53 protein-coding genes (1 of these 53 only partly in view) are annotated in these 55983 nt (G+C 68.2%); 28 read left to right on the forward strand and 25 right to left on the reverse strand.

Annotation, left to right across the window (positions count from 1 at the left end):
- Positions 1-195: DUF1330 domain-containing protein (locus tag BLS81_RS08210; protein WP_143023325.1), on the forward strand; the 195-nt coding region annotated here is incomplete at its 5' end.
- Positions 196-205: 10 nt separating this feature from the next.
- On the opposite strand, the gene BLS81_RS08215 is transcribed toward BLS81_RS08210, so the two are convergent.
- The 3 genes from BLS81_RS08215 to BLS81_RS08225 are packed head-to-tail and all read right to left on the reverse strand — an operon-like array spanning position 206 to position 1628.
- The gene (locus BLS81_RS08215) at positions 206-1153 is read right to left on the reverse strand and encodes an aldo/keto reductase (protein WP_093223006.1); all 948 of its coding nucleotides are present in this window, start codon (positions 1151-1153) and stop codon (positions 206-208) included.
- 3 nt (positions 1154-1156) lie between these two features.
- Positions 1157-1339: a hypothetical protein gene (locus BLS81_RS08220; RefSeq protein WP_093223008.1), complete on the reverse strand. Its 183-nt coding sequence runs from the start codon at positions 1337-1339 to the stop codon at positions 1157-1159.
- Between the two features lie 4 nt (positions 1340-1343).
- Positions 1344-1628, reverse strand: a complete 285-nt coding sequence (locus tag BLS81_RS08225; RefSeq protein WP_093223009.1) for a hypothetical protein — start codon at positions 1626-1628, stop codon at positions 1344-1346.
- Positions 1629-1760: 132 nt separating this feature from the next.
- On the opposite strand from BLS81_RS08225, the gene BLS81_RS08230 reads away from it, so the two are divergent.
- From BLS81_RS08230 to metH, 4 genes are all read left to right on the forward strand, one after another.
- Complete coding sequence (locus BLS81_RS08230; RefSeq protein WP_093223011.1) at positions 1761-2729, forward strand: ArsR/SmtB family transcription factor; 969 nt, start codon at positions 1761-1763, stop codon at positions 2727-2729.
- Positions 2726-3667: a methylenetetrahydrofolate reductase [NAD(P)H] gene (gene metF, locus BLS81_RS08235; RefSeq protein WP_093223012.1), complete on the forward strand. Its 942-nt coding sequence runs from the start codon at positions 2726-2728 to the stop codon at positions 3665-3667. The genes BLS81_RS08230 and metF overlap by 4 nt, the downstream gene beginning before the upstream one ends.
- Before the next feature lie 120 nt (positions 3668-3787).
- Positions 3788-4834 (forward strand): homocysteine S-methyltransferase family protein, encoded by a 1047-nt coding sequence (locus tag BLS81_RS08240; RefSeq protein WP_093223014.1) that lies wholly within the window; start codon positions 3788-3790, stop codon positions 4832-4834.
- 107 nt (positions 4835-4941) lie between these two features.
- The gene (gene metH / locus BLS81_RS08245) at positions 4942-7611 is read left to right on the forward strand and encodes a methionine synthase (protein ID WP_256326138.1); all 2670 of its coding nucleotides are present in this window, start codon (positions 4942-4944) and stop codon (positions 7609-7611) included.
- A 5-nt stretch (positions 7612-7616) separates the two neighbouring features.
- On the opposite strand, the gene BLS81_RS08250 is transcribed toward metH, so the two are convergent.
- The gene (locus tag BLS81_RS08250; protein ID WP_093223682.1) at positions 7617-9131 is read right to left on the reverse strand and encodes an acetyl-CoA hydrolase/transferase family protein; all 1515 of its coding nucleotides are present in this window, start codon (positions 9129-9131) and stop codon (positions 7617-7619) included.
- A gap of 115 nt (positions 9132-9246) precedes the next feature.
- Here BLS81_RS08250 and BLS81_RS08255 point away from each other — a divergent pair, with 115 nt between their 5' ends.
- From BLS81_RS08255 to BLS81_RS08280, 6 genes are all read left to right on the forward strand, one after another.
- Positions 9247-10134: a LysR family transcriptional regulator gene (locus BLS81_RS08255; RefSeq protein ID WP_093223017.1), complete on the forward strand. Its 888-nt coding sequence runs from the start codon at positions 9247-9249 to the stop codon at positions 10132-10134.
- 107 nt (positions 10135-10241) lie between these two features.
- Positions 10242-11705 (forward strand): glucose-6-phosphate dehydrogenase, encoded by a 1464-nt coding sequence (gene zwf / locus BLS81_RS08260; protein WP_093223018.1) that lies wholly within the window; start codon positions 10242-10244, stop codon positions 11703-11705.
- A 232-nt stretch (positions 11706-11937) separates the two neighbouring features.
- Positions 11938-13272, forward strand: a complete 1335-nt coding sequence (locus BLS81_RS08265; RefSeq protein ID WP_093223020.1) for an MATE family efflux transporter — start codon at positions 11938-11940, stop codon at positions 13270-13272.
- Positions 13273-13307: 35 nt separating this feature from the next.
- On the forward strand, positions 13308-14525 hold the full coding sequence (locus tag BLS81_RS08270) for an argininosuccinate synthase (RefSeq protein WP_093223021.1): 1218 nt from the start codon (positions 13308-13310) through the stop codon (positions 14523-14525).
- Between the two features lie 40 nt (positions 14526-14565).
- Positions 14566-15540 carry a hypothetical protein gene (locus BLS81_RS08275; protein WP_093223023.1) on the forward strand — a complete coding sequence of 325 codons (975 nt, stop codon included), beginning with the start codon at positions 14566-14568 and terminating at the stop codon, positions 15538-15540.
- A gap of 10 nt (positions 15541-15550) precedes the next feature.
- Complete coding sequence (locus BLS81_RS08280; protein WP_093223024.1) at positions 15551-17143, forward strand: hypothetical protein; 1593 nt, start codon at positions 15551-15553, stop codon at positions 17141-17143.
- Between the two features lie 10 nt (positions 17144-17153).
- Here BLS81_RS08280 and BLS81_RS08285 read toward each other — a convergent pair whose 3' ends face one another.
- The 3 genes from BLS81_RS08285 to dapF form a co-directional block, all read right to left on the reverse strand.
- A complete protein-coding gene (locus BLS81_RS08285; protein WP_093223026.1) occupies positions 17154-18044 on the reverse strand; it encodes an ROK family protein in 891 nt (296 codons plus the stop codon).
- Entirely contained in the window at positions 18044-18592 is a 549-nt protein-coding gene (locus tag BLS81_RS08290; protein WP_093223027.1) for a glycine zipper 2TM domain-containing protein, read from the reverse strand. The genes BLS81_RS08285 and BLS81_RS08290 overlap by 1 nt, the downstream gene beginning before the upstream one ends.
- A gap of 74 nt (positions 18593-18666) precedes the next feature.
- Positions 18667-19617: a diaminopimelate epimerase gene (gene dapF / locus BLS81_RS08295; protein ID WP_093223029.1), complete on the reverse strand. Its 951-nt coding sequence runs from the start codon at positions 19615-19617 to the stop codon at positions 18667-18669.
- 103 nt (positions 19618-19720) lie between these two features.
- Between dapF and BLS81_RS08300 the strand changes: the two genes are divergently transcribed.
- The gene (locus tag BLS81_RS08300; RefSeq protein ID WP_176787086.1) at positions 19721-22615 is read left to right on the forward strand and encodes a DUF2339 domain-containing protein; all 2895 of its coding nucleotides are present in this window, start codon (positions 19721-19723) and stop codon (positions 22613-22615) included.
- Here BLS81_RS08300 and BLS81_RS08305 read toward each other — a convergent pair.
- On the reverse strand, positions 22566-23033 hold the full coding sequence (locus BLS81_RS08305) for a DUF6456 domain-containing protein (RefSeq protein WP_093223032.1): 468 nt from the start codon (positions 23031-23033) through the stop codon (positions 22566-22568). The genes BLS81_RS08300 and BLS81_RS08305 overlap by 50 nt on opposite strands.
- Positions 23034-23121: 88 nt before the next feature.
- Between BLS81_RS08305 and BLS81_RS08310 the strand changes: the two genes are divergently transcribed.
- The gene (locus tag BLS81_RS08310; RefSeq protein ID WP_093223033.1) at positions 23122-23697 is read left to right on the forward strand and encodes a helix-turn-helix domain-containing protein; all 576 of its coding nucleotides are present in this window, start codon (positions 23122-23124) and stop codon (positions 23695-23697) included.
- 75 nt (positions 23698-23772) lie between these two features.
- On the opposite strand, the gene ftsH is transcribed toward BLS81_RS08310, so the two are convergent.
- The 5 genes from ftsH to BLS81_RS08335 all read right to left on the reverse strand — a co-directional run bounded on the left by ftsH (position 23773) and on the right by BLS81_RS08335 (position 30724).
- Positions 23773-25737 (reverse strand): ATP-dependent zinc metalloprotease FtsH, encoded by a 1965-nt coding sequence (gene ftsH / locus BLS81_RS08315; protein WP_093223035.1) that lies wholly within the window; start codon positions 25735-25737, stop codon positions 23773-23775.
- Between the two features lie 69 nt (positions 25738-25806).
- On the reverse strand, positions 25807-26778 hold the full coding sequence (tilS, locus tag BLS81_RS08320; RefSeq protein WP_256326139.1) for a tRNA lysidine(34) synthetase TilS: 972 nt from the start codon (positions 26776-26778) through the stop codon (positions 25807-25809).
- Between the two features lies 1 nt (position 26779).
- Positions 26780-27757 carry a tetratricopeptide repeat protein gene (locus BLS81_RS08325; RefSeq protein WP_093223038.1) on the reverse strand — a complete coding sequence of 326 codons (978 nt, stop codon included), beginning with the start codon at positions 27755-27757 and terminating at the stop codon, positions 26780-26782.
- A gap of 65 nt (positions 27758-27822) precedes the next feature.
- Positions 27823-28773 (reverse strand): helix-turn-helix domain-containing protein, encoded by a 951-nt coding sequence (locus BLS81_RS08330; RefSeq protein WP_093223040.1) that lies wholly within the window; start codon positions 28771-28773, stop codon positions 27823-27825.
- Between the two features lie 124 nt (positions 28774-28897).
- Positions 28898-30724: an ABCB family ABC transporter ATP-binding protein/permease gene (locus tag BLS81_RS08335; protein WP_176787087.1), complete on the reverse strand. Its 1827-nt coding sequence runs from the start codon at positions 30722-30724 to the stop codon at positions 28898-28900.
- Between the two features lie 125 nt (positions 30725-30849).
- Here BLS81_RS08335 and BLS81_RS08340 point away from each other — a divergent pair, with 125 nt between their 5' ends.
- Positions 30850-31080, forward strand: coding sequence for a hypothetical protein (locus BLS81_RS08340; protein WP_093223041.1), 231 nt, complete (start codon positions 30850-30852; stop codon positions 31078-31080).
- 318 nt (positions 31081-31398) lie between these two features.
- Here the strand turns inward: BLS81_RS08340 and BLS81_RS08345 are convergent, their stop codons facing one another.
- Positions 31399-32712, reverse strand: a complete 1314-nt coding sequence (locus BLS81_RS08345; RefSeq protein WP_093223043.1) for a hemolysin family protein — start codon at positions 32710-32712, stop codon at positions 31399-31401.
- 148 nt (positions 32713-32860) lie between these two features.
- Here BLS81_RS08345 and BLS81_RS08350 point away from each other — a divergent pair, with 148 nt between their 5' ends.
- Positions 32861-33538, forward strand: a complete 678-nt coding sequence (locus tag BLS81_RS08350) for a YiaD family glycine zipper/OmpA-like lipoprotein (RefSeq protein ID WP_093223044.1) — start codon at positions 32861-32863, stop codon at positions 33536-33538.
- Positions 33539-33560: 22 nt separating this feature from the next.
- Here BLS81_RS08350 and BLS81_RS08355 read toward each other — a convergent pair whose 3' ends face one another.
- Together BLS81_RS08355 and BLS81_RS08360 are read right to left on the reverse strand one after the other, a co-directional pair.
- Entirely contained in the window at positions 33561-33989 is a 429-nt protein-coding gene (locus tag BLS81_RS08355; RefSeq protein ID WP_093223685.1) for a nucleoside deaminase, read from the reverse strand.
- Between the two features lie 59 nt (positions 33990-34048).
- A complete protein-coding gene (locus tag BLS81_RS08360) occupies positions 34049-34333 on the reverse strand; it encodes a hypothetical protein (protein WP_093223046.1) in 285 nt (94 codons plus the stop codon).
- A 176-nt stretch (positions 34334-34509) separates the two neighbouring features.
- On the opposite strand from BLS81_RS08360, the gene rpmB reads away from it, so the two are divergent.
- Entirely contained in the window at positions 34510-34809 is a 300-nt protein-coding gene (rpmB, locus tag BLS81_RS08365) for a 50S ribosomal protein L28 (RefSeq protein ID WP_093223047.1), read from the forward strand.
- Between the two features lie 6 nt (positions 34810-34815).
- On the opposite strand, the gene BLS81_RS08370 is transcribed toward rpmB, so the two are convergent.
- The gene (locus tag BLS81_RS08370) at positions 34816-35832 is read right to left on the reverse strand and encodes an esterase-like activity of phytase family protein (protein ID WP_093223687.1); all 1017 of its coding nucleotides are present in this window, start codon (positions 35830-35832) and stop codon (positions 34816-34818) included.
- A 168-nt stretch (positions 35833-36000) separates the two neighbouring features.
- Between BLS81_RS08370 and BLS81_RS08375 the strand changes: the two genes are divergently transcribed.
- The gene (locus BLS81_RS08375; RefSeq protein WP_093223049.1) at positions 36001-36417 is read left to right on the forward strand and encodes a glycine zipper 2TM domain-containing protein; all 417 of its coding nucleotides are present in this window, start codon (positions 36001-36003) and stop codon (positions 36415-36417) included.
- A gap of 294 nt (positions 36418-36711) precedes the next feature.
- On the opposite strand, the gene BLS81_RS08380 is transcribed toward BLS81_RS08375, so the two are convergent.
- Both BLS81_RS08380 and mgtE read right to left on the reverse strand, forming a co-directional pair.
- On the reverse strand, positions 36712-37113 hold the full coding sequence (locus BLS81_RS08380) for a DUF1489 family protein (RefSeq protein ID WP_093223050.1): 402 nt from the start codon (positions 37111-37113) through the stop codon (positions 36712-36714).
- Between the two features lie 25 nt (positions 37114-37138).
- Positions 37139-38560, reverse strand: coding sequence for a magnesium transporter (gene mgtE / locus BLS81_RS08385; RefSeq protein ID WP_093223052.1), 1422 nt, complete (start codon positions 38558-38560; stop codon positions 37139-37141).
- A gap of 138 nt (positions 38561-38698) precedes the next feature.
- Between mgtE and BLS81_RS08390 the strand changes: the two genes are divergently transcribed.
- Together BLS81_RS08390 and BLS81_RS08395 are read left to right on the forward strand one after the other, a co-directional pair.
- Positions 38699-39154 (forward strand): peptidylprolyl isomerase, encoded by a 456-nt coding sequence (locus tag BLS81_RS08390; protein ID WP_093223053.1) that lies wholly within the window; start codon positions 38699-38701, stop codon positions 39152-39154.
- A gap of 120 nt (positions 39155-39274) precedes the next feature.
- Complete coding sequence (locus tag BLS81_RS08395; protein ID WP_093223055.1) at positions 39275-40345, forward strand: MBL fold metallo-hydrolase; 1071 nt, start codon at positions 39275-39277, stop codon at positions 40343-40345.
- Between the two features lie 26 nt (positions 40346-40371).
- Here BLS81_RS08395 and BLS81_RS08400 read toward each other — a convergent pair whose 3' ends face one another.
- The 3 genes from BLS81_RS08400 to BLS81_RS08410 all read right to left on the reverse strand — a co-directional run bounded on the left by BLS81_RS08400 (position 40372) and on the right by BLS81_RS08410 (position 42380).
- Positions 40372-40755 (reverse strand): VOC family protein, encoded by a 384-nt coding sequence (locus tag BLS81_RS08400; protein WP_093223056.1) that lies wholly within the window; start codon positions 40753-40755, stop codon positions 40372-40374.
- Positions 40748-41203: a MarR family winged helix-turn-helix transcriptional regulator gene (locus BLS81_RS08405; RefSeq protein ID WP_093223058.1), complete on the reverse strand. Its 456-nt coding sequence runs from the start codon at positions 41201-41203 to the stop codon at positions 40748-40750. Before BLS81_RS08405 ends, BLS81_RS08400 begins: the two co-directional genes overlap by 8 nt.
- A gap of 286 nt (positions 41204-41489) precedes the next feature.
- The gene (locus tag BLS81_RS08410; RefSeq protein WP_093223060.1) at positions 41490-42380 is read right to left on the reverse strand and encodes a LysR substrate-binding domain-containing protein; all 891 of its coding nucleotides are present in this window, start codon (positions 42378-42380) and stop codon (positions 41490-41492) included.
- A 303-nt stretch (positions 42381-42683) separates the two neighbouring features.
- On the opposite strand from BLS81_RS08410, the gene BLS81_RS08415 reads away from it, so the two are divergent.
- On the forward strand, positions 42684-44966 hold the full coding sequence (locus tag BLS81_RS08415) for a CDC48 family AAA ATPase (RefSeq protein ID WP_093223061.1): 2283 nt from the start codon (positions 42684-42686) through the stop codon (positions 44964-44966).
- A 179-nt stretch (positions 44967-45145) separates the two neighbouring features.
- Here BLS81_RS08415 and BLS81_RS08420 read toward each other — a convergent pair whose 3' ends face one another.
- Complete coding sequence (locus BLS81_RS08420; protein ID WP_093223063.1) at positions 45146-45466, reverse strand: antibiotic biosynthesis monooxygenase family protein; 321 nt, start codon at positions 45464-45466, stop codon at positions 45146-45148.
- A 189-nt stretch (positions 45467-45655) separates the two neighbouring features.
- On the opposite strand from BLS81_RS08420, the gene BLS81_RS08425 reads away from it, so the two are divergent.
- On the forward strand, positions 45656-46168 hold the full coding sequence (locus BLS81_RS08425; protein ID WP_143023348.1) for a class I SAM-dependent methyltransferase: 513 nt from the start codon (positions 45656-45658) through the stop codon (positions 46166-46168).
- A 124-nt stretch (positions 46169-46292) separates the two neighbouring features.
- Here the strand turns inward: BLS81_RS08425 and pdeM are convergent, their stop codons facing one another.
- The gene (gene pdeM, locus BLS81_RS08430) at positions 46293-46955 is read right to left on the reverse strand and encodes a ligase-associated DNA damage response endonuclease PdeM (protein WP_093223067.1); all 663 of its coding nucleotides are present in this window, start codon (positions 46953-46955) and stop codon (positions 46293-46295) included.
- A 144-nt stretch (positions 46956-47099) separates the two neighbouring features.
- On the opposite strand from pdeM, the gene BLS81_RS08435 reads away from it, so the two are divergent.
- On the forward strand, positions 47100-49034 hold the full coding sequence (locus BLS81_RS08435; protein ID WP_093223689.1) for a potassium transporter Kup: 1935 nt from the start codon (positions 47100-47102) through the stop codon (positions 49032-49034).
- Between the two features lie 10 nt (positions 49035-49044).
- Here the strand turns inward: BLS81_RS08435 and BLS81_RS08440 are convergent, their stop codons facing one another.
- Complete coding sequence (locus tag BLS81_RS08440) at positions 49045-50109, reverse strand: SDR family oxidoreductase (RefSeq protein WP_093223069.1); 1065 nt, start codon at positions 50107-50109, stop codon at positions 49045-49047.
- Positions 50110-50217: 108 nt separating this feature from the next.
- On the opposite strand from BLS81_RS08440, the gene BLS81_RS08445 reads away from it, so the two are divergent.
- The 6 genes from BLS81_RS08445 to BLS81_RS08470 form a co-directional block, all read left to right on the forward strand.
- Entirely contained in the window at positions 50218-51021 is an 804-nt protein-coding gene (locus BLS81_RS08445; protein ID WP_093223071.1) for a DUF72 domain-containing protein, read from the forward strand.
- A 123-nt stretch (positions 51022-51144) separates the two neighbouring features.
- Complete coding sequence (gene paoA, locus BLS81_RS08450) at positions 51145-51783, forward strand: aldehyde dehydrogenase iron-sulfur subunit PaoA (RefSeq protein ID WP_093223072.1); 639 nt, start codon at positions 51145-51147, stop codon at positions 51781-51783.
- Complete coding sequence (locus tag BLS81_RS08455) at positions 51780-52736, forward strand: FAD binding domain-containing protein (protein WP_093223074.1); 957 nt, start codon at positions 51780-51782, stop codon at positions 52734-52736. The genes paoA and BLS81_RS08455 overlap by 4 nt, the downstream gene beginning before the upstream one ends.
- Complete coding sequence (gene paoC, locus BLS81_RS08460) at positions 52733-54952, forward strand: aldehyde oxidoreductase molybdenum-binding subunit PaoC (protein WP_093223076.1); 2220 nt, start codon at positions 52733-52735, stop codon at positions 54950-54952. The genes BLS81_RS08455 and paoC overlap by 4 nt, the downstream gene beginning before the upstream one ends.
- Positions 54953-54968: 16 nt before the next feature.
- Positions 54969-55571 carry a cysteine hydrolase family protein gene (locus tag BLS81_RS08465; protein WP_093223078.1) on the forward strand — a complete coding sequence of 201 codons (603 nt, stop codon included), beginning with the start codon at positions 54969-54971 and terminating at the stop codon, positions 55569-55571.
- Between the two features lie 250 nt (positions 55572-55821).
- A protein-coding gene (locus BLS81_RS08470; protein WP_093223080.1) for a putative bifunctional diguanylate cyclase/phosphodiesterase crosses the window boundary here: on the forward strand, positions 55822-55983 show its beginning. Its footprint extends 1821 nt past the window's final position; the window shows 162 of its 1983 coding nt (coding positions 1-162); its start codon is at positions 55822-55824; the stop codon falls past the right edge of the window.

A 55983-nucleotide genomic window follows, 5' to 3' on the forward strand; every position in this document is an offset into this window, starting at 1 on the left:
TTCGACGTCAAGCGGCTGGCCTTCTACGGCGCGGCCGATGCGCTCGAAGGCCCCGCGCCCGACGGTGTCGTCGTGCTCGAGTTCCCGAGCGTGGAGGAGGCGCGGGCCTGGTATCAAAGCCCCGGCTATCAGGCGGCGTTGCAGCACCGACTCAAAGCCGCCACCTACCGGGTGATCATCACCGAAGGGGTATAGTCCGCGACCATCACGCGCCGGCGTTGGTCAGCCGGTCGAGCTGCCCGGTGTCGAGCGTGAGCCGCGTCGCGCCGAGCAGATCCTCGACCTGCTGCACGTTCGTCGCGCTCGCGATCGGTGCGACGACGCCGGGCTGCGCGGTCAGCCACGCCAGCGCGATCTGCGCAAGCGTCGCGCCAGTCTCGTCGGCAACCGCGTCCATCGCGGCAAGCACGCCCGATTTCCGCGCGATCAACTCGGCCATGCCGCCGCCCCGCGCGCTTTGCCGCATGTCCTCCGGCGTGCGGTATTTCCCGGTGAGGAAGCCGGAGGCGAGCCCGTAATAGGGCAGCACGCCGATATTATGTTCGACGCAATAATCCTGAAGCTGGCCCTCGAAATGGTGGCGGCTGACGAGATTGTACTCGGGCTGGAGCACCTGGAAATGCGGCAACCCCGCCGCGCGCGCCGCATCGACCGCCGCCTTCAGCCGCGCCGCGTGGTAATTGGAGGCACCGAGCGCCCGTACCTTGCCAGCCTTGACCAGCGACGCGAACGCCTCCGCCACTTCGTCGAGCGGCACTTCGGGATCGTCCTTGTGCGCGTAATATAGATCGATCGTGTCGACACCGAGCCGCTTCAATGATGCCTCGCACCCGGTGATGATCGCGTCGGCCGACAGCGGCGATCCTGTCTCGGTGGGCATCATGCCGACCTTGGTCGCGATCAGCACGTCGTCGCGTCTGCCGCTCCGCTTGAGCCATGCGCCGATCATCGCTTCCGATTCGCCGCCTTGGTTGCCGGGGGCCCAGCGCGAATAGACGTCGGCGGTGTCGATCAGACTGCCGCCGCCGGCAACGAAGGCGTCGAGCACGGCGAAGCTTGCGGCCTGATCGGCGGTCCAGCCGAACACGTTGCCGCCGAGCACCAGTGGCAGGATGTGAAAATCGGTCGCGCCGAGACGCCGGAGATCGTTCATGGTCTAATCCCGATTATCATCGACGATGGTGGCGACATTGGCGTTCACGCTGTTCGCATCGAGCATCATCGCCGCGTCGTTGAGCGCCTGCGCCTCGCCACCCGTCATCGCGCCGGGCGCGGACGCGACCGATCCGCAGCCGGTCAGCGCGAGCAACAGCGCAAGCGCGCCGAGTGGGCGGCGCAAGCGATCAATCCTCGATCGCGTTGCCGGCGTCCTTGAGCGCCCGGCCCGTCTTGTCCTTGGCCTTATCGGCGGCGTTGCCGATCGCGTCGCCGGCATTGTCGAGCGTGGCCTCGGCCGATCCGAACGCCTTGTCGGCGGCTGCCTCCGTGCTGTTCGCGGCGGTGGCCATCGTCGCGTTGGCATCGGCGGCGATCGTGTCGCCGGCCTGAGCGCTTTCATCCCGCGCCTTCTGGCTGCACGCGGGCAGCGCGAGCGACGCGGCGAGGGCGACGAGGACGATCTTCTTCATGGCGGCAGGTCTCCGGCGTGATGCGTCATATGCGATATCGAAGCCGCACAACGCGCGCAATCGCGGGAAGGTCCGTCACGAGTTCGAGCGTCATTGACCTGATATAAAGATATCTTTATGTCTGCTTCCGCCATGACGATCGCTCTCGACATCTTCCGCGCGCTGGCGGACGCGACGCGGTTGCGCATCCTCGCGCTGCTGCGCTCGATGGAGTTGTCGGTGGGCGAACTCGCGCAGGTGCTTGGGCAGAGCCAGCCGCGCGTCAGCCGCCACGTCAAGATCCTGTGCGACGCTGGCCTAGCCGAACGGCGCAAGGAGGGAAGCTGGGTATTCGTCGCACTGGGGTCCGCCGACCGGGTCTCGCCCGTCGCCGATGCGCTGGACGCTTGGAACGCGCTCCAGGCCGATCATTGGGCGACCGCCGACGCCGCGCGCCTCGCCGCGGTACGCGCGGATCGCGCCGCCTCGGCGGCGCAATGGTTCGAGGCGAATGCGCGCGAATGGGACGCGATCCGCTCGCTCCACATCGCCGAGGAGCAGGTGGAGGCGGCGATTGACGGGGTGATCGGTGCTGGGCGCATCGGCCAGTTGATCGATATCGGCACCGGCACCGGGCGGATGCTCGAGTTGTTCGCCGGCCGCGCCGAACAGGCGCTGGGGATCGATCGCAGTTCCGAGATGCTCCGCCTCGCGCGCGCGAAATTGTCGAGCCACGGCATCGACAATGCCGAGCTGCGCCAGGCCGATCTCTACGCGCTGCCGCTCGCCGACGGAGCCGCCGATCTCGCGATCGTCCACCATGTCCTTCATTTCGCGCAGCAGCCCGGCGCGGCGATTACCGAAGCGGCGCGCGTGCTTAACCCCGGCGGGCGGCTGCTGATCGCGGATTTCGCGCCGCATGATCGCGAGGAACTGCGCACGCGCGACGCGCACACCCGGCTCGGCTTTTCCGACGAGCAGATGACGACATGGTTCGCCGCCGCCGGTCTCGCCCCCGATCGAATCGAGACGCTCGAAGGCGGCGAACTGACGGTGAAACTCTGGCTGGCGCGCAAGCGCGCGACGGCCGAACGCACGGTACAAGAGGTGAAGGCGGCATGACGATCTCGGTTTCGCAACTCGAAGAGGCGCGCCGCGCGCTGGAGGCGCCGCTGTTCGCCGACGTCGCTGGCGACACCGCCGTGTCGTTCGAATTCTTCCCGCCCAAGACGCCCAAGATGGAAGAGGCGTTGTGGGAGACGGTGAAGACGCTCGAACCGTTCGGCCCGCGCTTCGTCTCGGTTACCTATGGAGCGGGCGGATCGACTCGCGAGCGTACCCACGCCACCGTCGCGCGCATCCAGTCTGAGACGGGAACGCCCGCCGCCGCGCACCTCACCTGCGTCGAGGCGTCGAAGGACGAGATCGACGCGATCGCCGACGCCTATTGGCAGGCGGGGGTTCGCCACATCGTCGCGCTGCGCGGCGATGCGCCGGGCGCGGACGGCTTCGTGCCGCACCCGCAAGGCTATACCAACGCAGCCGATCTGGTCGCGGGGTTGAAGCGGCTTCACCCGTTCGAGATTTCGGTCGCGGCCTATCCCGAATGCCATCCGGATTCGCGCGGGGTCAGCGACGATCTCGACAATCTCAAGCGCAAGATCGACGCCGGCGCAACGCGCGGCATCACCCAGTTCTTCTTCGAGCCGGAAACCTTCTTCCGCTTCCGCGATCGTGCGGTGGCGGCGGGCATCACCGCCGAGATGGTGCCTGGCATCATGCCCGTCACCAATTTCGCCAGCATCGTGAAGATGTCGGCGATGTGCGGAACCGAGGTGCCGGCATGGCTCGGCCGGCTCTTCGAGGGGCTTGAGGACCATGCCACCGCGCGCCAGCTCATCGCCGCGACGCTCGCCGCCGAACTATGCCGCAAGCTCTATGCGGGCGACGTGCGCGCGCTGCATTTCTACACGCTCAATCGCGCCGAACTGAGCTTCGCGATCTGCCACATGCTCGGCCTGCGCGCGAAGGTGCCCGCCAAGGTCGCGGAAGCGGCGTAAACCATTCCCCTCCCGCTTGCGGGAGGGGCTAGGGGAGGGCCTGCCCACTGACGGCGCGCTTCCCGGACAAGCCCTCCCCCGCCCCCTCCCGTAGACGGGAGGGGAGAAGGAAAAAAGACGATGACCCCACGTGAATCCCTGCTCGCCGAGGCCGCCAAGCGAATCCTCATCACCGATGGCGCGTTCGGCACCGAGATCCAGAATTGGAAGCTCTCCGAGGCCGATTACGCCGGCAATCTCGGGCTGGCCAAGGACCAGAAGGGCAACAACGACATCCTCGCGCTGTCCAAGCCCGAGGTGCCCGAGACGATCCACCGCGCCTATTTCGAGGCGGGGGCCGACATCGCCGAGACCAACACCTTCTCGGCGAACGTCATCAGCCAGGCCGATTACGGCGCCGAGGCGCTCGTCAAGGACATCAACATCGAAAGCGCGCGGCTCGCGCGGCGCATCGCCGACGAATATCAGGCAAAGGACGGCCGCCCCCGCTTCGTCGCCGGCGCGGTGGGGCCAACCAACAAGACTTTGTCGCTCAGCCCGGACGTCAACGATCCCGGTTTCCGCGAGATCGACTTCGATTATCTCAAGGCCGTGTACCGCGAGCAGACCGATGCGCTGCTCGAAGGCGGCGCCGACTTCATCCTGATCGAGACGGTGTTCGATACCTTGAACGCCAAGGCCGGCATCATGGCCGCGATCGAGGCGGGCGAGGCGCTTGGCCGCGACGTGCCGATCATGCTGTCGATGACGCTGACCGATCTGTCCGGGCGCAACTTGTCGGGCCATACGGTCGAGGCGTTCTGGCATGCGGTGCGCCACGCGAAACCGGTGACGATCGGGCTCAACTGCTCGTTCGGCGCGGAGCAGCTCCGCCCGCACGTCAAGACGCTCGCCGGCATCGCCGACACGCTCATCATGGTGTACCCGAACGCGGGCCTGCCCAACGAACTCGGCCAATATGACGAAATGCCCGCGACCACGGCCGGGCTGGTCAAGGAATGGGCCGATGCCGGTCAGGTCAACATCCTCGGCGGCTGCTGCGGCTCGACGCCGGCGCATATCGCTGAGATCGCCCGCGCCGTCGCCGGCCTGCCGCCGCGCCAGCGCCCGGTCGCGCCGGTGGTGACACGGCTTGCCGGGCTGGAGCCGATGACGATGGCGGGATAACCTTACGTCTCGTCACCCGAGCGCAAGCTAGGGTCTCGCGCCGCATGGGCGCGCTCCGTTACTGCAAGACCCCAGCGTGCGCTGGGGTGACGATTTGGGAATTGCCCGTGACCGCCAACCTCTCCACCACCTTCGTCAACATCGGCGAGCGCACCAACGTCACCGGCTCGGCGCGCTTCAAGAAGCTCATCATGGCGGGCGATTACCCCGCCGCGATCGAGGTCGCGCGTCAGCAGGTCGAGAGCGGCGCGCAGGTGCTCGACGTCAACATGGACGAGGGGCTGCTCGATGCCGAGCATGCCATGACGACCTTCCTCAAGCTGATCGCCGCCGAGCCCGATATCGCGCGCATCCCCTTCATGGTCGATTCGTCGAAATGGTCGGTGATCGAGGCCGGGCTGAAATGCGTGAGCGGCAAGCCGATCGTCAATTCGATCAGCATGAAGGAGGGCGAGGAGAAGTTCCTCCACGAAGCCAGGCGCTGCATGGCCTATGGCGCCGCCGTGGTGGTGATGGCGTTCGACGAGGTCGGCCAGGCCGATACGCAACAACGCAAGATCGAGATCTGCGAGCGCGCCTACAAGCTGCTGATGAGCATCGGCTTCCCGCCCGAGGACATCATCTTCGACGCCAACATCTTCGCGGTCGCGACCGGCATCGAGGAGCACAACAATTACGGCGTCGACTTCATCGAGGCGGTGAAGGAGATCAAGCAACGCTGCCCGCACGTCCATTTCTCGGGCGGGCTCTCCAACCTGTCGTTCAGCTTCCGGGGCAACGAGCCGGTGCGCCGCGCGATGCATTCGGTGTTCCTCTATCATGCGATCCCCGCCGGGCTCGACATGGCGATCGTCAATGCGGGTCAGCTCGACATCTATGACGATATCGATCCCGAACTGCGCGAGGCATGCGAGGACGTCATCCTCAACCGCCCTGCCCGCAACCCCGACGAGACCCCGACCGAACGGCTGATCGCGATCGCCGAGCGCTTCCGCGGCACCGACGCGGTCGCCGAGAAGGCCGCCGAGGAATGGCGCGGCTGGGACGTCAAGAAGCGGCTCGAACATGCGCTCGTCAAGGGCATCGACCTGTATGTCGTCGAGGATACCGAGGAATGCCGCCAGATGTTCGCGCGGCCCATCGAGGTGATCGAAGGCCCGCTGATGGACGGCATGAACGTGGTTGGCGATCTGTTCGGATCGGGCAAGATGTTCCTGCCGCAGGTCGTGAAATCGGCGCGGGTGATGAAGAAGGCGGTCGCGCACCTCCTCCCCTTCATCGAGGCGGCGAAGGAGCCGGGCGCGCGCGGCAAGGGCAAGATCATCATGGCGACCGTCAAGGGCGACGTGCATGATATCGGCAAGAACATCGTCGGCGTCGTGCTCCAGTGCAACGGCTTCGACGTGGTCGATATGGGGGTGATGGTGCCGTGGAGCGACATCCTCAAGGCGGCGAACGAGAATGACGCGGACATGATCGGCCTGTCCGGCCTCATCACGCCGAGCCTCGACGAGATGGTGACGGTCGCCGAGGAGATGAAGCGCGCCGGCATGACGATGCCGCTGCTGATCGGCGGCGCGACCACCTCGAAGGTCCACACCGCGCTGCGGATCGCGCCCGCCTATGACGGCCCCGTCGTCCATGTGCTCGACGCGAGCCGCGCGGTCGGCGTCGCCTCGACCCTGGTCAGCGACACGCAGAAGGACGCGTTCGTCACCAAGACCGCCGAGGATTACGAAGCGGTCCGCATCGCCCGCGCCAACAAGGGTAACAACGATTTGCTCCCGCTCGCCAAGGCGCGCGCCAATCCGTTCGTCGCCGACATGGCGCTCAAGCCGGCCGCGCCCGCCAAGCTCGGCCTGCACGTGTTCCGCGACTGGGATCTGAAGGATCTGCGCGAGGTGATCGACTGGACGCCGTTCTTCCGCGCGTGGGAGCTGGCGGGCAATTATCCGGCGATCCTCGACGATGCGGTGGTGGGCGAAAGCGCGCGCTCGCTGTTCGCCGATGCGCAGAAGATGCTCGATCGCATCATCGAGGAGAAGTGGCTGACCGCGCGCGGCGTCGCCGGGCTGTGGGTCTGCGCCCGCCACGAAGACGACGTGATCGTCGATACCAAGGGCGATTTCAACGCCGACGAGCTGATCGGCCTCGACATGCTCAACCTGGTCGATGGCACCGATGTGTTCCGCCTGCCGTTCCTGCGCCAGCAGATCGCCAAGCGTGAGGGCCGCGCCAATATGTGTCTCGCCGATTTCATCGATACCAAGGGCGACTGGATCGGCGGCTTCGCGGTGTCGATCCACGGCATCGAGCCGCATCTCGCGCGCTTCAAGGCGGCCATCGACGATTATTCGGACATCCTGCTCAAAGCGCTCGCCGATCGTCTCGCCGAGGCGTTCGCCGAGCGGCTCCACCAGCACGTCCGCACCGAATTGTGGGGCTATGCGCCCGAGGAGCAGCTCACCAACGAGGCGCTGATCCGAGAGCAATATCGCGGCATCCGCCCCGCGCCCGGCTATCCCGCTTGCCCCGAGCACAGCCTCAAGACGATGCTGTTCAAGATGCTCGACGCGCACCATAATACCGGCGCGAGCCTCACCGAAAGCTTCGCGATGCTGCCGACCGCGGCGGTGTCGGGCTTCTATTTCGGCCACCCGCAGGCGGAATATTTCGGCGTGGCGCGGATCGGCGAGGATCAGGTCGTCGATTATGCCGCGCGGCGCGGGGTCGATCTCGATACGGCGAAGCGCTGGCTGCGGCCTAACCTCGACTAAGTCCGTCAGGCCGGCTGCATCGTCCCGGTGTCGATGAAGCGCTGATGCCAGGACAGCGCCTCGCTTGGCAGCGACGGTGCGTGCAGGCCGTAGGATTTCGTCAGCGCCCGCTCGTAATAGTCGGTCAGCGCATCTCGGTAAGACGGGTGGGCGCATCGTTCGATCACGAGCCGGGCACGGTGCCTGGGGCTGAGGCCGCGCAGATCGGCCAGCCCCTGTTCGGTCACCACCACTGCGACATCCTGCATGATGTGGTCGACATGCGCCGCCTGCGGCACGATCGCCGAGATTTTGCCGCCCTTGGCGGTGGAGGGCGTCATGAAGATTGACACATAGGCGTTGCGCGCGAAGTCGCCCGAGCCGCCGATGCCGTTCTGGATTCGCGATCCCATCACGCAGGTCGAATTGACGTTGCCGTAGATGTCCGCCTCGATCAGCCCGTTCATCGCGATACAGCCCAACCGGCGGATCAGTTCGGGATGGTTGCTGATCTCCTGCGGGCGCAGGATCATGCGGTCGCGGTAGCGCCCCATCTCCGCATTAAGCCGCGCCGCCGCTTCCGGGCTGAGCGAGAAGGCGGTCGCCGAGGCGATGCGCAGGCGGCCACTGTCGAGCAGATCGAGCATGCCGTCCTGAATCACCTCGGTATAGGCGGTGAGATCGTGGAACGGCCCGTCCACCAGCCCGGCGAGCACCGCGTTGGCGATGTTGCCGACGCCCGATTGCAGCGGCAGCAGCGATTCGGGCAAGCGCCCCTTCGTCACCTCATGGCCGAGGAACTCCAGCAGATGCCCGGCGATTCCCGTCGCGGCGGCATCGGGCGGCGAGAAGGGCGCGTTACGGTCGGGCGCGTCGGTCTCAACGATCGCGACGATCTTGTCCGGGTCGCAGCGCAAATAGGGCTCGCCAATCCGGTCGTCGGCGCGAACCAACGGGATCGGCACGCGGTGCGGTGGCAGCGCGGTGCCGTAATAAATGTCGTGCATCCCTTCGAGCGCGGGGTTCTGCCAGCGGTTGACCTCGAGGATGACCTTCTGCGCGCGGTCGAGCCAGGTTTTGTTGTTGCCGACCGACGAGGACGGGACCAGCGAGCCGTCGGGGCGGATCGCGCTCACTTCCACCACCGCGACGTCGAGCGGCCCCAGAAAGCCCTGCCATGCCATTGGCGCGACCTGGCTCAAATGCATGTCGAGATAGTCCATCTCGCCGCGGTTGATGCGGTCGCGTGCGATCGGATCGGAATTATATGGCAGCCGCAGTTCGATGCCGTTGGCGCGGGCCAGCGCGCCGTCGAGTTCCGGTCCGGTCGAAGCGCCGGTCCACACCCGCACACGCATCGGGCGGCCGGCCGCATGCTCGGCCTCGATCCGCGCGGCCAACGCCATCGGCACCGCTTTGGGGTAGCCGGATCCGGTGAAGCCGCTCATGCCGACGGTCATACCGTGGTCGATCAGTGCGGCCGCCCGTTCGGCGCTGGTGATCCGTGCGCGCAATCCGGGGTGAGCGATCCGGTCGGACATTTCGATCATCTCCTCGATACCGGTCTGTTTGGGGGCCGGATGAACCTCATGTCGCCTGTGCGAAAACAAAGACAATAGCTATAATGAGTCCATTACTTGTGCGATATCCGTGCAAATGTCCGATCTCGTTCAGAACCTCCGCACGTTCGTCCAAGTCGCCGAGCGGCGGAACTTCTCGACCGTCGCGGCGCAGAGCCACGCCAGTCATACCACGATCGCGCGCCGAATCGATCAGCTCGAGGCGCATTTCGGCGCGCGTTTGCTGCTACGCTCCACGCGCCGGATCGCCCTGACGCGTGATGGCGAGCGGCTGCTCGATCATGCCCGCGCCGTGATCGAGGAGATAGACCATGCCGAAGCGGATCTCGGGGCCGCGGCGCGCGCGCGCGGCGTGGTGCGCGTGGGCGTCACGACCGCGCTTGGGCTGCACTACGCCGAGCGGATCGTGGCGCTCAACGCGCGCCACCCCGAACTGCGGATCGAATTCGCGATCGCGGACTGGCAGGACAGTCTCGACGAAGCGGGGCTGGACCTTGCCGTACGGGTCGGCGATCCAGTGCCCGAAGCGGCTCATGCCAGCCCGCTCGGCCGGATCGCGCGCGTGCTGGTCGCGGCGCCCACCTATCTCGCGGCGCGGGGCGCGCCGGCTACGCCGGCCGATCTGCTTGCCCACGCCTGCATCGCCTATGGCTACGGCCCGGCGCGCGCGACATGGGACATCGCCGGCGAAAGCTGGCGCGTAGGTGGGCCGTTTCGCGCCAACAGCAGCGAGGCCGTGTACCGGGCGGTGGCGAGCGGCCTGGGCATCGGCTTGCTCCCGCAGATCCAGGTCAGCGGCGATATCGCGCGCGGCACGCTACGTCCTGTGTTGTGCGGCTACGACATAGCGCCGCTGACGCTGTCCGTCGCGCATCGCTACGCCCCCTTGCGCATGCCGGTGCGAGTGCGTGCGGTGCTTGATTTCCTGACAGCGCAATTTCCGCACGCACCGAATCCCGATTGATCTGCCGCAAGCGATGCGCTCCAAGGGCGACCGAGATGCGACATGCATCCGATCGGGCGAGGGTGCGTTGAGCGGTCTCATGGACGCACGGCGGGACGAATATACGAATGTCGAAGGCTTCTCTTTCGGTCGGCCCGAAATTCCCGCAGGTGGTGGTGCTGATCGGTGCGACCGGCGATCTTTCGCGGCGCAAGCTGCTGCCGGGGCTGTTCCACCTCATCAGCGAAGGGTTCATTCCCGATTGCCGGATCATCGGCATGTCGCTCGACGAAATGGATGCCGATGCGTTCCGCATCTTCACGCGTGCCGCGCTCGACGAGTTCCGCACCCGGCCGATCGACGATGCCGAATGGACCGCGTTCGCCGCTTTGCTCGATTATCTGCCGATCGCCGCCGGCCCCGAAAAGCTGCGTGAGGTCGTGCTCGCCGCCGAGCAGAGCCTCGGCACCGAGAGCCGCCGGCTCCATTATCTGAGCGTCCCGCCGAACGCGGCTCTGTCGAGCGCGCGGATGCTTGGGGCCGCCGGACTGGTCGAGAAGTCGCGCGTGGTGATGGAGAAGCCGTTCGGCACCGATCTCGCCAGCGCGGTCGATCTCAACGCGAAACTGCACGAGATTTTCGCCGAAGAGCAGATTTTCCGCATCGACCATTTTCTCGGCAAGGAACCGGCCCAGAACATCCTCGCGTTCCGCTTCGCCAACGGGTTGTTCGAGCCGATCTGGAATCGCAACTTCATCGATCACGTCCAGATCGATGTCCCCGAGACGCTCGGCCTCGGCAAGCGCATCGGCTTCTACGAGAGCACCGGCGCGTTCCGCGACATGGTGGTGACGCATCTGTTCCAGATCCTCGGTTTCATGGCGATGGAGCCGCCCACCGCGCTCGAACCCGGCCCGATCAGCGAGGAGAAGAACAAGGTCTTCCGCTCGATGCTGCCACTCGACCCGCATGATGTCGTGCGCGGCCAATATGTCGGATATCGCGGCGAGGAAGGCGTCGATCCCGAATCGGATACCGAGACGTTTATCGCGCTCAAATGCCAGATCGACAACTGGCGCTGGGCCGGCGTGCCCTTCTATCTGCGCACCGGCAAGAAGCTGGCAGAGGGGCAGCGGATCATCTCGATCGCGTTTCGCGAGCCGCCCAAGAGCATGTTCCCGGCCGGCTCCGGCGTCGGCTCGCAGGGGCCGGACCATCTGACCTTCGACCTCGCCGATGCCTCGCGCGTGTCGCTGTCCTTCTATGGCAAGCGGCCGGGGCCGGGGATGCGGCTCGACAAGCTCAGCATGCAGTTCGCGTTACAGGAAACCGGGCGCATCGACGAGGTGCTCGAAGCCTATGAGCGCCTGATCCTCGACGCGATGCGCGGCGATCGGACGCTGTTCACCACCGCCGAGGGAATCGAGCGGCTGTGGCAGGTCTCGACGCCGTTGCTCGAGAATCCGCCGCCGGTGCGGCTGTACGAGCCGGGTTCGTGGGGGCCGAAGTCGATCCATCAGCTCATCGCCCCACATGCATGGCGGCTTCCCTTCGAACGTGCGTGGCGCGGCGGGGATACCTCGAAGAAGTAGCGCCAAGCCGTTCGCCCCGAGCGTAGTCGAGGCACTTGCGCTGGTGCGTCGACGGCGCACGGCACGAACGGTTTGGCGATCTGACGCGGACTAGCGACACCCGCCTATCCCGCCGTTCGCCCTGAGCGAAGTCGAAGGGCGTGCCACGGGCGCAAGCGTTCGAGGCACGTGCTTCGACTGCGCTCAGCACGAACGGTAGTTTTACGCATCGAACCACCGTATCGCCGAGATCATGAACGCCTCGCTTACCCGCCGCGCGATCTTCGCGCAGGCCTGGCCGATCATGCTTGGCCAGGCGACGATACCCTTGGTCGGACTCGTCGATACCGCCGTGATCGGCCGCACTGGCGACACCGTGGCGCTGGCGGGCGTGGCGCTTGGCGCGACCGTCATCAACTTCTTCTTCTGGAGCTTCGGCTTCCTGCGCATGGGCGTGACGGGACTCACCGCGCAGGCGCACGGCGCGGGCGATCACGCGGAGGTGGCGGCGCTGCTCGCGCGCGGCGTGGTGATGGGGCTGGGCTTCGGCGCGGCGCTGCTCGCGCTGCAGGTGGTTCTGATCCCGGCGGCCTTTGCGATCCTCGCAGGAGGCGCCGATATCGACCGGGCGGCGCGGGCGTTCCTGGCCGCGCGCTTCCTCAGCGCACCCGCGCTGCTCGGCGTGTACGCGATCAACGGCTGGCTGCTTGGGCTGGGGCAAACGCGGGAGGCGCTGGTGATCCAGATCGTCGCCAACCTCGCCAACATCGTGCTCGACGTGCTGTTCGTGTGGCATTTTCACTGGGGCGTGCGCGGTGTCGGCCTGGGCACGGCGGCGGCGGACTGGATCGCATTCGCATGCGGATTGGTGATCGTATCGGGGCGGCTTGGGCCGACCGGCCGTGCGGGGCTGCGCGGCGCCGGTCTGTTCGCGGCATCCGCGATGCGGCGGCTGCTCGTGGTCAACGCCGACATCATGATCCGCACGATCGCCTTGCTGGTGATGTTCACCTGGTTCGCCAATGCCGGCGCGCGGCTGGGTGCGACTCAACTCGCCGCCAATCAGGTGCTGATGCAGTTCGTCTCGATCTCGGCGTTCGTGCTCGACGGCTTCTGCTTCACCGCCGAATCACGGATCGGTCAGGCGATAGGCGCCGGATCGCGCGAGCGCTTCTGGCGCGCGATCCGGTTGGTCGGAGAGTTTTGCCTCGCCGCCGCCGCGGCCTTCGCCATCATCGTCGCGTTCGGCGGCGGCTCGATGATCGATGCGTTGGTGGCGAGCGTGGACGTCCGCCACGCCGCCTATGCGCTGGTGCCGCTGGTCGCGCTCGTCCCGCTGATCGGCGTGCCGGCGTGGCTGCTCGACGGTGTGTTCATCGGCGCGACCGAGGGGCGCGCGCTGCGCAACGCCGCGATCGCCTCGACCACTGCCTATATCGGCACCGATCTGTTGCTACGCCCATATGGCGCGACCGGGCTGTGGCTGGCGCTGATCGCGGGCTATGCCTATCGTGCGATGGCGCTGGGCGCGTTCCTCCCCGGCCTCGCCGCGCGCATCACGGTTGCGAAGCGGGCGAGCGCCGCCTAGAGGCGCAGGCGATTTTCCCCTTCGCCGGAGTCCGCATGTCCGATCAGATCAAACGCGTCGTCCTCGCCTATTCGGGCGGCCTCGACACCTCGGTGATTCTGAAGTGGCTCCAGCAGACGTATAATTGCGAGGTCGTCACCTTCACCGCCGATCTCGGCCAGGGCGAGGAACTCGAGCCGGCGCGCAAGAAGGCCGAACTCGCCGGCGTGAAACCCGAGCATATCTTCATTGACGATCTGCGCGAGGAATTCGTCAAGGATTACGTCTTCCCGATGATGCGCGCCAACGCGCTCTACGAGGGGCTGTACCTGCTCGGCACCTCGATCGCGCGGCCGCTGATCGCCAAGCGCCAGATCGAGATCGCCAAGATGGTCGGCGCAGATGCGGTCAGCCACGGCGCGACCGGCAAGGGCAACGACCAGGTCCGCTTCGAGCTCGGCTATTACGCGCTCGCGCCCGATATCAAGGTGATCGCGCCCTGGCGCGAGTGGGATCTCACCAGCCGCACCCGCCTGATCGAATTCGCCGAACAGCACCAGATCGCGGTGAGCAAGGACAAGCGCGGCGAGTCGCCGTTCTCGACCGACGCCAACATGCTGCACACCTCGTCCGAGGGCAAAGTGCTCGAAGACCCGTGGCAGGAAGTGCCCGACTACGTCTATTCGCGCACGGTCAATCCCGAGGACGCGCCCGACACGCCCGAGGTCATCACGATCGATTTCGAGCGCGGCGATGGCGTCGCGATTAACGGCGAGGCGATGTCGCCGGCGACGTTGCTCGAAACGCTCAACGCATACGGCCGCAAGCACGGCATCGGCCGGCTCGATCTGGTCGAGAATCGCTTCGTCGGGATGAAGTCGCGCGGCATGTACGAGACGCCGGGCGGCACGATCTATCACCTCGCGCATCGTGGCATCGAGCAACTCACGCTCGATCGCGGCGCGGCGCACCTCAAGGACGAACTCGCGCCGCGCTACGCCGAGCTGGTCTATAACGGCTTCTGGTTCTCGCCCGAACGCGAGATGCTCCAGGCCGCCGTCGATCACAGCCAGGCGAAGGTGACCGGCACGGTGCGGCTCAAGCTCTACAAGGGCAATGTGTCGGTGACGGGCCGCAAGTCGCCCTATTCGCTCTATTCGGAGAAGGTCGTCACCTTCGAGGACGATCAGGGCGCCTACGACCAGCGCGACGCGGCCGGCTTCATCAAGCTCAACGCGTTGCGGCTGCGGCTGCTCGGCCGCCGCGACGGCTGAGGCAATGCCGGGGTTCGCGGTATCGCTGGACTGACCGGCGTTGGCCACGCGAACCCTGACCGTAGAGGCGGCCACACGCATCCCGCCGCGCCCGTGGTGGGAGACGTGGTGGTGCATCGCGCTCGCGCTGCTGCTGGTCGCCGCACCGTCGCTGGCGGCGGCGGGGTTCACGTCGGCGCTGAGCGCGATGCCCGTGCTGAGCGCGGCGGCAATGGTGTGGCTGTCGCGCGTCGCGCATGGCCGCATCCAGCCGAGCGCTTATTTCGCGCTGCCCTTCGCCGACCGTTTCAGCACTCCTGGCCAAACGCTGACACTCGCCGGCTTCGCGCTTTGGCTGCGTCTCGCGCGGTGGCCGTGGCCGCGCGCGGCGGCGTTCGCCCTGCTCTCGGGCCTGATCTACGCTGCGGACGCGACTGGCTGGCTGTGCCTGCTCGCAACGGTCTTCGCAGCCGAACTCGCGCGCGAACGCGCCGTCGAGCGGGAGGGTTTGCGTCGCCCGTGGAGCGCGTGCGGGTGGCGCGCCGCGCGCGCCTGCCTGCCGCTCGCGCCGCCGCTCGTGATGCTTCCGACGTGGCGGCTAGGCGGCCCCGACGATTGGCTGGGGAGCCTCGCGGTCAAGCCGGGATGGCTAACGATGGCGCTTGGCAACCACTGGCCGATCTTAGATGCGGCTTGCATGATCGTCGTCGCGCTGGTGATCCACAAAAGCTACCGTGACCGGCGGTTCGTCCACGCGCCGATGCTCGTCGCGGCTGGCTTTGCGCTGGTGGTTGTCTTCATCGCCGCGCCAAATGGTGTGGACACAGCGATCGCGCCCGCGGCGATCGCCCTCGCCTTGCTGTCGATCCGCTGCAACGCACGCGTGAAACTGCGCCGGCGCGGCGAGGTGGCATGGGCCGCGCTCGCGTTCCTCGCGATCCGCAGCGTCGCTGGCGTCGCCAGTGCCGCGGAGGCGCGCGATTTCGGCGTGACAGTTTCGCAAGCCGGCTTGTCGCACCCGCCCGACGCCCGTTAGAAGCGCGCGGATGGTCGAACCCCAGCAAGCGCCGCGTTGGTGGCAGACACGTCTGTTCGTGATCGTCGCGACGCTGGTCGCCGTCATCCCCCTGCTGCGCCCCGAGATTCCGCCGCTGGTCGATCTGCCCGGCCATATGGGCCGCTTCCGCGTGCAGCTCGCCATCGCCGATCATCCGTTCCTCAAGGAATGGTATGATTTCAACTGGTCGCTGATCGGCAACCTTGGCATCGATCTGCTCATCATCCCGATGTCGAAAATCTTCGGGCTCGAACTGGGCGTGAAGCTGATCGTGATGGCGATCCCCGCGTTGATGGTGTCCGGGTTGCTGTGGATCGCGCGCGAGGTGCACGGTCGTATTCCCGCCACCGCACTGTTCGCGCTGCCGCTCGCCTACAGCTATCCGTTCCATTTCGGCTTCGTCAATTTCGAGCTGTCGATGGTGATCGCGCTCAACCTGTTCGCGCTGTGGCTCAGGATGGCGCGGCTCGGGCATGTGCGGCTGCGCGCGGCGATCTTCGTGCCGATCTCGTGCCTGCTGTGGCTGTGCCACACGTTCGGCTGGGGGACGCTCGGCGTGCTCGCCTTCTCGGCCGAACTGATCCGCCAGCACGATGCCGGGCATCGCTGGCACACGGCGTTGATCCGCGCCGGGCTGGCCTGCGTGCCGCTCGCGCTGCCGATGGTGCTGATGATCTTTTGGCGCAGCGGCGATCATGTCGGCGGGCAGACCACCGACTGGTTCAACTGGCGCGCCAAGATCGGCTGGCTGGTGATGACCTTCCGCGACCGGTGGGAGCTGCTCGATATCGCCAGCGTCGCGGTGGTGCTGATGATCCTGGTGCGCGCGGTGCGCGATCCGAGCATCCAATATTCGCGCAACCTCGCGCTGTCGGCGGCATTCCTGCTGCTCGTCTACATCCTGCTGCCGCGGATCGTGTTCGGATCGGCCTATGCCGACATGCGGCTGGTGCCGTTCATGCTGGCGATGGCGGTGATCGCGATCCGCCCCAAGACCGATTTGTCGGTGCTCGGAACGTGGGTGCTGGCGACGCTCGGCCTCAGCTTCTTCCTCGTGCGCATCGCAGCGACGACGGCGAGTTTCTGGATCTACGCGCAGAGCTACGAGCGCGAGCTGAAAGCGCTCGATCATGTGCCGGTCGGCGCGCGGCTGGTCTCGTTCGTCGGCGAGAAATGCTATGGCGACTGGACCGCCTCGCGGCTCGAACATCTGCCGGCGATCGCGCTGGAGCGCCGGATGGCCTATTCCAACGATCAATGGTCAATGGCCGGTGCGCAATTGCTCACGACGCAATATGCCAAGGCCAAGCGCTACGCGCACGATCCATCAGAGATCGTGACGGCGGTGCAATGCCCGCGCGAATGGTGGCGACCGATCTCGACGTCACTGGCACGTTTCCCGCGCGATGCGTTCGATTATGTATGGCTGATCCAGCCGCCCGCCTACGATCCGCGGCTCGCGACCGGGCTGGTCGAGATTTGGCGCGACGGAACCAGCGTGCTGTACAAGGTCGATCACAGCCAGCCTGGCCCGGTGGTGAGCGACGTCGAATTGCGTGCGCCGGTCTTGCGGCCGCACTGAGCGCTCGCGCCTATTCCACCGCCGCGAGTGCAAGCGCGACCGCGCCGAGCGGACCGGCATCGGCGCCCAGCCCCGGTGATACGACCAGCCGCTCGATCGCCGCGGCGTCGCTGCCGGGGCCATAGCCCGCCAGCCGCGCTGTCGCCGTCGCGCGAATACGCGGCAGCAAGCGGCCGCTCGACCCTACGCCGCCGCCGATGACGATCCGCTGCGGTGGCACGGTGAGCATCAACGTCATGACCAGCTCGGCGATCTCGTCGGCGATCCGGTCCCACAATGGATCGTTGGACGCGAGCTGTTCGGCGGGCATTCCCGCGCGTGCGGCGATGGCGGGGCCGGACACCAGCCCTTCCAGGCAATCGCCGTGGAATGGGCACGCGCCGGCGAAGGCGTCGGTCGGATCACGCCGCACGCGGATATGCCCGACCTCGGGATGCGCCGCGCCGTGGAGCGGCTTGCCGGCGACCGCGATCCCGGCGCCCACGCCCGTGCCGATCGTCACATAGATGTGCGTGCCGCAGCCGCGCGCCGCGCCCCATCGCCCTTCGGCCAGTGCCGCGCCCGCCACATCGGTGTCGAATCCGATCGGCACGGCGAAGCGCGCCACCACCGCGCCGCGCAAGTCGAAGCCGGACCAATGCGGCTTGGGGGTCGAACCGATCTTGCCGTAATCGGCATGCGTCGGATCGACCACCAGCGGCCCGAAGCCGGCGACACCGACCGCGGCGAGCGGTTCGCCCGCCGATGCTTCGGCGATCCAGTCCAGGATCGCCGGCAGCGTTTCGGCGGGTGTGCGCGTCGGCCAACGTTCGCGGTTGAGGATGTCGCGTCCGCGCGCGATCGCCGCGATGCACTTGGTCCCGCCAAGCTCGATCGCGGCGACGAGCGCGGATTCGCCCATCAGCGGCAACGCACCTGGCTATTGTTCTGGTCGATCGCCTTGCCCGCCAGCGCGCCGACCGCACCACCGAGCAGCGTGCCGACGATGCGCGAATGGCCGCCGTCGATCACGTTGCCGAGAATACCGCCACCGGCAGCGCCGATGATGAGGCCGGTCGTGCCATCGTTGCGCTTGCAGTAATAGCGGCCATCATTGCCGCGATAGACGCGGTCGTTGTTGCTCAGCACGCGCTCCTGATAGTTCGGCCCGTCGCGATAATAGCGCGCCGGATCATAGTCGCCTTCGTCGCGATCGTCGGCGTACGGCTGAACATAGGGCGGCGGCGGAGCATTGCGGGGGCCGTTATAATAGCCTTGGTTGTTGTATCCACGCGCGCGCGCCGCCTGATAGCGGTCGAATTCCTGCCGGAAGATGTTGAGTTCGTTGTTGAAGCGCTGTTGCGCTGCCTGGAAGCGGGCATCGTCATCGCGGGTTTGCGCGACGGCCGGCGCGGCGAGCGCGAGTGACGCGGTTGCGGCGATGGCGGCGAAGCGGGAAATCGGGTTCATGGCTTCCGTCCTTTCATTGTGCCGTCGTAACGACACGGGATGCGCTTGGTTGCACAAACTGGCTGAACCGGGGCTTAGCCGTCGTCGCACAGCGTTTCCACGGCTCGGTTCCAGGCGGCTCGCTCGGCATCGAAGCGCGCCGATACGACGAGATCGCGCGTGCTCGCCGTCGCGGGATCAACGGTGATCGTGCCGGCCCATTCGACTGTGGCATTGCCCGACAATCGCACCATGCCGTCGTCTTCAGCCTGCGCGCGCACCAGTCCGCCGCGGTTGAACACCGCGATTTCGCGCCCGAACTCCGCGCGGCCGGTCAGACAGGCCGCATAGGTCGAGGCGGCCATCGCGCTGCCGCAACTGTTGGTGAGCCCGACGCCGCGCTCGAAGGTGCGCACGAACAGGCCGGTTTCGCGCACCTCGACGAAGCTGACGTTGGCGCGGTTGGGCAACCAAGCGGGCGCGGCTTCGCAAACGCCGCCGATCGCGGTCAGCTCGCTGTCATCCGCCGCCCCGACAAAGGCGATCAGATGCGGGTTCGGAATGGCGATCGCCGTGAACGCGCGCTCACTCCCGAGCGTCGCGATCGGCGCTTCGATGATCTCCGTTCCCGCGCCATGAAGCGGCCAGGTGGTCACGTCGCGCGTCGCGGGGCCGGCAATTTCTCGGATCGTCACCACCCCGGGCGCGAGATCGGGATCGCGCGCGACGGTCGCCTGCGAGGTCTTGAGCCGCACGGTCGCGGTATCCAGGCCGAGCCGCTCGAACCCCGCGCGCGCCACGCAGCGCAAGCCGTTGAGACACGTCTCGGCCTCGCTGCCGTCGCTGTTGAACATGCGCATGCCAAAAGCGTGTTCCTCGTCGCCCGTGGTCAGCAGCAGCAGCCCGTCGCCGCCGACCGGCCCGGCACGATCGGCGAGCGCGCGCGCAATCCCTGGCCAATCGCGCTCCGCTACGGTGCCGTCGCGCGCGTCGATCAGCGGGAAATCATTGCCCGAACCATGGCATTTCACGAAGTCGATCTGCATGCCGACCGCGTTAGCGCAAGTCGGCGCGCCGCGATACCATCGACGAAAGTTCGTGTCGGGCGTCGAGCATGCTATTGGTTTGATTGAGTGTCATGGAGCGACGATGACCGAAGTGTTGCTGATCGCGGTCGTCGTGCTGGGGTTGATGGTCCGCAACCTGCTCATGCGCGTGCGCGCTCTGGAGACCGAGGTGCTCGACCTGCGGCGCGATGAGACGGCGCGCGAGCCCATGGTGGCGCCCGAGCATCGGGCCGGGCGCGCGTCCGCCCGCGTGCGGTTGCCCGAGGGGCCGATCAAGGTCGCGCCAACGGAGACGATCGCGCCACCGCTCCCCGAGGCCGCCGTGCCGCCCCCCGAATCCGTGCCGCCGCCGCGCCGTGCGCCCCAGCCGGCGCGGATCAGCTTCGAGAGCATTGTCGGCGGCAAGCTGCCGATCTGGATCGGCGGTGCGGCGCTGGTGCTGTCGGCGTTCTTCCTTGTGCGCTATTCGATCGAGAGCGGATTGCTCGGGCCGGCCGCGCGCACGTCGCTCGCCGGGCTGTTCGGCCTGTTGCTGATCGCGGGCAGCGAGGTTGCGCGCCGTCTGCCCGCCACCCGCGACGATCCGCGTGTCGGCCAGGTGCTGGCGGGTGCGGGCACCGCCAGCCTGTACGCGGCGCTGTATGTCGGCGCGGCCTTGTATCACCTGATCGGCACCGCGCCGGCGTTCGCGCTGATGGCGGCGGTGACGCTGGCGGCGCTGGGCCTCGCGTTGCGGCATGGTTCGCCGACCGCGATCATGGCGCTGATCGGCGGCTTTGTCGCACCGTTGCTGGCGGGTTTGGGCGCTGGCGGGGTCGGGCCGCTGCTCGTGTATCTCGCGCTGTTGATCGCGGCCTTGTTCGGCCTGGCGATCCGGCGCGGCTGGGCGTGGCTGGCGCTGGCGGCGTGCGGCGGCGGCTTCGCTTGGGCGAACCTGCTGATCGCGATGATGCCGGGCGGGGCGCTTGCCGGTGTGGGCGGTTTCGTGCTGTTGCTCGCGGTCGGCGCGACGCTGGCGTTGCCGGGCGCCGGGGCATCCTCGCGGCGGCCGTGGCTGCGGCTCGTGCCGCTGGTCGCCGGGTTCGTGCAATTGCTGGTGCTGGCGCCGGCGCTCGATTTCTCCGGCCTGTCGTGGGGATTGTATCTGCTGCTGAGCGCGGCGGCGCTGTGGCTCGGCTGGCGCGATTCCAAACTGGCGCCCGGCGCGGGCGCCGCGCTCGCGCTGGTGTTGATGCTGCTCGCGGCGGCCTTGCTTCAGCCCGTGCATGGCGCAGCCGCGTGGGCGGCGGTGGCGATCACGGTGCTGTTCGCGGTGCCCGGCCATGTCTTGCTCCGGCAGAGCGCGCTTTGGGCGATGATCGCGGTCGGCGGAACCGCCGGACCGGCGCTGGTGAGCATCGTCTTCGCCCCGTCGCTGCTCGCGCCGGTGGTTTGGGGTGCGCTGCTGTTCGCGCTCGCGCTCGCTTGTGCCGCGATCAGTTGGCGCGCGCGCACCGCGGCGAATCCGCTCCTGCGGGTTTCGCCCGACCTCGTCGGCGGTGCGGCGGCGGCGGCTTTGCTCGCGGGCGTCGCGGCGGGGGAGGTGCTGCCCGATCCGTGGCGCTGGCCGGCGTGGCTCGCGATCGGCGTCGCGCTGGCGGGCTGGTCGAGGCGGGCGGGGGACGCCGCGCTGGGCCGGCTCGCGATGGCGCCGGCGTTGGCGACCGCCGCCGCCGTCGTACTGACCAGCGACGCGGCGCGGGCGTATGTGGCGAGTGTCCTCACGGCGGCACCGGCGCCGCCGGTCGCGGATCTGCTCGCGCTTGGGGTGTTGCCGGCGGGGATGATCGCGGCGACCGGTTGGCTGCTGACCGATCGGATCGGCCGCGCTCTGCTGGGCTGGATCGGCTTGGCGATCGGGCTGTCGCTGTTGCCGGCCGCCCTTCCCGCGCCGTGGCATGCGGCCGGACTCGGACTGGCCACGGCACTCGTCATCGCAGCGCGGCTGCCGCTGCCGGGCGCGGGCGTGGCGGCCGGTGTCGCGACGCTGGCGTTCGCGTGGCATCCGCTCGCCGATCTGCTCCGGCTCGTCGGCTGGTCGATCCTCGGCGATCGTCTGCCGTTCCTGCTGCTCCCGCCGATCGCGACGATCCTGCGCGAGCTGACGCTGCCGGCCGCGCTGATCGCGGGGGCGCTGGCGTGGCGGCGGCCGATCGCGCCCGCGTGGCGGCGGCGGGCGATCCTCGCGGTGGCGGCGGTCGGCATCGTCACGCTCTACGCGCTCGCCAAGCAGCCGCTCGCGATCGGCGATGCCGCGCGCTTCACGGCGCTCGGCATGGCGGAGCGGGTCGCCATCACACAGGCATTCCTGGCTGCGGCCTGGGCGATGCGGGCGCGGCAGCCCGTTTTGTCGCGGGCGCTGCTGGTGGTCGGGCTCGCGCGGTTCGTGTGGTTCGACCTGCTGATCCTCGATCCGGCGTTCGTGGCGCAGGCGGTGGGCGCGGTGCCGGTGTTCAATCTGGCGACGCTCGATGCCGCGCCGATCGCGGCGTGGCTGTGGCCGTGGCGGAACGATCGTCGCGGCCTGATCGCCTTGCTGGCGGCGGTGCTGGTCGCGGTGGCGGCGGCGGTCCGGCAGGCCGCGCATGGCACGATCCTGACCGGAGCGGTCGACCGCACGGAGACCTGGCTCTATTCGGCGGCGCTGCTCGGGCTGGCGATCATGTGGCTGGGGATCGGCATTCGCGACCGCGCCGCCGACCTGCGCGTCGCGGGGCTGGCGCTGCTGACGGCGGTGACGCTGAAGGTGTTCCTGATCGACGCCGCCGCGCTCGAAGGGATTTTGCGCATCCTGTCGTTCATGGGGCTGGGCTTCGCGCTGATCGGGATCGGCTGGGCATATCGCCGGCTCGTGGGGAGCGAGCCGGCGCAAACATCGCTAACGTCGTCTATGACGACAGCCGGTAGTGCGCCGCCAGCCGGTCCAGCGCGAGGGTGAGGACGAGGCGGCCGGCGCGGGTCGGCCAGCCGAGCGCCTTCTCGGCGGCGGGGAGCGCTTCGCCGGCGCAGATGACGCGCCAGAGGATGTCGGAGAGCCCCGGCCCGGCCGCCGCGACCGCCGCGTCGAAGCGGCGCTTGGCGGCGATCCGCGCGGTTGTTGGATCGAGGCCGCCGGCCGCACCGCCATCGACGCGCGGCGCCCAGCGCATCGTGACGGCGGGCGCGAGCGCCGCCGTTTCGTAATCGTCGCGGAGCCGCTCGCCCGCCTCGAACTGGCGCGCATCGACCAGCCCGCGCGCGCGCAGCCAGCCGAGCGGCGACTCGGCGACGTTGACGGTCACGCTGCGTCCGCGCCGGCTAACCGTCTCACTTCGCACGCCATCCGCGTCGATTGCCTGTTCCACCCGCTCACGCATTGAAATTCCTCCTGAATACAATAGGAAGCGGGTGGCACGGCGATGCCGCTGTAGGACAGGGGAAAACCAACGTGGTTCATTACACCCGATGATAACCGCCATTCGCGAGGTTCGACGCGCCAAGGGGATGACGCTCGAGGATGTCGCGCGCGCGTGCTCGCCGGCCACCACGGCGCAGACGATCGGACGGCTGGAGACGGGCACGCGCACCGTATCGGTCGCGTGGCTCAACCGGATCGCGGCGGCGCTCGGCGTGACGGCGGCGGACCTCGTGCGCTTGCCCGACCGGGCCGACATTCCGGTCGCGGCGGTGATCGAGGCGGGCGGGGCGCACGCGCCGCGCCGCCCGGCGAGCGTCGTCGCGCCCGCCGCCGCGCCGGGGCTGATCGCGGTGACGGTGGCGGCCGGAATCGGCGATTACCGCGCGGGGGACGAGATCTGGTGCGAGCGGCTGGCGCCCGAGGCGTTCGCGACCGCGCTCAACCGCGACGTGCTGGTGCCGAAGCCGGCGGGGCGGTTCGTGTTCGGGCGGCTGATCGGGCAGGAGCGCGACGAGGAGGGTGCGCGGTTGCAGATCCTGCCGTTCGAGCCGCGCGCGCGCCCGCAGCTCGTGACGAACCCGCCGTGGATCGCGCGCGCGGTGCGGCTGTCGCGCGCGCTGTAGGACGCGGGGCGCGGGTGATCGTGCGGGGACGGGACGGGCCACCCGGCGGACGAACCGCCGGGTGGCCCCAAAATCTCACGCCGGCAGCGGGTTGCCGAACGGGCCGGGCCCCTTGCCACGGCGCGTCTTGGGGATCGAGGTGCCGCTGCTCGGCAGCACCACGGTCGGCGCGTTGCTGTCGGGGCGGTCGAGATCCTCGCCGGCGATCAGGCGCTTGATGTCCTCGCCGGTGAGCGTCTCGAGTTCGAGCAGCGCATTGGCGATGAGGTGCAACTGATCGATATGGTCGGTCAGGATCTGGCGCGCGCGCTCCAGCCCCTGTTCGACGAAGCGCTTGACCTCGCTGTCGATCAGCCGCGCGGTCTCGTCCGACATCGCCTTGCCGGCACGCGGCGCGGCATAGCCGGTGAAGCTGTCCTCGCTATCGCTGAAGTCGAGCGGGCCGAGCCGGTCGGACAGGCCCCACTTCGTCACCATCGCGCGCGCGAGCCGAGTCGCCTGCATGATGTCGTTCGAGGCGCCCGAGCTGACCTTGTCGAAGCCGAACACCAGCTCTTCCGCGATGCGGCCACCGAACGCCACGGCGATATCGGCGTGCATCTTGTCGCGGTGATAGCTGTAGGTGTCGCGTTCGGGCAGCGGCTGGACCATGCCCAGCGCGAAGCCGCGCGGGATGATCGTCGCCTTGTGGATCGGATCCGCGGTCGGCTCGTGCGCGAAGACGAGCGCGTGGCCGGCTTCGTGATAGGCGGTCATCCGCTTCTCGTCGTCGGTCATCACCATCGAACGGCGCTCGGCACCCATCATCACCTTGTCGCGCGCGTCGTCGAACTCGGCGGCGGCGACGAGCCGCTTGCCGCGCCGCGCCGCGAGCAACGCGGCCTCGTTGACGAGGTTGGCGAGATCGGCGCCCGAGAAGCCGGGCGTGCCGCGCGCGATGGTGCGCGGATCGACGTCGAGCGCGAGCGGCACCTTCTTCATATGAACCTGGAGGATCTTGACGCGGCCCTCGATGTCAGGACGCGGCACCTGCACCTGGCGATCGAACCGGCCCGGACGCAGCAGCGCCGGATCGAGCACGTCGGGGCGGTTGGTCGCCGCGATGATGATGATGCCTTCGTTGGCCTCGAACCCGTCCATCTCGACCAGCAACTGGTTGAGCGTCTGTTCGCGCTCGTCATTGCCGTTGCCGAGCCCTGCGCCGCGATGGCGGCCGACCGCATCGATCTCGTCGATGAAGACGATGCACGGCGCCGATTTCTTGGCCTGTTCGAACATGTCGCGCACGCGGCTCGCGCCGACGCCGACGAACATCTCGACGAAGTCAGAACCCGAGATGGTGAAGAACGGCACGCCCGCCTCGCCCGCGATGGCGCGCGCGAGCAAGGTCTTGCCGGTGCCGGGCGAGCCGACCAGCAACGCGCCCTTGGGGATCTTGCCGCCGAGGCGGGCGAATTTGGTCGGATCCTTCAGGAACTCGACGATCTCCTGCAATTCCTCGCGCGCCTCGTCGATGCCGGCGACATCGTCGAACGTCACCTTGCCGTCGCGCTGCGTGAGCATCTTGGCGCGGCTCTTGCCGAAGCCCATCGCGCCCGAGCCGGAGCCCTTCTGCATCTGGCGCAACACGAAATAGGCGATGCCGAGGAACAACAGGAACGGCAGCGACTGCATCAGCATGATCTGCCAGAAGGGCGAGCCTTCATCGGGCTTGGCGTTGATCTCGACGCCGGCCTTACGCAGCCGGTCGGTCAACTGCAGATCGGACGGGATCGCATAGGTGCGGAACTTGCTGCCATCGGTCTGCGTGCCGGTGATGACCTCACCCGCGACGTTGACGTCCTTGATGGTATGCGATTCGACCTTATCCAGAAACGCCGAATATGCGATCGTGTTGTTGCCGTTCGCGACGTCGCGCGTGTCGAGCAACATGACGAACATCGCAAGCGCGACCAGGATGCCGACCCAGATCAGCAGGCTCTTCATCCAGGGATTACCGCCCCCATTGTCGGGGCCGGGCCGCTTGTCGTTATCGTTCATGGATACGCTACCTTTCGAACGTCCAAGATAAGCAGCCTGATGTTAATGGCAATGGAACAGAGCCATTACTTACGCCGATTGGTGTGATCGGCGTGGCGGGGCGGGGCCGAATCGCCAGATTTCGCGCGCCGGGGCGGCGAGGACGCGCCCCTGCGTCGCGCGTTTGCCCGATTCGAGCGATTCGAGCAGCGACTCGATATTGTCGGTGGCGGTCGCCGGGTCGATCGCGCGGAGCGCGCGCGCAGCGAGGCGGCGGCGAATCTCGCGCGGCAGGCCGGCGACGGTGACCGCCACCGCGCCGGGCGTTTCCGCCGCGCGCTGCGCCCAGAAGATTTCGGTGAGCGCGGCGAGCGCATCCTCGGCCTCGGCGGCGTGGGCGGCGGCGGCGGCGAGGCGGAGCGGATCGAGCCAGTCGATCGCGGCGAGCGTCGCGCGGACGCGGGCGCGTTCGAACACGGGATCGCGGTTGCTCGGATCATCGACGAACGGCACGGCGGCGGCGGCGGCGATCGCGCGCAGCTCGGCGCGCCGCCATCCGAGCAGCGGGCGGATGATCGGCGGGGCGCCCGGCTGGCGCGCGCGGATGCCGGCCAGCCCCGCCACGCCCGAGCCGCGCGCGGCGCGCATCAAGAAGGTCTCGGCCTGGTCGTCGGCGTGATGCGCGGTGAGCAGCGCGGCGCAGCCGGCCTGCGCGGCCCAGCGCAGCAGCAGCGCGTAGCGGCGCGCGCGCGCCCAGGCGTGGAGGTTGCCGGTGGCGGGGCGCGGCTCGGCGATGGCGAGCGTCGCATGGGGCACGCCGAGCGTGGCGCAATGCGCGGCGACCATCGCCGCCTCGTCGGCGCTCGCCGCGCGCAGCGCGTGATCGACCGTCGCCGCCGTCACCCGGCCGGGAAACGCCGCCGCCGCGAGCGCGAGCATCCCCATGCTGTCCGGCCCGCCCGAGACCGCCAGCGCCAGCCGGCGCCCGCCGACCGGCGCGCCGAGCAGCCGTTCGCAATCCGCCCCGAACCGCGCGACCGGCGCCGGTTCGAGCGCGATCACATCACGCGCATTTCGATTGCGCCTTGGCGCGCGTGACATCGCCCTTCATCGCGTCGCTGAGCTTGGCGCCATAGACATCCTCGAGCTCGCGATAGACCTTGCAGACATCCGCCGCGGGCTTGCCGAGCCGGACCAGCGACTGGCCGAGATAATAGAGGCTGTCGGGCGCGCGCTCGCCATCGGGCCATTTCTTGTAATTGTCGTAGAAGGCGAGGCTGGCGAGGCTCGGCTTGCCGTCTTCGAGATAGGAGCGGCCGAGCAGGTTCTGCGCGTAGCTCGCGCGCTTGTGCTTGGGGTAGGTGGCGGTGACGAGCTTGAACTGCGCCTCGGCCTCCGGGTACATTTTCGCCTGCCACAGCCGGTAGCCGTAGAGATAGGCGTCCTCGGCCGCGTCGCCCGTTTTTGGGCGCTCGATCGCGGCGAGCTGCTTCTGGCGCGCGGGATCGGTGGTGGGGGGCGCGCCGTCGTCGGCCTCGGCGGTCTTGCCCGGGCGCGCGGCGGGCTGCTTGACGCCGGCGCCGGGCTTGCTGCCGGCGCGGGGCGGCGGCGTGTCGGACGTGTCGGCGATCGGCGCGGGCGAACCGGCGCCCGCAGCGGCATCCTCGAGCGCCTTGATGCGCGCGTCGGTGCTGCGCTTATAGGCGTTGAACGCATCCTCGAGCACCTGTGTGCGGTGCTGCGTCGTCTCGATCTGGCCGGTGATGCCGGTCAACTGGCTCTCGAGCGCGTTGACGCGCGCGGTGAGATCGGACAGCGGGCTGCCCGACGGGCTGCCGGGGATATCCTCGGGCGCGGCGGGTTTGATCTCGGGTTCGAGATATTGGCCGGCGCCGCCCGGAAAGACCTTGCGCTGGACCGCGCGCATCTCGCTTTCGAGCTTGCCGACGCGGCTCTCGACCGCCGAGGCCTGGCCGAACGCCGGGGCCGCCGCGCACGCGCCGCCCGCCAGCAGAACCCAGGCCAAAATCCGTCTACGCATTCCCATCCCTCGCAAGTCCGCTGCCGCTCGCTATAGCTCTAAGCCACGCCGCCTGTCGCCAGCCTTTACGGAGCCGGCGTCGCGGCGGGTGCCGGCGGTGCCGATGCGGGCGCGGCGATGTTGAGCGCCGCCGCGTTCGCTTCCGCCGCGCTCTCGCGGTGGCGCGGGGTCGCGCGCGGGGCGGGCCGGGCGGCGGGGCTGGCGGCGGCGAGCGGGGTCGCGGCCGCCACCGGCGCGGCGGCGGTGCCGCGCGCGAGCAGCGCCGTGGCGCTGATCGGCACGTCCTTGATCGGAACCCTGCCGTCGCCCAGCGCGGGCACCGCGCTGCCGTTGACGGTGACGGTGAGCTTGTCGGGGCGGCCGACGTTGATCATCAGCCCGGCCCGGTCCTGCGGCACCGCATAGCTGTCGCCGGGCTTCAGCGTGTTCTCATAGACCGTGCCGTCACGGTCGTAGATGCGCAGCCACACGTCGTCCTTGGCGGTGAGCGTGACTTGGCCGCCGGCCGGCACGGGCGCCGGCGTCGCCGGGGCCTCGGGCACGGCGGTCTGCGCGGCGGTGTCGGTCGCGGCGGCGGGCGCGGCGCTGTCGCCGCGGAACCAGGTGGTGCCGAACCACAGCCCGGCGGCGATCAGCAGCAGCAGCGCGAGCGCGACGCCGACCACCGCGACGAGCCCGCTCGGCTCGCGCTTGGGCTCGTCGGGTTCGTAGGCGACATATTCGGTGCGGCGCACCGCGGGCTGGTGCGTGTTCTGCGCGCGGACATCGCGCGCGATCGCGACCTCGTCGGCGCCGACCGCGCGCGCATAGGCCTTGGCGAAGCCGACCGAATAGGTGATCGAGGGGAGCGCGGCGTAATTGCCGTCCTCGATCGCCTGAAGCTGGCGCAGCGGCACGCGGGTGCGCGCGGCGACCTCGTCGAGCGAGAGGCCCTGCGCCTCGCGGGCTTCGCGCAAACGCTCTCCGGGGGTGCGGGGGAGCGGCTTGGCCGGTTCCACCGGTTCGGCGTCGGTCATTCACAGTCTCCGGCGCAGGCGGTTGCAACCTTGATTACCCTGCGCGTAACGATCCGCCTGTTGCACCAGCGCACGCGCCAGCGCAACGGGCCGAACGTCGTAGCGAGGCGTTTCAGCGACGCGGTTATTCGGCGGCGAGCGCTTCCTCGGCGCGTTCCTGCGCCTGCCGGTTCCACATCTCGGCATAGAGGCCGTCGCGGCGCAGCAGTTCGGCGTGGGTGCCGCGTTCCTTGACCTCGCCCGCCTCGAGCACGACGATCTCGTCGGCGTGGACCACGGTGGAGAGGCGGTGCGCGATGACGATGGTGGTGCGCCCGCGTTCGATCGCCTGGAGCGTGTCGAGGATTTCGCCCTCGGTGCGGCTGTCGAGCGCGGAGGTGGCCTCGTCGAGGATCAGGATCGGCGGATCCTTGAGCAGGGTGCGCGCGATCGCGACGCGCTGCTTCTCGCCGCCCGAAAGCTTGAGCCCGCGCTCGCCGACGCGCGTTTCATAGCCCTGCGGCTGGCGTTCGATGAAGCCCGCGATCGCGGCGCCGCGCGCGGCGGCCTCGATCTCGGTCTCGCTCGCGCCTTCGCGACCGTAAGCGATGTTGTAGCCGATCGTGTCGTTGAATAGCACCGTATCCTGGGGGACGATGCCGATCGCGGCGCGCAGGCTCGCCTGCGTCACCTGCGCGATATCCTGCCCGTCGATGGTGATGCGGCCGCCGGTGAGATCGTAGAACCGGTACATCAGCCGCGCGAGCGTCGACTTGCCGGCGCCCGACGGGCCGACCACGGCGAGCGTGGTGCCGGCTGGAATGTCGAGATCGACGCCCTTGAGGATCGGCTGGCCCGCATCATAGCCGAAGCGCACGTTCTCGAAGCGGACATGCCCGCGCGCCACCGCCAGCGGCGGCGCGCCCCGGGGATCGATCACCTCGCTCGGCGTGTCGACCAGATCGAACATCGCGCCCATGTCGAGCACGCCCTGGCGGATCGTGCGATACACCATGCCGAGCAGATCGAGCGGGCGGAACAACTGGCTGAGCAGCGTCGACACCAGCACGACGTTGCCGGCGGTGAAGCGGCCCTGGCTCCAGCCGATCACGACGAGCAGCATGCCCCCCGCCATCATCAGATTGGTGATCGCGGCTTGGCCGACGTTGAGCCAGGCCAGCGAATTCTCCGATTTGACCGCCGCATTGGCATAGAGCGCCATCGCCCGGTCGTAGCGCTTCGCCTCGCGTTCCTCGGCGCCGAAATATTTGACCGTTTCGAAGTTGAGCAGCGAATCGACCGCATGCGCGACCGCGCCGGTATCGAGATCGTTCATCCGCGTGCGCAGCGCGGCGCGCCAATCGGTGACGGCGCGGGTGAACCAGATATAGACGCCGACCATCACCAAAGTGCCGGCGACCAGCCACACTCCGAACTTGGTCCAGAAGATGCCGATCACGAGCGCGAGTTCGAGGACGGTCGGCGCGATGTTGAACAGCAGGAAATAGAGCATCGTGTCGATGCTCTTGGTGCCGCGCTCGACCACCTTGGTGACCGCGCCGGTGCGGCGTTCGAGGTGGAAGCGCAGGCTGAGCTGGTGGAGATGGCGGAACACCGTCGCCGCCAGCCGCCGCGTGGCATCCTGCCCGACGCGCTCGAACACCGCGTTGCGCAGGTTGTCGAACACCACCGAGCCGAAACGCGCGGCGGCATAGCCGACGACCATCAGGCAGACGAGCGTGGTGAGATCGGGCGCGGGGCGGTGCCCGGCCATGCCGTCGATCGCGCCTTGCAGCGCGAACGGCGCGCCATAGACCTGGACCAGCTTGGACGCGATGACGAGCAGCATCGCCGCGACGATGCGCAGCTTCAGCGCGGGCGCGCCGGCGGGCCATAGATAGGGCAGGAAGCGGCGCAGCGTCGGCAGCAGCGGGCGCTCGCGCGCGTCGGAGGTGAAGGTTTCGGGAGGCATCGTGACCGAATGTAGGCGTGGTCAAGCCGTATCGGAAGCGTCTCATGGAACCAGCGGCCCGCCCGGTCGCTTTACCTCCTGATGGCGGGCCGGCGAGACCGCCCCCAAGCGAACCGGAGGCGTTCATGGAACCGCTCTTCTACGTCATGGCGATCCTGGGCTGCGGCGACGGCAGCGCGCAATGCGCGCAGACGCGGATCGAGACCGTGCAATATCGCTCGATCGAACAATGCCAGGCAGCGATGCCGGCGGTGCTGGCGCGCAACAGCGACCTCGACTATCCGGTCGTCTCGGCGGCATGCCAGGCGAAGGGGGAGCGGCTCGCGCAGAACCACGGCACCCGCGCGCACGGCTGATTGTTCCGGCGCGGCGCGACGCTATAGCTCCGCTGGCGGTGCGGGCGCATCGCAAGCCGTATCCGGGTGAGGCTTTGCTGGGGTGACCGTGTGCGGGCATGCCCCGTTCCGTTCGTCCCGAGCGAAGTCGAGGGAGGCGTGCAGGCGCAATGTGCCTCGACTTCGCTCGGCACGAACGGTTGGGGCTGGGCTTTTCTCGCGTCTCTGCCGTCGCCCCGGCGCAGGCCGGGGCCGTTGCGTTTTGGGCAACCGGGTCGCCACATCATGCAGCGGCCCCGGCCTGCGCCGGGGCGACGGTTAGGGGCGGCTCACCTGCGCTTACGCCCGACTCACCAGCAATTTGTCGATGCGGCGGCCGTCGAGATCGACGACTTCGAATTTCCAGCCCTGTTCAGTGAAATGCTCGCCCTCACCGGGCAGGTGGCGGAACTTGGCGAGCGCGAGGCCGGCGACGGTGGCGTAATCGCGGTCTTCGGGCAGGTCGATGCACAGCCGCTCGGCGAGCGCGTCGGCGGCCATGTGGCCGGCGACGAGCAGCGAGCCGTCGTCGCGCTCCACCACCGAGGGTTCGTCGTCGGGATCGGCATCGGAGGCGAATTCGCCCGCGATCGCGGCGAGCAGATCGGCGGGGGTGACGATGCCTTCGAAATGGCCATATTCGTCGTGGATCAGCGCCATCGGCACCTCGGCCTGGCGCAGCGCGTCGAGCGCGTCCATCGCGTCGATCTGATCGAGCACCACCGGCGCCGAACGCATCAGCGCGCGCAGATCGAGCGGTTCGCCGCGAAACAGCGCGACCGCCACGTCGCGCGCCTGCACCACGCCGACGACCTTGTCGACCGAGCCTTCCGCCACCGGCAGCCGGCTGTGCGAGGCGACCATCAAGGCGGCGCGCACGCCGGCCTCGTCGCCACGATCACTCAGCGTCGCGTCGATCCATTCGACATCGGTGCGCGGGGTCATCACCTCGCGCACCGGCCGGTCGGCCAGCCGCACCACGCCCGAGATGATCGAGCGTTCATGCTCCTCGATCACGCCCGACTTGCTCGCCTCGGCGACGATGAGGTGGAGTTCCTCGGCGGTGACATGCTCCTCGGTCTTGCGATCGAGCCGCATCAGCCGGAACAGCAGCGCGCTCGACGAATCGAGCAGCCACACCACCGGCGCGGTCCCCCAGGCGAGCGCCAGCACCGGCCCCGCCGCCATCGCCGCGATCCGTTCGGGCGCGCGCAGCGCGATCTGCTTGGGGACGAGTTCGCCGATCACGAGCGAGGCATAGGTGGTGAGCCCGATCACCAGCGCGAAACCGAGCGATTCGGTGGTCTGCGGGGGCAGGCCGAGCCATTGCAGCCGCGCCGCGACCGGCTGGCCCAGGCTCGCGCCCGAATAGGCGCCGGCGAGGATGCCGATCAGCGTGATGCCGATCTGCGTGGTCGACAGGATCTTGCCGGGATCGGCGGCGAGCCTGAGCGCGGTCTCGGCGCCGCGCACCCTGGCGCGGGCCATCGCCTCCAGCCGGGCGCGCCGCGCCGAGACGATCGCGAGTTCGGACATCGCGAACAGGCCGTTCAGGACGATCAACGCGACGATGATCGCGACGTCGATCCACGGGAAGGGAGAGAGAGGGTGCATGGCGCCATACCCCCTTTGACGCGAATCGCGTCGCTTCACAACCGCCGCGCGCACGATCAATTCGCTTGCGGAACAGACGCGGGAGCGGAATGGTTGGGCGGTACGGGCCGGTGGCGGGTGCCGCCGGGAAGGAAAGGGACCGATCATCATGCGCCATGCCGCGCGCTTCACCACCGTCGCGGCGCTCGCCGCGCTGCTCGCCACCACCGGCTGCGTCACCGATCCCGAAACCGGGCGGCAGCATCTTTCGAACACCGCGATCGGCGGGATCGGCGGCGCGCTCGGCGGCTATCTGCTCGGCGATCTCGTCGGCGGGCGGCACGACCGCACCGCCAAGATCGCGGGCGCGGGGATCGGCGGGCTCGCCGGCGCGGCGATCGGATCGTATATGGACAAGCAGGAGCGCGACCTGCGCGAGCGCACCGCCGGCACCGAGGTCCGCGTGATCCGGCGGGGCGACGACCTGATCCTCAGCATCCCTTCGGGAATCAACTTCGCCTATAACAGCGACACGGTCGCGCCGGCGTTCCAGCACACGCTCGACGATGTCGCGCGGGTGCTTGGGCAATATGACCGGACCTATATCGACATCTACGGCCATACCGATGCGATCGGATCGGACGCGTACAACCAGGGACTGTCCGAACGGCGCGCGGTGGCGGTGGCGGATTACCTCGTCACGCACGGGGTGAACGGCGCGCGCATCGCGACGCGCGGCTTCGGCAAGACCCAGCCGATCGCCAACAACGAGACCGAGGAGGGTCGAGCGGCCAATCGGCGCGTGGAGATCAAGATCGTCCCGATCCCGGAGAGCGATCTGCGCTGATCGTCCCCGCGCGCGGGGACGATCAGCGGCGCCGCGCGAAGAAGTCGCGGAGCAGCGCCGCCGCCTCGCGCTCGGCGATGCCGGGGTAGATTTCCGGGCGGTGGTGGATCGTGGGATGCGTGAACAGGCGCGGGCCGTGCTCGACCGCGCCGCCCTTCGGATCGCCCGCGCCATAATAGAGCCGGGCGATGCGCGCGTGGGCGATCGCGCCCGCGCACATCGCGCAGGGCTCCAACGTCACCCACAGGTCGCAGTCGCCGAGCCGGTCGTCGCCGATCGCTTGCGCGGCGGCGCGGATCGCGAGCATCTCGGCATGCGCGGTGGGATCGTGGCGGGTGCGGGGCGCGTTGGCGGAGGTGGCGATGACCGTGCCGGCGCGCACGATCGCGGCGCCGACCGGCACCTCCCCGCGCGCGGCGGCGGCGGCGGCGGCATCGAGCGCGGCGCGCATCGGGGGCGGGACCGGGAACATCATCGCCCCATGCCCCGCCGGCCGCGCGCGCGACAAGGTTATTCGGCGGCGGCGTTGCTGGTGCCGTCACCCGGCTTGTTCATATGGATGGTCGGCACCGCGATCGTCTTCTGCGTGGTGCCGACGGTGGGCACATCGACCACCTTCTCCTTGGTGCCGACCGACAGCGTCGCGACATTGGCGCTGACCGCCGGGGCGGTGCCGCCATCGACATGGACGCTCGGCAGGCTGCCGGGGCGGGTCTGGAACGACAGCAGGCCGAGCGAGACCATCGCGACGACGATGACGGCGGCGATGCCGATCAGGGCTAACAGGAAACGCATCAACACTCTCCCCACGGAACGATCGAATCGATATCGTAACCAACGCGGGGCCTGGCGGATCGTTGCATCGCCCCAGGAGCGGGCGGCGAGCGCGCGCTGAATCGGTTGACCTGCCCGGACAACCCCGTTATGCGCCTGCGCCTTCACGGGATCACCCCAGCTTTCAGGAATACATCATGTCGCGGATTTGCGAACTGACCGGCAAGGGCCGGATGGTGGGGAACAATGTCTCCCACGCCAACAACAAGACCAAGCGCACCTTCCTGCCGAACCTGCAGAACGTCACCCTGATGTCCGAAGCGCTCGGCACCAGCGTCAAGCTGCGCGTCTCGACGCACGGCCTGCGCTCGGTCGAGCATGTCGGCGGGCTCGACAACTGGCTGGTCAAGACCAGCGAGGACAAGCTCTCGCTGCGCGCGCGTCGCCTCAAGCGCGATGTCGCCAAGAAGCTCTCCTCGGCGCAGGCCGCCGCCTGATCCGCTTCACGGCCGGGCGCTCCCTGGAGTGCCCGGCGCGTCGAGCCTGAACTTCAGCAGCAGACTGCGCTGAAGCACGGACTGGTTGTCATCGGACACCAGCCATAGAATCGTGCGCCCGCCCTCGCGCGTCGCGGCGATCCCCTCGAAATTCTCATGGACCAGCGGCGGCGCCAGCGTCGCGATCTCGCGTCCGCGCACCACCGCGCCCGGGCGAATCGCGCCGCGGTCTATCACCACCAGCGTGTTGGTGAAGGTGAAGGGCAGCGTGAAGCGGCGGTTGAGTACGATCAGCCGGCCATCGGGCAGCACCGTCATGTCGCTCGGATCGGAGCGCGCGGGCGGGATATAGCTGAAGCGGTAGCCGCGATTGGGCTCACGCACCGGATCGCCGGTGAAGCGAAACGCCGCGCGGCCCGTGCCACCCGGCCACGGCGCTTGCTCGCCGATCGCGATCGCGCCGCCGCCCCAGCCGGCGCGGGGCAGGAAGGTGAACGATTCGGCGCCTTCGTTGCCCGGCCATCCCGCCATCGCGCGCGGGGCCGCCGCGCCGAGCGCGCGGCGCAGGTCGGGCGTGTAGCGCCACAGCATGTTGCTGTTCTCGAAGCCCGCGACGACGCTGCCGTCGCGGGGATCGACGCCCATCGATTCGCTGTCGCGGTCGACCTTGGCCCAGCCGGTGCCGGGGCCGGCGGGAAGATCGCCGAACGCGATCGCGCGCGGGCGCCAATCCGGGCCGAGCGTGAACTGCACGATATTGCCGCCGTCGCTGAGCAGCGTGACGCGGTGGCCGCGCGCGACGTGGAGCGCGGAGAAGCCGCCGAACGCCCGATCGGGGCTGGTGAGCCGCACGCCGCCGAGCCACACCAGCGCGCCGACCCTGCTCCGCGCCGGATGCGCCGCGTCGAGCGCGATCGGGGCGGCGCGGACGACCGCGCGCTTGCCCATCAGCGGCAGGCGCGGCTCGCCCATCCAGTCCGGGACGAAGAGCAGCATCAGCAGACAGGACAGGACCACGCGCATCGCGCCAGCCGTGAGCGATGCCGCGACACGGCGCAACGCTTTCCAACGATGAACAAAGGATAACGGACGCGTTCAGTCTCGGCTCAAAGCGACTCGGTCATACCGGCATGATCGAAGGACGCGGCGCATCGCCGCCGCCGTTTCGAGCCGGATTTCGGGAGAAGGACGATGATGAAGAAAGTTTCGCTCGCCGCTGCCGCCCTCGCGATGACCGCCGGTGGCCTGGCGGCCGCGCCGGCCTCGGCCCAATATTACGGCGATGGCCGTTACGACCGCGCCTATAACGATGCCTATCGTGACGGCTACAATCGTGGCCCGTCCTATTATTATCAGGATCGCGGCGGCTATTACGACGGCCGTGGGTACGATCGCGGCTATGATCGCGGCTATTACAACCGCCGCTACCGGTCGAACCAGTGCAGCAGCGCGACCGGCACGATCCTCGGCGCGATCGCGGGCGGTCTGCTCGGCAACAGCATCGCGGGCCGTGGCGATCGCGGGGTCGGCACCGTTCTCGGCGCGGGCGCGGGCGCACTGGCGGGCCGCGCGATCGATCAGTCGGACAACCCACGCTACTGCCGCTGACGGAGCGAGGCGCGGGTTTCCGCCGTCGCTACGCCCCCGGAACGATTTTCGCGCTCATGCGCTTAACAGGCTTCTTCCCGTGTGGCGTATCGGGACGGAGCGGAGGGCCGGCGCGGCGACGCGCCGGCCGTCTAGCCGCTCACGCGTTACCCCGTGTTGCGTTGGGGGTCGAAGGGACCGGCGCGTGTATTGGCGCCGGTCCCTTCTTGTATTTGGTGGGCGCGCAGCTCGTCCCATGCGGGACATGGCCGCGGCGCAGGTGCGTCGCCTTCGCCGGGCCGAGCGGGCGGCAGATCAGATCAGCGCCAGCGCGCTCAGTTTGGCGCTCAGTGCCGCCGGCATCGCGTCCGCGTCGTGATCGCCGTCTCCGAAGTCGGCGGGCGCATCCTCGGCTTCGAGATAGCGCCAGCCCTGATGCGCGCGCTTGGGGCGCGGCTGGACGCGCACGAGCGGCCCGAGCAGGATCGCGACGCGGCCGCCCTCCGCCTCGCCGAAGCCGAGGATCGGCGAGCGCGCGACCAGCATGTGTTTCAAGATCCAGAACAAAGATCCCTCGCCGGCGATCTCCTCATGGCGCTTGGGCAGGTAGCGCGTGGTCAGGAACACCGGCCCCGCCTCGGCGCGCTCGCGCAGGCGCGCTTCGAGATGCGCGTAACTGGTCGCCCCGAACGCAACCTTGGTGAGATGCAATGCCATCCCGGCCCATCTGGCCACGACCGGCCTAGCTGCCAAGACCCCACAAAGTCGCGAGCCCGAGAAACGAGAAAAACCCCATCACATCAGTCATCGTCGTGACGAACACCGCCGAGGACACGGCGGGATCGACATCGAGCCGGTCGAGCGTCACCGGCACCAGCACGCCCGCCAGCCCGGCGACGAGATTGTTGATGATCATCGCCAGCCCGATCACCACGGCGAGCGCGGGATTGCCGAAGATCAGCAACGTGCCCGCCCCGATCAGCAGCCCGAGCATCGCGCCGTTGGCGGCGGCGATGCGGAATTCGCGCAGGATCATGCGGATCGTGTTCGATTCGGTGAGCTGGTTGGTGGCGAGCGCGCGCACCACCACCGCCAACGTCTGCGTGCCGGCGTTGCCGCCCATGCCCGACACGATCGGCATCAGCACCGCGAGCAGCGCGAACCGGCCGATCTCGCCCTGGAACAGCCCAACCACGGAGGCGGCGAGGATCGCGGTGCCGAGATTGACCACCAGCCAGGTGATCCGCGTCCGCACCGTCAGCAGGATCGGCTCGTTGATGTCGCCTTCCCCCGCGCCCGACAGCCGCAGGATATCCTCGCCCGCTTCCTGCTGGATGATGTGGACGACGTCGTCGACCGTTATCATGCCGACCAGCCGGCCGCTGAGATCGACCACCGCCGCCGAGATCAGCGCATATTTCTGAAAGCGCAGCGCGACCTCTTCCTGGTCCATGTCGACCGGGATGAGCGTCTGCTCGCGCTGCATCACGTCGCTGATCGCGATGTTGCGCGGCGTGCGCAGGATCCAGGAAAGCTTGCACGTGCCGACCGGCTTGTGGCCGGGATCGACGACGTAGATTTCCCAGAAGTCGGTGGTCAGTTCCTCGTGCCGCCGCAGGTAATCGAGCGTATCGCCGACGGTCCAATGTTCGGGCACCGCGATCAGCTCGCGCTGCATCAGGCGGCCGGCGGATTCTTCCGGGTAGCTCAGCGCCTCCTCGATCGCGGCGCGATCGTCGGGGTCGAGTGCGCGCAGCACCTCGCGCTGATCCTCGGCGTCCATGTCCTCGATGATCGCGACCGCGTCGTCGGTATCGAGTTCGGCGGCGATGTCGGCGATCTCGTGCGGCTCGAGCGCGTCGATCAGATCCTCGCGGACGTAATCGTTCATCTCGGCGAACACGTCGGCGTCGAGCAGATCGGTGATCGCCTTGGCGAGATCGGCGCGGTCTTCGTGCGGCGTCAGCTCGAACAGATCGGCGATGTCGGCGGGGTGGAGCGGCTCGACCAGCGCGCGCGCACCCTCGGCATCGCCTTCGTACACCGCGTCGAGCACGGCGCGGACGAATTCGGGCTTTAGCCGGTCGTCCTCGTCGAGCTGGGCGACCTCGCCGGTCTCGATCGCGGCCTCGTCCTCGGGCCGGGGCAGTTCGGTGTCGCTCATGGATTCGCCTCCCTGCCCGATTGGCGTCCGGATCAACGGCTCCTAACGCGGCGAGTCGCCAAAGCCAACGCCCGCGCGTTTGCATGACGCGATTGTCAGGGCTAGGGCCGGGCACCCGATCAAGACAAGGATTGCAGGATGGCCGATACTCCCGAAACGCTGACGCTGACGCTCGAAACCGGCGACGTCACGATCAAGCTCCGCCCCGATCTCGCGCCCAAGCACGTCGCGCGCATCGCCGAACTGGCCAACGAAGGCTTTTACGATGGCGTGGTGTTCCACCGCGTGATCCCCGGCTTCATGGCGCAGGGCGGTGATCCCTCGGGCACCGGCATGCGCGGCTCGGACAAGCCGAACCTGCCCGCCGAATTCTCGAAGGAGCCGCATGTCCGCGGCGTCGCCTCGATGGCGCGCACCAACGATCCCAACAGCGCGAACAGCCAGTTCTTCATCTGCTTCGACGACGCGCGCTTCCTCGACGGCCAGTACACCGTCTGGGGCGAAGTGACCTCGGGCATGGAGCATGTCGACGCGCTCCCCAAGGGCGAGCCGCCCCGCGCGCCCGGCAAGATCGTCAAGGCACGCGCGGCCTAACCTCTACCGGCCCTCTTCCCGCCTGCGGGGAGAGGGCCATGCCCCTCGTGACGGCGGCACCTCACTGTTCCCTCGTGCGCGAATATGGCACCATGCCGCGACGAAGCAGCGGGGTGTGTCATGGAATGGAACCGCCGATCTCTGCTGGCGCTGGCCGGCGCGGCACTGGTGCCCGGCTTTCCGGTTTTCGGTGCGGCCACGCTCTCGGTGCCGGCGGTGGACCGTCTCCACCTCACCGTCCTGATCGACAGCACCACGAGCGTGTTCGGCGGCGCGATCACCCGGCCCGATATCCGCATCGTGCCCCCGCCGATCACCGCGGATTATCACACCGCCTTCGCCGGCCAATGGGGCTATTCGCTTCTCGCCCGGTCGTCGGCGGCCGGGGCGGCGCGCACGACGCTGATCGATTTCGGCTACACCTCTGCCGCGCCGCTCAACAACATGGCGCTTCTTGATATCGCGCCCGGCACGATCGACGCGATGGTGCTGAGCCACGGCCATTACGACCATTTCGGCGGCCTCGACGGCTTGCTCGCGAGCGGCACGGTGCGGCGCGGCACGCCGCTATTCGTCGGCGGCGAGGAGGCGTTTTGCGCGCGCATCCGGGGCACCGCTCCCGACGGCTCATCCTTCGGCGCTATCGATCGCGCGATGATCGCCAAGGCCGGGATCGATCTGATCGTTTCCGGTGATCCCCGGATCGTGGCCGGGCAGGGCTTCACGACGGGTTCGATTCCCTTCGTCTCGCCAGAGCGCCCGCGCGTGCCGACCGGCATGCTGCCCGGTCAAAACTGCGAGCGTAGCCTGCTCGACTCCGCCAAGCGCGACAAGAACTTCGTGGTCGATGATGCGGAGCACGAACTGGGAACGGCCTTCAACGTCGCCGGGCGCGGCCTCGTCGTGATCGGCTCGTGCAGCCACCGTGGCATCATCAACACCGTCCGCCGCGCGCAGGCGGTGTCGGGCATCGACAAGGTCCACGCGATCGTTGGCGGTTTTCATCTCGTGCCGCCGCAGACTCGCGATCAGGCGCTGGAGACGGTCGCGCTGATGCAGGCGATCAACCCGGACTATATCATTCCCGGCCATTGCTCCGGCGAAACCTTCATCGCCGCCGCACTGGCCGCCATGCCGGACAAGGTGATCCGGTCGATCGTCGGCGCGAGCTATATCTTCGGGGCGGCTTGAGGTCGGCTACGCGAAGCGAGAGCCGACTATCCCGCAAAGGCGATGAGGTTGCCGCCGGGATCGCGGAGGATGAACATCTGCGCGCCCCACGGCTCACGCTTGAGGCGCTGATGCCACGCGACGCCGGCGGAGTCGAAGCTGTGTGCCAGCGCCTCGATGCCCTGAACGGTCACGGTCGCCGAAAGCGCATCGGCTTCGCGCTCCCGGAAGCCGTCCGCGAACACGGCATTGTCCGTGTGCCGCAGGTTGAGGCAAGCGCCGCCGCGCCGGACCTGCGCGTAGAAGGGCGGATCGCCGTGTACGAACGTGAGCGTGAAGCCGAGGCGATCGACATAGAAGGCGCACGCCGCGCCCAAATCCGGCACGAAAAGCTGTGGTTCGGCCGCGATCAGATGTGGTTCTTCATTCATGGTCGTCCTCCTTCGTGTCGCCGGCGAGCCGGAGCATCACATCGGATGCGGCAAGCAGCGTTCGACGATCGGCATCATCGAGGTGATGGAACATGGCATCTGCCAACCACGCCCGGCGTCGCGTCATCGCCCGGTGCAAAGCGAAGGCGCCGGCATCGGTCAGGGCTATCAGGTGGCGGCGACGATCGGCCGGATCGGTCGGCCGTTCGATAAACCGGCGATCTTCCAGTCGAACCAGCAGGCGGCTCAGCGATTGAGGCTGCAATCCCTCGCCGCGTGCGAGCGCCACCGCGCTCATCGGGCCTTGCCGATGCAGCGATGCGAGCAGCGCCAAGCCGCCGCCCGTGACCTCGCCGTCCAAAGCCGGTCGTCGCAACCGGCGGGCAAGGCGGAGCACCGCCCGCACGATCTTGGCCTCGTCCGCTTCGTGGCTATCCGCACCGCTCATTTAATATGCATTGCGTACTATATTTGAACTGTCAAGCTCGGGCGAGCTCGCGGTCGGGACGGATACATGGGTCGGTCTAAGGTGTGCGGATATCCCTCAGCCGCGCGCAATCGGCCTCGCCGAACGCTGCTCCTGAAGACTTCGCCCGGAGTTGCCGATCGGACATGGAGAACGAGCCGCTCCGAAAACGAGAGCTCGCGTGCGCTTGCGGTGTCACGATCCGGTCGCAACGGATCGGTGCCGCCCAACGCGTGTGCGATTCAGGCGGCGCCGGCCGCTGGTTCCGCTAAACGCTCGGATCGGCGATCGCCGTCACCAGCCAGTCGTGGAACAGTTTGACCGGCCGCTGCAGCATCGCGCGTGGGCGACAGGCGAACCAATAGCTGTACGGGCTTTCGATCTCGATATCGAACAATCGCACCAGCCGGGGGTCGCGCGCATCCTCGAAATGGCTTTCGTGCATGAACGCGACGCCGAGCCCCTGCGCGGCCGCCTCCAGCATCAGCGGCCCCGAATCGAAATGGTCGATCGCGAGCGGGGGCGTGTTCTCCAGCCCTGCCGCGGCGCGGAACTCGGTGAACAGATCGGGCATGTCCTTGTGGACGAGCGCGGTCAGCCCGGCGAGCTGTTCGGGCCGGGTCACCGGATTGGCGCCTTCGAGCATCGCCCTGGCGCCGATCACGTAGATCGAGTTGCGGTCGAGCCGTTTGCCGTACAGCGCCGGGTCCATCTCGCGCGCGAGCGCGATCACCGCGTCGAGCCCCTCGCCGAGCCGGGCGAAGCCGTGGCCGGCGGTGTCGATATCCAGATGCAGCTCGGGATGTTTGGCGCGCAGGTCGGCAAGCTTGGGGAACAGCCGCTGCGAGGCGAACAGCGGCATGATGCCGAGCCGCAGCCGCAGCATTTCGGTGCCGCTGGTCATGATCTCGACCGCGTCGGAGAGGCTGTCGAGCGCGGGCGCGATCTGTTGGAGCAGGCGTTCGCCATCGGCGTTGAGCACCACCGCCTGATGCCGCCGCTCGAACAGCGGCTTGCCGATGAAGCGTTCGAGCGCCTGGACGCGGCGGCTGAGCGCGGGCGCGGACAGCGCGAGTTCCTGCGACGCGGCCTTGATCGAGCCGAGCCGCGCGACCTGAACAAACGCCTCGATCGCGGTCAGGGGTGGCAGTCTGCGCATCGAACTCCCGGTTCCTTGTGCAGCGCAACATAATTGCTCTGGATCGAATCTACCACCCTCATCATGCAAAAAGCGAGTCGCGATTGCAATTTCTGCATCCCAAGACAATCTCTTCGCACTTGCACAAGATCGCGCTGCGACGCACATAGCGGGTGCCTTTCAGGCATCCTCTCCTAAAACTTTCACGGCCAGCCCTTCGGGGCTGGCCTTTTTTTGTCCGCGCGCCGCGCGCGGCCGGAACCTCTCGCATTACCGGAACCGTCATCCTATCTCCTGCGCTTGAGCGTGCTACGGGAGCGGAATATGGCGGACGGCGAGGCACCGGGTAGAAAAGTGCAGGTTGCGAACGCGCGGCCGGAGGATAGCGGGCGCGGCCTGGCGCATGTGCCGCGCGCGATGATGGCGGCGCTCGGACTCGCGGAAGGCGATGTGATCGCGATCGAGGGCAAGTCGGTCACCCCCGCGCGCGCGGTCGCGCCCTATCCCGAGGACGAAGGGCTCGAGATTCTCCGCATCGACGGGCTCCAGCGGGCGAACGCCGGCGTCGGCTCGGGCGATTTCGTCGAGATCCGCAAGGTCGAATCGAAGCCGGCGGCACGCGTCGTGTTCGCGCCCGCACAACAGAATCTGCGGCTGCAAGGCTCGTCGAACGCGCTCCAGCGCACCTTCCTCGGCCGCCCGCTGACGCAAGGTGACGTCGTCGCCACCGCCGGACAGCAGCGTGTCGAGAACATGCCGCCGGGCGTCCAGCAATTCCTGCGCTCGCCCGCCTATGCGCTCCAGGAAATCCGCCTCGCCGTCATCAGCACGACCCCGAAAGGCGTCGTGCATGTGGACGAGAATACGGAAATCGAGCTTCGCCCCGAGTATGAAGAACCCAAGGAAGCGCGCCGCGCCGATGTGACCTATGACGACATCGGCGGCATGGGGCCGACGATCGACCAGCTTCGCGAAATGGTCGAGCTGCCGCTGCGCTACCCCGAACTGTTCCAGCGTCTCGGCGTCGATCCGCCCAAGGGGGTGTTGCTGCACGGGCCGCCCGGCACCGGCAAGACCCGGCTCGCGCGTGCGGTGGCGAACGAGAGCGCGGCCGAGTTCTTCCTCGTCAATGGCCCCGAGATCATGGGCTCGGCCTATGGCGAATCCGAGAAGCGGCTGCGCGACGTGTTCGAGGAAGCGGCGAAGAACGCGCCCTCGATCGTGTTCATCGACGAGATCGATTCGATCGCGCCCAAGCGCGGGCAGGTCTCGGGCGAGGCCGAGAAACGGCTGGTCGCGCAGCTCCTCACGCTGATGGACGGGCTGGAGGCGCGCGCCAACGTGGTGGTGATCGCCGCGACCAACCGCCCCGAGGCGATCGACGAGGCGCTCAGGCGTCCCGGCCGGTTCGATCGCGAGATCATCGTCGGCGTGCCCGACGAGCGCGGGCGGCGCGAGATCCTCGGCATCCACACGCGCGGCATGCCGCTCGGCGACAAGGTCGATCTCGCCGAACTGGCGCGCACCACCTACGGCTTCGTCGGCGCCGATCTCGCCGCGCTGGCGCGCGAGGCGGCGATCGAGGCGGTGCGACGGATCATGCCGCGGCTCAACCTCGCCGACGGCACGATTCCGCCCGAGGTGCTCGATACGCTCGCGGTCACGCGCGAGGATTTCCTCGGCGCGCTCAAGCGTGTGCAGCCGAGCGCGATGCGCGAGGTGATGGTCGAGGCGCCGCGCGTCCGCTGGGAGGATGTCGGCGGACTCGACGACGCGCAGATGCGGCTGAAGGAAGGCGTGGAACTGCCGCTGAAAGACCCCGACGCGTTCCGCCGGATCGGCATCCGCCCGGCCAAGGGCTTCCTGCTCTACGGCCCGCCCGGCACCGGCAAGACCTTGCTCGCCAAAGCGGTCGCGCGCGAGGCGGAGGCGAATTTCATCGCCACCAAGTCGAGCGATCTGCTCAGCAAATGGTATGGCGAGAGCGAGCAGCAGATCGCCAAACTGTTCGCGCGGGCGCGCCAGGTCGCGCCATGCGTGATCTTCATCGACGAACTCGACTCGCTGGTGCCGGCGCGCGGCGGCGGCATGGGTGAGCCGCAGGTGACCGAGCGCGTGGTCAACACCATCCTGGCCGAGATGGACGGGCTGGAGGAGTTGCAGGCGGTGGTCGTGATCGGCGCGACCAACCGGCCCAATCTGATCGATCCGGCGCTGTTGCGCCCGGGCCGGTTCGACGAGCTGATCTACGTCGGCGTGCCCGATCGCGAAGGCCGTGAACGCATCCTGCGCATCCAGAGCGCGAAGATGCCGCTCGCGGACGATGTCGATCTCGCCGATCTGGCGGGCCGGACCGGCCGGTTCACCGGCGCCGACCTCGGCGATCTGGTGCGGCGCGCCGGCCTCGTCGCGCTGCGCCAGTCGCTGTCGGTCGGGCAGGTGACGCAGGCGCATTTCGACGAAGCGCTCAAGGAGTCGCGCGCCTCGGTCACGCCCGAGCTGGAACGCGAATATGAGCAGATCGGCGCGCGGCTGAAGCAGGATGCCTCCGCGCTCCAGCCGATCGGCTTCGTCGCGCCGGGGCAATTGGTACCGAAGACGACGTAACTGCTTCCGAATCGGTTCGTGTCGAGCGACGTCGAGACACTGGCCACAGCGGTTGTGGCACGTCCCTCGACTTCGCTCGGGACGAACGGGAAGACATGATCGTCACCCCGGCGCAGGCCGGGGCCGTCATGGGGCGCTCCGCCGGCCACGCGGCGGCTCCGGCCTGCGCCGGGGCGACGTTACTTGGACCAGCGGTATCCGCGCGTCGCCTCGGCGACGATCACCTCGTAGGAGTCGTACCACCGCCCACGTCCGAGTTCGCGAATCTCACGGTGGCGCGGATGCGCACGCCACGCGAGCGCGCTCGCCTCATCGGCCCAGAAGCTGATCGTGATGCCGAAACCGTCCGGCCCGCGCGTGCTCTCGACGCCGCGGTAGCCGGGTTGCGCGGCGGCGAGCATCGCCATCTCCGCCGAGGCGGCCGCATAGCCGGGATCGTCGGCGGCGGTGCGCGCCGACAGGAAGATGACGAGCGTTTGCCCGGTGCGGTCCTGATCCATGCGGCGGGGCGATGCGCCGTTCGCAATGGGCTTGCAACCGATTTGCCGACGTGTTGGTTACGCGAATGTGACAAACCAGAACAGGAACTGCCGTTGACCCTCTCGACCACCGGTGATCGTTCGCCAGCGCCGGCGCGCCGCCCATCGCAGCAGGCGCTGTTCCTGCGCGGATTCCTCAAGCACCCCGTAATGGTGGGATCGGTCGTGCCCTCCTCGCGGCGGCTGATCCGGCAAATGCTGTCGCGCGTCGACTGGGGCAAGACCAAGCTGTTCGTCGAATATGGTCCGGGCGTCGGCACGTTCTGCCAGCCGATCCTCGATCGGCTCGCCCCGGACGCGACGCTGATCGCGATCGACACCAACCCCGATTTCATCGACCATCTGCGTGACGAGATCCGCGACTCGCGTTTCATCGCGCATCTCGGCTCGGCGGCGGACGTGCAGGCGATCATCGCCGAACATGGCTTCGAACAGGCCGATTACGTGCTGTCGGGACTGCCGTTCTCGACGCTCCCGCCCGGTGTGGGCGACGCGATCGCCAGCGCGACCCATCGCGTGCTGCGCCCCGGCGGCGCGTTCCTCGTCTATCAGTTCCGCGCGCGGGTGCGCGACTTCCTCGCCCCCGCGTTCAAGCGGATCGATCATGGTTTCGAATGGTGGAACGTGCCGCCGGCGCACCTGTTCTGGGCGTGGAAGGATTGAGACGCACAGATCGGGCACCCAACACCGTTCGCACCGAGCGAAGCCGAAGTGCGTGCCACAAGCGCTGGTGTCCGGGGCGCGTGCTTCGACTGCGCTCAGCACGAACGGGCTAGGGGGACATGCGCTACGCCGCGATCGGGAAGCGCAGCAGCCGGTTCTCGACCGGCACCAGCGCCTCCGCGCCCAGGCCGACCGCGCGGACGATCTCGGGATGGCCGGCGTCGAGCCCGCCGGTGAGCGACCCGAACGCGGGCAGCACCAGCTTGGTCGGCGTGGCGACGAAGCAGCGGCGCGAGATGGTCTGCCCGCGCACGCGCAGCCGCAGCTTGGGGTGGTAATGGCCCGAAAGTTCGGCGCGAGTCTCGCCCGCCACCGCCTCGTGGCGTAGCACCAGCCCGTCGATCACCGCCTCGGCGGCGACGTCACCGCCGCAGCGGTCGATCAACCCGGCGTCGTGGTTGCCGGTGATCCACGTCCAGCGGCATGTCCCCGCCAGCGTGCGGAGCATCGCCTGCGCGGCGTCGGGCAGGCGCTCGCAGCCGGCGCTGTCGTGGAAGCTGTCGCCGAGACACCAGATCTCCGCCGCCTTGGTCATGTCCGCCAGCGCGGTGAGATCGGCGAGTGTCGCCATCGAATCATAGGGAGGCAGCATCTGGCCGCGCATCGCGAACCAGCTCGCCTTCTCGAAATGCAGATCGGCGACGATCAGCGCGGCGCGCGCCGGCCAGAACAGCGCGCCTTGCGCGAGCGCGACGAGCTCGAAGCCTGCGAACGAAAAGCGAACCATGCGCCGCTATGCGGCCAAAACGACGGGCGGATCAAGTGCGCGATCGCGCCCGCGCCGACCGATGTGGCGGCGCAACAAAGTCCTTTGCAGGCTCGTTCAGCGCGCGTACAGCCGCTCGTCCAACCGTCAGGTCCAACGCCCGCCATGTCCTCCGTGCCTGAAGCGACAGGTCATTCCGCACATCCACATCCAGCGCTTCTGGCGACGACGGTCGGCGCGATCGGCGTGGTGTTCGGCGATATCGGCACCAGCCCGATCTACGCGTTCCGCACGGCGCTCGCACTCACCACCGCCGATGGCGCCGAGGTGAACGAGGTGCTCGGCGTGCTGAGCCTCGCGCTCTGGTCGCTGATCCTCGTCGTGACGATCAAATACGTCGTCTTCCTGATGCGCGCCGACAATCACGGCGAAGGCGGCGTTCTCGCGCTGACCGCGCTCGCGCGCCGCGGGCTCGGCAAACGCTCGCTGATCGCGCTGGTGCTCGGCGCGTCGGGCGCGGCGCTGTTCTACGGCGACGCGATCATCACGCCGGCCTTGTCGGTGCTGTCGGCGGTCGAGGGTCTCAAGACGCTGCCGGGCGCCGGCAATATGTTCAGCGACGACATGATCCTGCTGCTGACGATCGCGATCCTGATCGGGCTGTTCGCGATCCAGTCACGCGGCACCGCGCATGTCTCGAAGCTGTTCGGCCCCGTCTGCATCCTGTGGTTCCTGTGCATAGGCGGCCTCGGGCTGTGGCACATCACCGACGAAATCTCGATCGTACGGGCGTTCCTGCCCCATTACGGCGCGATGTTCCTGTTCACGCACGGCGTGACCGGGCTGTTCGTGCTCGGCGCGGTGTTCCTGACGGTGACGGGTGCGGAGGCGCTGACCGCCGACATGGGCCATTTCGGGCGGCGGCCGATCCGGATCGGCTGGTTCGCGCTGGTGCTGCCCTGCCTGTTCCTCAACTATCTCGGGCAGGGTGCCTTCGTGCTGAGCGCGCTCGAGACCGCGCACGCGGCGGGCGGCGATATCGGTGACCGCGACTGGTTCTTCCTGATGGCGCCGGACTCGGTGCGGCCGGTGCTGGTGATCCTCGCGATGCTGGCCACGATCATCGCCAGCCAGGCGGTCATCACCGGCGCGTTCTCGCTGACCCAACAGGCGATCCAGCTCGGGCTGCTGCCACGGTTGCGCATCCGCCAGACCTCGGCGGCGCAGGCCGGGCAGATCTATCTGCCGTCGATCAACTGGATGTTGCTGGCGGGCGTCCTCATCCTGGTCGTGCAGTTCCGCACCTCCTCGGCGATGGCGGCCGCTTATGGCATCGCCGTCACCGGCACGATGGTCGTCACCACCTGCCTCGCGTATATCGTCGTGCGGCATACCTGGGGCTGGTCGCGCGCGCGCGCCATCCCGCTGATCCTGCCGTTCCTCGTGCTCGACGTGATCTTCTTCGGCGCGAACATCCTGCGCGTGATCGAGGGGGGCTGGGTGCCGCTGCTGGTCGCGGCGATCCTGGGTTTCACGATCTACACCTGGGTGCGCGGGCGCGGCATCGTGCGCGCGTTCGAAAAGCGGCAGAGCATCCCGCTCACCGATCTCGCCGCCGCGCTCGCCAAGCGCCCGCCCGAGCGCGTCGAGGGGACGGCGGTGTTCCTGACCGCCAATGCCGAGGGCGCGCCGGGCGCGCTGCTCCACAACCTCAAGCACAACAAGGTGCTGCACGAGCGCAACCTGATCGTCAGCATCCGCACCGCCGACCGGCCGTTCGTCGATCCGGAGGAGCGCGTTCGCTCGACCGCGATCGACGACAATTTCAGCTCGGTCGTGCTGACCTACGGCTTCATGGAATCGCCCGACGTGCCGCACGATCTCGGGCTCGTGCGCACCGACGAGCGCAAATTGCTCAACCCCGCCAAGACCAGCTATTTCATCGGCCGCAACACGATCAAGCCCGCCGCCGATGTCGGCATGCCGATCTGGCAGGACCGCATCTTCATGTTCCTCCAGCGCAACGCGAGCGACCCGACCGACTTCTTCCACATCCCGCCCGGCAAGGTGCTGGAACTGGGCGAGCAGGTGACGGTCTAGGCGGGGAGCCTCACGGGATCAGCCGCTCGGCGCGGAGCTGGGCGAACAGATCGGTGAAGGCGTCTTCGGTCGCGCGATAGTCGGTGAAGCCGAGCCGGCGGCTCTTGGACATATCGGTGACGACTTCGATCGGCCGGCCGAGATCGGCATCGGTATGCCAAGGGGACGCGAGCCGGCCGAGATCGGGTTCGGCGAGCCCCTCGCGCGCGGCGATCTCGCGCCACAGCGCGGCATCTCCCGCCATCTGCGCTTCGAGCGGTCGAATCTCGCCGTCGAACGGTGCCGGCTCCAGCCCGAACCACGCCGCGATCCGCCCCCACATCCAGCTCCAGCGGAAGACGTCGCCGTTGACGACGTTGAAGGCTTCGTTGGCGGCGGCCGGCGTTTCGGTCGCCCACAGCAGATGGCGTGCAAGCAGCGCGGCCTCGGTCATATCGGTCAGGCCGTTCCATTGCGCCGGCGAGCCGGGGAAGCGGAACGGCCGCCCGGTCTCGCGGCACAGCGTCGCATACACCGCGAGCGTGGTGCCCATGTTCATCGCATTGCCGACCGCCTTGCCGATCACGGTATGCGGGCGATGCACGCTCCAGGTGAAGCCGTCGCGCGCGGCGGCGGCGAACAGTTCGTCCTCCTGCGCGTAATAGAAATTCTCGACATCGAGCCGGCCCTGTTCCTCGCGGAACGGCGTCTGCGGGAGCGTGCCTTTGCCATAGGCTTCGAACGGCCCGAGATAATGTTTGAGGCCCGTGACCAGCGCGACGTGGCGCGCGCCCGCGTCGGCGGCGCGCAGCCCGTCGAGCAGGTTGCGCACCATCGCCGAATTGACGCGGATGTTCTCGGCCTCGCTGTCCTGCCGCAGCCACGTCGTGATGAACACCGCATCGACGTTCAGCCCGGCGAGCGCGGCCGCCGTCGCGGGCGCGTCCTGGAGATCGGCGGCGACGGGCGTGACACCGGCCTGCTCCCGCGGGCGACGCGCCAGCCCGTGTACGCGCCATCCGCGCGCGTTGAGCAACGTTGCGGTGGCGCTGCCGACGATTCCGCTCGCGCCCACCACCAATGCCGATCCGGCCATCTGCCAACTCCGTCCTGTGAGGGTGTCAGCTAGGTATCCGGCGGGCGGCATGCCACCGCGATATTTTCGGGCGGCGGTGGAACCATCGGGCGCGCTATACAGAGCGCCATGAGCGACACCCCTGCGATTCGCGTCGGCATCGGCGGCTGGACCTATGAGCCGTGGCGCGGCACCTTTTTCCCCGAGAAATGGCCGCACAAGCGCGAGCTCGAATATGCCGCGCAGCATTTGACCGCGATCGAGGTCAACGGCACCTATTACAGCAGCCAGAAGCCCGCGACCTTCGCGAGCTGGGCGAAGGCGGTGCCGGATGGCTTCGTCTTCACGCTCAAGGCGTCGCGCTATTGCACCAACCGCAAGGTGCTGGCCGAGGCGGGCGAGTCGATCGCCAAGTTCGTCGGGCAGGGAATCGTCGAACTGGGTGATCGGCTCGGCCCGATCCTGTGGCAGTTCATGGCCACCAAGCGATTCGACGCGGAGGATTTCGGCGCGTTCCTCGCGCTTCTGCCGACATCGCACGCGGGGGTCGCGCTGCGCCATGCGGTGCAGGTGCGGCACGAGAGCTTCGCGGTGCCCGAGTTCGTCGCGATGGCGCGCGAAGCCGGGGTGGCGCTGGTCTATGCCGATTCGGCCGACTATCCCGCGATCGCCGATGTGACCGGGGATTTCGTCTATGCGCGGCTCGAGAACGCGGTCGAAGACGAGCCGGCCGGTTATGCCGCGGACGCGCTCGACCGCTGGGCGGACGTGTCGCGCCGATGGGCCAAGGGTGAGCAGCCGGACGGCCTGCCCTATGTATCGCCGGATGCGCCGGCGACACGGCCGCGCGAGACGTTCGTCTTCTTCATCAACGGCGCCAAGGTTCGCGCGCCGCATGGCGCGATGGCGTTGATCGAGCGGCTGGCGCGCTAAACGCACGCGATCCATGAATTTCGATCATCGCTGATATGAGCGCCAGTCACGGTGACATAATCGTGAGACGTGCGTTAGATAGGCGTGAGAACCCATTCCCGTACAGCAGAGAGAGACGATGCGATGCCGAACATGCCGGAACCGGTAGTGTCGAGGCGCGGCGTTCTCGCCGGCGGCGCGGCGACCGCCGTCGTCGCCGCGAGTCCAGCCAACGCCGCGCGCGTGGGTGAGCGCCCCGCCGCCGATCCCGCGCCGGTGAAGGTCTCGTTCAAGGTCAACGGAGAGCGCCGCGACCTGGCGCTCGATGCGCGCACCACGTTGCTCGACGCTTTGCGCGAGCACCTGCACCTCACCGGCACCAAGAAGGGCTGCGATCATGGCCAGTGCGGCGCTTGTACGGTGCTGGTCGATGGCGTGCGGATCAATTCCTGCCTGAGCCTCGCCGTGATGCACGAAGGCGACGACGTGACGACGGTCGAGGGTCTCGGCACGCCGGAGAAACTCCACCCGCTTCAGGCCGCGTTCGTCAAGCATGACGGCTATCAATGCGGCTATTGCACGCCGGGGCAGATCTGCTCGGCGGTCGGCGTGCTTGACGAGATCAAGCGCGGCGTGCCGAGCCATGTGCAGGGCGATATCGCCGCCAGCCCGGCCTTTTCGAATATTGAAGTGCGCGAGCGAATGAGCGGCAACATCTGCCGCTGCGGCGCCTATTCGAACATCGCCGAGGCGATCGCAGACGTCGCGGGAGGCAAGGCATGAAGGCGTTCACCTACGAACGCGCGCACGATCCGGTCGCGGCGGCGCGGGCGGTGGCGGCGCGGCCGGGCGCGCGCTTCATCGCCGGCGGCACCAATCTGCTCGACCTGATGAAGATCGAGGTGGAGACGCCGGTCCACCTCGTCGATGTTCAGGATCTCAAGCTCGACCGGATCGAGCCGACCGACGCGGGTGGGCTGCGCATCGGCGCGCTCGTCACCAATACCGACCTTGCCGCCGATGCGCGGGTGCGCCGCGATTACGGTGTGCTGACGCGGGCGATCGTCGCGGGTGCGTCCGGCCAGCTCCGCAACAAGGCGACGACCGCAGGCAATCTGCTGCAACGCACGCGGTGCGCGTATTTCTACGACACCAACATGCCCTGCAACAAGCGCAAGCCCGGTTCGGGGTGCGCCGCGATCGGCGGCGTCTCGCGCCAGCTCGCGGTGATCGGATCGAGCGACAAATGCATCGCCACCCACCCGTCCGACATGGCGGTGGCGATGCGCGTGCTCGACGCCACGGTCGAGACGGTCAACGCGGCCGGCGAGACGCGTGCGATCCCGATCGCCGACTTCCACCGCCTGCCCGGCGACACGCCGCATATCGAAACGGCGCTGGCGCCCGGCGAACTGATTACGGCGGTGACGCTGCCCAAACCGATCGGTGGCCGGCATGTGTACGAGAAGGTGCGCGACCGCGCATCCTACGCCTTCGCGCTCGTCTCCGTCGCGGCGGTGATCCAGCCGGACGGCACCGGCCGCGTCGCGCTCGGCGGGGTCGCGCACAAGCCGTGGCGCGACGCAGCGGCGGAGGCAGAGTTGCCGCGTGGCGCCAGGGCCGTCACCGCGAAGTTGCTCGCCGGCGCCAAGCCGACCCACGACAATGCCTTCAAACTCCCGCTCGCCGAACGGACGCTGGCGGCGGCGATGGCCGAAGTGAGGACGACCGCATGAAGTTCGAAACGCCCGCGGGCGACAACCCCATCGACCGGATGACCGTGGTCGGCCGGGCGCACGCCCGGATCGACGGGCCGCTCAAGACGACCGGCACCGCGCCTTATGCCTATGAACATCATCGGGAGATTGCCGACCCGGCCTATGGCTATGTCGTCGGCGCGGCGATCGGCAAGGGGCGGATCAGCGCGATCGATCTCACGCAGGCGAAGGCGGCGCCCGGCGTGATCGCGATCGTCACCGCGGACAATGCCGGCAAGCTCGGCAAGGGCAAGTTCAACACGGTCAAGTTGCTCGGTGGCCCCGAGATCGACCATTATCACCAGGCGGTCGCCATCGTCGTCGCCGAGACGTTCGAGCAGGCGCGCGCGGCGGCGGCGCTGGTGCGCCTCGATTATGCGCGCGCCGAGGGCCGGTTCGATCTCGACACGGCGTTGAAGACCGCGCCGCTCGCCGGCGGATCGAGCGACGAGGGCAGCGGATCGCCCGGCGTGGACCGGGTCGGCCAGTTCGAACAGGCATTCGCGGCCGCGCCGGTCAAGCTCGACGCGCATTACAGCACGCCCGACCAGAGCCATGCGATGATGGAGCCGTTCGCCTCGATCGCGGCGTGGCGCGGCGACGAACTGACGGTGTGGACCTCCAACCAGATGATCGCATGGGGGCACGGCGATCTCGCCCGAACGCTCGGCATCCCCAAGGAGAAGATCCGCTTTCTGTCACCCTATGTCGGTGGCGGTTTCGGCGGCAAATTGTTCCTGCGCACCGATGCGGTGCTCGCCGCGCTCGGCGCGCGCGCGGCGGGGCGTCCGGTCAAGGTCGCGCTCCAGCGCCCGCTCATCCCGAACAACACCACGCACCGCCCGGCGACGCGCCAGCATATCCGCATCGGCGCGACCAAGGACGGCACCATCACCGCGATCGCGCATGACAGCGGCTCGGGCGACCAGCCGGGTGGCGAGCCGGAGACCGCGGTCAACCAGACCAAGCTGCTCTATGCCGGCGCCAACCGGAGGATCTCGATGCACCTCGCCGTGCTCGATCTGCCCGAAGGCAATGCGATGCGCGCGCCGGGCGAGGCACCGGGTATGATGGCGCTGGAAATCGCGATCGACGAAATGGCCGAGAAACTTGGCATGGACCCGATCGCGTTCCGCATCAAGAACGACACCCAGGTCGATCCCGAAAAGCCCGAGCGCCGCTTTTCCGAACGCCAGCTCGTGCGCTGCCTCGAAGACGGCGCCAAGCGCTTCGGCTGGTCGCGGCGCAACCCCAAGCCGGCGCAGGTCCGCGACGGGCGCTGGCTGGTCGGCATGGGTGTCGCCGCCGCGTTCCGCAACCATATCAACATGGCGTCGGGCGCGCGCGTGCGGCTCGGCCAGGGCGGTGTCGTCACGGTCGAGACCGACATGACCGATATCGGCACCGGCAGCTACACGATCATCGCGCAGACCGCCGCAGAGATGATGGGCGTGCCCGTCGACGCCGTCGTCGTGAAGCTCGGCGATTCGCGCTTCCCGGTCTCGGCCGGGTCGGGCGGCCAGTTCGGCGCGGCCAATGCAACCGCCGGCGTCTATGCCGCGTGCGTCAAGCTGCGCGAGGCGGTGGCGCAGCGGCTCGGCTTCAATTCGGCCGATACCGTGTTCGAGGGCGGCAAGGTCCGCAGCGGCAACCGCTCGACCGATCTCGCGCAGGCGGCCAACGCCGGCGAGTTGGTCGCCGAGGACAAGATCGAGTTCGGCAAGCTCGGCGATACCTATCAGCTTTCCACCTTCGGCGCGCATTTCGTCGAGGTCGGCGTGGATGCGTTCACCGGCGTGACGCGCGTGCGCCGGATGCTGGCGGTGTGTGCGGCCGGGCGTATCCTCAATCCGCAGACCGCGCGCAGCCAGGTGATCGGCGCGATGACGATGGGGGTCGGCGGCGCGCTGATGGAGGAACTCGCGGTCGACACGCGCTTCGGGTTCTTCGTCAACCATGATCTCGCCGGCTACGAGGTTCCGGTGCATGCCGACATTCCGCATCAGGAGGTCGTGTTTCTCGACGAAGCCGACGACAAGGCGAACCCGATGAAGGCCAAGGGGGTCGGCGAACTCGGGCTGTGCGGCGTCGGCGCGGCGGTCGCGAACGCGGTTTACAACGCGACCGGCGTGCGCGTCCGCGATTATCCGATCACGCTCGACAAGCACCTCGAACGCCTGCCGGCCCTCGTGTGATCCTCGGAGACCCGCAATGAACCCCGCCACCACCGCCGTCTTGTTCATCGAATATCAGAACGATTTCGTGACCGAGGGCGGCGCGCAACATGCCGCTGTCGCCGAGGTGATGGCACAGACCGATATGCTGGCGCACAGCCGCGCCGTCGCGGAGCAGGCGCGCGCGCGTGGCGCGACGATCCTGCACGCGCCGATCATGTTCGCGCCCGGCTATCCGGAAGTGCCGGCCGAACCGTATGGCATCCTGGCCGGAATCGTTCAGGCGCAGGCTTTCCGCAAGGATAGCTGGGGTGCCGAGCTGGCGCCTGACATGACGCCGGTGGAGGGCGATATCGTGATCGAGGGTAAGCGCGGGCTCGATTGTTTCGCCAGCACCAACCTCGATTTCATCCTGCGCCAGTGCGGGATCACGGACCTTGCCATCGCCGGGTTCCTGACCAATTGCTGCGTGGAATCGACGATGCGCTCGGCCTATGAGCGCGGCTACCGGGTGGTGACGTTGACCGATTGCACCGCGACGCTGAGCGCGGCGGAGCAAGCCGCGTCGATCACCAAGAACTTCCCGATGTTCTCGCGGCCGCTCGATCATGGTGCTTTTCTGGCGGAACTCGCCGACTGACCAGAGCCTCGCGCGCTTCGACCGCGCTCGTCTTCGGTCAGCGCAAGTCGATTGGGGCGAAGGCGTAGGTGCGCCGATTACGCCATGCCGGCATCGAGGGTGAAGCCGACCGGGTTCGTGTCGACCAGGGCGCGCGTTTTAGTATCCATGCCGCCTCGACTTTGGTATAAGCAGTGTCGGCAGCACTAGCCCCGGCCATAAGTCCTTCTTAACCTCTGGGCCCGCATAGGTATGCCCGGAGGGTTCAGGCATGTTGCGCCGCTTTTACACCTGGCTCAGCTTCGCTGGCGAACCCGATATTCGGGTTGCGCAATATGGCGAACTCAAGCGCCAGATACCCCTCCTCTATGCCCTGCTGATCCTCAACGCGAGCGCGGTGAGCTACACGCATTTCGCTTACGCGCCGGGATGG

This window comes from Sphingomonas sp. NFR15, from assembly GCF_900103265.1.
GTDB lineage: Bacteria > Pseudomonadota > Alphaproteobacteria > Sphingomonadales > Sphingomonadaceae > Sphingomonas > Sphingomonas pollutisoli.

Excerpts from the sequence above, each read along its gene's own strand:
- BLS81_RS08240 (WP_093223014.1), top strand. The coding sequence starts at position 3,788 with ATGACCCCACGTGAATCCCTGCTCGCCGAGGCCGCCAAGCGAATCCTC.
- paoC (WP_093223076.1), top strand. The coding sequence starts at position 52,733 with ATGAAGTTCGAAACGCCCGCGGGCGACAACCCCATCGACCGGATGACC.
- BLS81_RS08435 (WP_093223689.1), top strand. The coding sequence starts at position 47,100 with ATGTCCTCCGTGCCTGAAGCGACAGGTCATTCCGCACATCCACATCCA.
- BLS81_RS08420 (WP_093223063.1), bottom strand. The coding sequence starts at position 45,466 with ATGGATCAGGACCGCACCGGGCAAACGCTCGTCATCTTCCTGTCGGCG.
- BLS81_RS08325 (WP_093223038.1), bottom strand. The coding sequence starts at position 27,757 with ATGCGTAGACGGATTTTGGCCTGGGTTCTGCTGGCGGGCGGCGCGTGC.
- BLS81_RS08395 (WP_093223055.1), top strand. The coding sequence starts at position 39,275 with ATGGAATGGAACCGCCGATCTCTGCTGGCGCTGGCCGGCGCGGCACTG.
- pdeM (WP_093223067.1), bottom strand. The coding sequence starts at position 46,955 with ATGGTTCGCTTTTCGTTCGCAGGCTTCGAGCTCGTCGCGCTCGCGCAA.
- ftsH (WP_093223035.1), bottom strand. The coding sequence starts at position 25,737 with ATGAACGATAACGACAAGCGGCCCGGCCCCGACAATGGGGGCGGTAAT.
- zwf (WP_093223018.1), top strand. The coding sequence starts at position 10,242 with ATGTCGAAGGCTTCTCTTTCGGTCGGCCCGAAATTCCCGCAGGTGGTG.
- BLS81_RS08425 (WP_143023348.1), top strand. The coding sequence starts at position 45,656 with ATGGTGGGATCGGTCGTGCCCTCCTCGCGGCGGCTGATCCGGCAAATG.
- BLS81_RS08380 (WP_093223050.1), bottom strand. The coding sequence starts at position 37,113 with ATGGCATTGCATCTCACCAAGGTTGCGTTCGGGGCGACCAGTTACGCG.
- BLS81_RS08345 (WP_093223043.1), bottom strand. The coding sequence starts at position 32,712 with ATGCACCCTCTCTCTCCCTTCCCGTGGATCGACGTCGCGATCATCGTC.
- BLS81_RS08410 (WP_093223060.1), bottom strand. The coding sequence starts at position 42,380 with ATGCGCAGACTGCCACCCCTGACCGCGATCGAGGCGTTTGTTCAGGTC.
- BLS81_RS08305 (WP_093223032.1), bottom strand. The coding sequence starts at position 23,033 with ATGCGTGAGCGGGTGGAACAGGCAATCGACGCGGATGGCGTGCGAAGT.
- BLS81_RS08300 (WP_176787086.1), top strand. The coding sequence starts at position 19,721 with ATGACCGAAGTGTTGCTGATCGCGGTCGTCGTGCTGGGGTTGATGGTC.
- BLS81_RS08255 (WP_093223017.1), top strand. The coding sequence starts at position 9,247 with ATGTCCGATCTCGTTCAGAACCTCCGCACGTTCGTCCAAGTCGCCGAG.
- BLS81_RS08390 (WP_093223053.1), top strand. The coding sequence starts at position 38,699 with ATGGCCGATACTCCCGAAACGCTGACGCTGACGCTCGAAACCGGCGAC.
- BLS81_RS08215 (WP_093223006.1), bottom strand. The coding sequence starts at position 1,153 with ATGAACGATCTCCGGCGTCTCGGCGCGACCGATTTTCACATCCTGCCA.
- BLS81_RS08330 (WP_093223040.1), bottom strand. The coding sequence starts at position 28,773 with ATGACCGACGCCGAACCGGTGGAACCGGCCAAGCCGCTCCCCCGCACC.
- BLS81_RS08265 (WP_093223020.1), top strand. The coding sequence starts at position 11,938 with ATGAACGCCTCGCTTACCCGCCGCGCGATCTTCGCGCAGGCCTGGCCG.
- BLS81_RS08335 (WP_176787087.1), bottom strand. The coding sequence starts at position 30,724 with ATGCCTCCCGAAACCTTCACCTCCGACGCGCGCGAGCGCCCGCTGCTG.
- BLS81_RS08370 (WP_093223687.1), bottom strand. The coding sequence starts at position 35,832 with ATGCGCGTGGTCCTGTCCTGTCTGCTGATGCTGCTCTTCGTCCCGGAC.
- BLS81_RS08440 (WP_093223069.1), bottom strand. The coding sequence starts at position 50,109 with ATGGCCGGATCGGCATTGGTGGTGGGCGCGAGCGGAATCGTCGGCAGC.
- BLS81_RS08225 (WP_093223009.1), bottom strand. The coding sequence starts at position 1,628 with ATGAAGAAGATCGTCCTCGTCGCCCTCGCCGCGTCGCTCGCGCTGCCC.
- BLS81_RS08230 (WP_093223011.1), top strand. The coding sequence starts at position 1,761 with ATGACGATCGCTCTCGACATCTTCCGCGCGCTGGCGGACGCGACGCGG.
- BLS81_RS08400 (WP_093223056.1), bottom strand. The coding sequence starts at position 40,755 with ATGAATGAAGAACCACATCTGATCGCGGCCGAACCACAGCTTTTCGTG.
- BLS81_RS08280 (WP_093223024.1), top strand. The coding sequence starts at position 15,551 with ATGGTCGAACCCCAGCAAGCGCCGCGTTGGTGGCAGACACGTCTGTTC.
- BLS81_RS08285 (WP_093223026.1), bottom strand. The coding sequence starts at position 18,044 with ATGGGCGAATCCGCGCTCGTCGCCGCGATCGAGCTTGGCGGGACCAAG.
- BLS81_RS08340 (WP_093223041.1), top strand. The coding sequence starts at position 30,850 with ATGGAACCGCTCTTCTACGTCATGGCGATCCTGGGCTGCGGCGACGGC.
- BLS81_RS08455 (WP_093223074.1), top strand. The coding sequence starts at position 51,780 with ATGAAGGCGTTCACCTACGAACGCGCGCACGATCCGGTCGCGGCGGCG.
- metF (WP_093223012.1), top strand. The coding sequence starts at position 2,726 with ATGACGATCTCGGTTTCGCAACTCGAAGAGGCGCGCCGCGCGCTGGAG.
- BLS81_RS08350 (WP_093223044.1), top strand. The coding sequence starts at position 32,861 with ATGCGCCATGCCGCGCGCTTCACCACCGTCGCGGCGCTCGCCGCGCTG.
- BLS81_RS08415 (WP_093223061.1), top strand. The coding sequence starts at position 42,684 with ATGGCGGACGGCGAGGCACCGGGTAGAAAAGTGCAGGTTGCGAACGCG.
- BLS81_RS08290 (WP_093223027.1), bottom strand. The coding sequence starts at position 18,592 with ATGAACCCGATTTCCCGCTTCGCCGCCATCGCCGCAACCGCGTCACTC.
- paoA (WP_093223072.1), top strand. The coding sequence starts at position 51,145 with ATGCCGAACATGCCGGAACCGGTAGTGTCGAGGCGCGGCGTTCTCGCC.
- BLS81_RS08360 (WP_093223046.1), bottom strand. The coding sequence starts at position 34,333 with ATGCGTTTCCTGTTAGCCCTGATCGGCATCGCCGCCGTCATCGTCGTC.
- BLS81_RS08465 (WP_093223078.1), top strand. The coding sequence starts at position 54,969 with ATGAACCCCGCCACCACCGCCGTCTTGTTCATCGAATATCAGAACGAT.
- BLS81_RS08270 (WP_093223021.1), top strand. The coding sequence starts at position 13,308 with ATGTCCGATCAGATCAAACGCGTCGTCCTCGCCTATTCGGGCGGCCTC.
- BLS81_RS08445 (WP_093223071.1), top strand. The coding sequence starts at position 50,218 with ATGAGCGACACCCCTGCGATTCGCGTCGGCATCGGCGGCTGGACCTAT.
- BLS81_RS08375 (WP_093223049.1), top strand. The coding sequence starts at position 36,001 with ATGATGAAGAAAGTTTCGCTCGCCGCTGCCGCCCTCGCGATGACCGCC.
- dapF (WP_093223029.1), bottom strand. The coding sequence starts at position 19,617 with ATGCAGATCGACTTCGTGAAATGCCATGGTTCGGGCAATGATTTCCCG.
- BLS81_RS08310 (WP_093223033.1), top strand. The coding sequence starts at position 23,122 with ATGATAACCGCCATTCGCGAGGTTCGACGCGCCAAGGGGATGACGCTC.
- BLS81_RS08405 (WP_093223058.1), bottom strand. The coding sequence starts at position 41,203 with ATGAGCGGTGCGGATAGCCACGAAGCGGACGAGGCCAAGATCGTGCGG.
- BLS81_RS08355 (WP_093223685.1), bottom strand. The coding sequence starts at position 33,989 with ATGCGCGCCGCGCTCGATGCCGCCGCCGCCGCCGCCGCGCGCGGGGAG.
- mgtE (WP_093223052.1), bottom strand. The coding sequence starts at position 38,560 with ATGAGCGACACCGAACTGCCCCGGCCCGAGGACGAGGCCGCGATCGAG.
- BLS81_RS08250 (WP_093223682.1), bottom strand. The coding sequence starts at position 9,131 with ATGTCCGACCGGATCGCTCACCCCGGATTGCGCGCACGGATCACCAGC.
- rpmB (WP_093223047.1), top strand. The coding sequence starts at position 34,510 with ATGTCGCGGATTTGCGAACTGACCGGCAAGGGCCGGATGGTGGGGAAC.